Below are 57,671 nucleotides of genomic sequence, written 5' to 3' on the forward strand. Positions count from 1 at the left end.
ACGGAGCGGTGACTGTTTCTTCCGTTACAGCATTTACCTCTGCGCAAAACAGCGGTATTGAGGTAAATACAATAGCAATTACCAATGTCAATGATAGCTTTTTTATCATATAAAAACACCTCGTTCAATAATATGAACGAGGTGTGGCTTGTATGATTTAAGTTAAATCATTTAAGAAAACCGAGGCTGCGAATAATCGGAATTTCGATTGACTTGTTGGCAAGTGACTTGAAAAGACAGATATAATTGCAAACAAGAACGATAACCTCACAAACAGCTGCCGCAATCGCAAAAATACAAGTCCATGATAAAACGGCTCCGATTACGCCGAGGAAAAACATTACAACAAATGATTTAAGTCCCTGCTTGATATGGAAATCAAGGTACTTAGACTTTCTTGAGCTCTGAGCAATGAGTGCTACGATGATACCGAGAATGCTTGAAACATAAATTACAGCTGCAAGGAGTTTGTTCTCTGAAACATCTTCAGCTGAAAACTCTGCTGTGTGATCGTAAGGATTTACTGCAGGCATTGGAGCTGCTGCATACTGATTGTACTGCTGCTGTTGTGGCTGTGGCTCAGGCTGCTGAGCTGTTGAGAAACCGCAATTCTGGCAGAACACTGCGTTATCTTCCATCTGTGCGTTACATCTTGGACAATTTTTCATTTTTTGTGCCTCCATTATTCTTTGTGTATGATAAAAACATTCATAGATAAATATGTATGCTTAATATCCTAATTTAATTCATTGTAAATTATGCAGACCGCATGAGCGGAAATACCCTCAAGTCTGCCTGTAAAGCCGAGATTTTCCTCGGTAGTCGCCTTAACACTCACAAGTGAAACATCAATACCGCAGGCATTTGCAATATTATCCCTCATTTGTGTTATATAGTCTTTAAGTTTAGGCTTCTGCGCAATAACGGTTGAGTCGATATTGCCGATTTTATAGCCGTTTCCGGTGAGTATTCTGCAGACCTCTCTGAGCAGAGCAATGCTGTCTGCTCCGCTATACCTTTCATCGGTATCGGGAAAATGCTTGCCAATATCGCCGAGAGCCGCAGCACCGAGCAACGAGTCCATAATTGCATGAACAAGCACATCGGCGTCTGAGTGACCGAGCAAGCCAAGCTCATACGGAATTTCTACTCCGCCGAGTATCAGCTTTCTGTTCTCTGCAAATTTATGAACATCGTAACCATGACCAATTCTCATATATTATCCTTTCACTCAAAAATTACCGTTTTCAATACGGTTCTTGAGTATGCTTTCCGCAAGAATTACATCAACAGGAGTTGTAAGCTTTATATTTTCCTCGCTGCCCTTTACCACAAGAACTTCGCCGCCCATATTTTCTATAAGGGCGCAGTCATCTGTGTATGCAAGGCTGTTTTCTCCTGCGTTCTCAAGTGCAAACATATACAAATCTCTTTCAAAAACCTGCGGCGTCTGCACTGCTCTGAGCTGAGAACGGAGCGGTGTGCTTTCAATCTTATTAAAACCGTCAACAATTTTGATTGTATCGGTAACAGATGTTCCGAGAGTTGCCGCACCTGTTTCAAAAGCCGCCTCAACCACTCTTTCTATCTCATCAACGGTAATTAACGGACGAGCACCGTCATGAATGGCAAAATATTTTGCCTTTTCATTTGCCGCCTTAATTCCGTTGCGCACACTTGCGGAGCGAGAAGAACCGCCGAGAACAACATTGCTGACCTTAGAAAAGCCGTTTTCATTTATGAGCGCATTTATACGGTCAACATCCTGTTCACGACAAACAACAATAATTTCTTTTATTAAATAGCATTTTTGAAATGCCTTTAAAGTATATTGAATAGCCGGCTTGTCAAGCAACGGAATAAATTGCTTGCTGTCTGCAATTCCCATTCTTACAGAGCCGCCTGCCGCAACGATTACGGCAGAAACATAAGCTGACATAAAATCAACTCCCGAGTATAATTTTTAAATTTTTTCAAACGCCTGTGCAAGGTCGGCAATAATATCATCAGCGTTTTCTATGCCGACAGAAAGACGGATAAGGTCAGGAGCTACTCCTGCCTCAATAAGCTGTTCGTCTGTCATCTGACGGTGTGTGTGGCTTGCGGGGTGAAGAATACATGACCTTGCATCGGCAACATGAGTAACAATAGTTATGAACTTAAGAGAATCCATAAACTTAATAGACTCTTCTCTGCCGCCCTTTATTCCAAAAGCAAGTACGCCGCATGAACCGTTCGGAAGATACTTTTTAGCAAGCTCGTGGTACTTGTCGTCTTCAAGGTCGGGATAGCTAACCCATGCAACATTTTCGTTGTTTTTAAGATATTTTGCAACGGCAAGTGCGTTCTCGCAATGCTTTTTCATTCTAAGGTGAAGCGACTCAAGACCGATATTGAGGTAATAAGCGTGCTGCGGTGACTGAATAGCACCGAGGTCACGCATAAGCTGTGAAGTAGCCTTTGTGATGTAAGCCGCCTTACCGAAACGCTCTGCATAAACAATACCGTGGTATGAATCGTCCGGAGTTGTAAGTCCCGGATATTTGTCAGCATGAGCAAGCCAATCAAAATTACCGCTGTCAACAATGCAACCGCCGACTGCTGTTGCGTGTCCGTCCATATACTTAGTCGTTGAGTGAGTAACAATATCTGCACCAAACTCAAACGGACGGCAGTTTACGGGAGTAGCAAATGTGTTGTCAACGATAAGCGGCACACCATGAGAATGTGCAAGTCTTGCAAACTTTTCAATGTCAAAAACAGAAACTGTCGGATTTGTAATTGTTTCGCCGAATACAGCCTTAGTATTTGGCTTAAACAGTTTAGCAAGCTCTTCTTCGGGAAGATCCTGATCTACAAAAGTACATTCAATGCCCATCTTCTTTAAAGTAGTACCAAAGAGGTTATATGTACCGCCGTAAATTGAAGATGATGCAATAAGGTGGTCGCCTGCCTCGCAAATGTTGAATACAGCAAAGAAGTTAGCCGCCTGACCGCTTGAAGTAAGCATTGCAGCCACGCCGCCCTCCATAGCGCAAATTTTTGCCGCTACGCTGTCATTTGTTGGGTTCTGAAGTCTTGTGTAAAAATATCCCTCTGCCTCAAGGTCAAAGAGCTTACCCATTTCCTCACTTGTGTCATATTTAAATGTTGTGCTCTGATAAATAGGTAATTCTCTCGGTTCGCCTTTCTTTGGCTGCCAGCCTGCCTGAACACATTTTGTTTCAATATTCATTTTCTATCCTCCAAAATTTAATTCACAAAAATTTGTTTAACTGAACAGACCTTTTATAAAGCCTGTTATAGCGTCTGTACCATACACAGCAAGTGCTACAAGAGCAAGAAATGCTATGGCAGAAAGCACTCGTACTGTTGTGCGCTTAACTCCGCTCATTTTTTCAAATTTCTCGTCCAATGTAGGTTCGCTGTTATTTTCCTCTGCCTCACCATCGAGGATTTGAGTATTTCCCTCTTTGATAGCGCCGATTCCTATACATATATCGTAAGCCTTTTCGTAAGCGGCATACGGAACCAAAATATCACTTTCGGCAGAATTTTTATTTAAAAGCTCCTGCTTTTTAAGCTGTTTGTCCTTAATAACGCTGTCGCAAGGAATTGAGTTATCCTCCAATGCGGTTTTCACTCGCTCAATTTCAAAACCCTCAGCAGAGAGCAGATAAACGGGAGTGTTTTCGTCTGTAATACTTTCAAGCGGCGCATTGCAGTTACTGCAAACAGTATCTTCGTCATTATGTAAATGCTTGCATTTAGTACAAAGTTTCATAAAATATTTCCTTTTTATAAAAATAATCGCAATAATCTATGTTGATTACCATTTTATCACAAAAAAGCGATAGTATCAATACCCCAATGCAAACAATTTGTGTTTTTGTGCAATTTGTTTTTCTAAGTAATCATTTTTATATAAAATGTCTTAGAAATTATTTTTAAAATTTAAAAATATACATAACGAAAGCGGTAAGTGTTACCCTACCGCTTTCTAAAAAATTTTAATATGTGTTTTCGGTAATAAAAACTTGAAGTGCTGTTATATCCTGAACATCAAGTTTACCGTTATAGTTCAGATCAATACATTTAAATAATATTTTGTCGTTCTCATCAATGAGCGGTGTACCCTCCTCATTTTTAGCGCCTGAAATGTATCTTTGGAAATATGTAACATCATTTACATTCACATCAAAATCTTGGTTTACATCGCCGAATACATCAAATTCAAACAATGCATAAACACCAATGTGGTTAGTTTTGAAAACATAATATCCGTCTATATATTCTGTAAGCATATTTTCTAATCCGCCGTTTTCTTTTTGCCACATTACAGTGCAGTTTTTTACCTTACTCGGAATTTTTATTGTAATTAATCCGTCAGGCTGTACGGTCGCACCGTCCTTTTGCAAGGATATGTCATATGTAGCAATATGGTTTTCAAAGGTGTTTTCAAGTTTTTTTACACTCAAGGTAGTGTTTTCTTTAATTGCACCGCTCACAATTATATTACTTGCTGCATCAGTTAGCACTGAGTCTACAATTGGAACAAATGTTAACCCCCAGTTCAGGGCATATCTCTCAGCGCATGTTCCCTCGTAACCATATAATTTAAAGCCTTCTATTTGTTCACGACCAAACTTGTAACCAAACGCACTTAAAGGAATTTCAAAATCAGCGTTTGGCAAATAAACACTCAATAAATTATCGCAACAGTAAAAAGCATCTACATCAATAAATTTAATACTACCGGGAATTTTTATGCTTGTAAATTTTAAACAGCCAAAAAATGCACACTCGCCAATATTTTTTATGTTATTCGGAAATTTTATATTATTTAGATTTGTACATTCGAAAAAAGCAAAATCACCAATATCAGTTATGCTATCCGGTAAAGAAATATTTGTCAAATTTGAACAAGAAGATGAAGATAAAGCATGACCCGAAATTGAAACTATCCCGTCGGGGATAGTTAAATTTGTGTTCTTCGGCATATTTCCTTTATAACTATATAATACTTTGCCAATATATACTAATCCATCAGGTTGATTATCATACCAGGGTGTGCTATCAAAAGCATATTCTCCAATATAAGATATATTATCGGATGTAGTTATACTTTTCAAGTTTGAACAACCCCCAAAAGCATTAGATCCAATGCTTGTAACACTATCCGGTATTGTTATACTTTTCAGACTTGAACAATCCACAAAAGCATTATATCCAATGCTCGTGACACTACTTGGTATTGTTATGCTTGATAATTTAGAACAGCCCCAAAAAATATTATTACTAATACATGTAATACTATTAGGTAAGTTTATACTTGCCAAATTTGAACATCCATCAAATACAGCTTCACCGATATTCGTAACGCTGTCTGGTATTGATACACTTCTTAATCCATTACATTCATAAAAAGCATCTTTTGATATTGCAACTGTGCCTTCAGGAATAATTATATCAGTATTATTTGGCATAATTCCCTTATATTTATATAACACCTTACCTACAATGATTAATCCATCAGAGTGATTATTATACCAATTAGTATTGCTAAAAGCATCCCAGCCAATACTCGTAACACTATTAGGTATTTCAATATTTGTAAGGCTTGAACAATTTTCAAAAGCAAATTCACCGATGCTCACAACACCATTAGGTACCATTATACTCTTCAAACTTGAGCAACCACTAAAAGTGCCTTTGCCAATACTTGTAACACTGTTTGGTATTGTTATACTTGCCAATTTTGTGCAATCACTAAAAGCACCTTCGTCAATACTCGTAACACCGTTGGGTATCGTTACACTCTTCAAACTTGAGCAATCGCTAAAAGTATTGCTTGCGATACATGTAACACTTTTGGGTATCGTTATATTCGTTAATTTTGTGCATTCACTAAACGCATATCCGTTAATTTCAATAACACTATCGGGTATCGTTATACTCGTTAATTTTGCGCATTCACTAAAAGCACCTGTGCAAATACGCGTAACACTATTTGGTATTTTTATACTTGTAATACTTGAACCACGAAAAGCACCGTATCCAATGTTCGTAACACTATCGGGTATTGTTACACTGTCGATATTACTGTTATACGAAAAAACATATTTGCCAATACTTGTAACGGCAGTTCCGTTAATCTCATTAGGAATAATTACATCCGTATCACTACCTACATACTCAGAAATTTCGAGTGTACCGTCATCAAGAAAAAAACACCTATAATCATTATCATCTCCCGATACAACAGATGTGCTGTTGTCAACTGTAGCCGCACTTACGGGCAATGCCGAAAATGCACTTGCGACCATTAGTGCCGACAATATGACAGCGGTTAATCGTTTTACTTTTTTCACAATAATCTCTCCTTTATAATCTATCTTTTTTCATTTCAAGCATATAGTCGCTGAGTTTACTGCATTTTGCGGTAATTATTAATACAACAATGTGCGGTATGCTATACTAAAACAGAGGTGATACACTTATGTATAGACGCATACGGGAATTGCGTGAAGATGCTGATTTGACCCAAAAGCAAATGAGTGCTATACTGCACTGTTCTCAACAGGTATATAGCAATTATGAACTTGGTCAGCGTGATATACCTACATCTATACTAATCGCCCTTGCAAAACATTTTAAGACAAGCACCGACTATATACTCGGCTTGACCGATAAAAAAGATAATATTTCTAAATAACAGCAAAAATTTTGAAATATTTGCTGTTATTTTTATCTAAATTTTACTGCATTTTGCAGTATTTGTCAATATGTTTTATAATATTATCAAAAATTTTCTTTTTCATAAGTCATTCTCTTTTTTTCTGTCTTTAGAATATGTCGGCATCCGTGACAATTATTTATAAAAAACACTTTTTGCCATAAAAATCCCCTTTACGGTAATTTTGATTGCATTATACCGTAAAGGGTCGTTTTGTATATTTTCCGTTTTTGACTGACTTATTCAGAAATTGAAACGGTTGTTTTATATCATATAAATACCGGCTGATATTGTTTGCCTTGCAATGCAAGCTCGGCACAATCTTGTATTTTTGAAAAATCAGCCACGAGAGAGTTTGGTTTTTTTATGCAGTTATCCTGCCGCATTGGGACAAAATAGATGTTCTTTGTGTTCATAAGTCTGCCGATGTTCTGAGCCGATGCGCCGAGGGCGTCATTTGTAGCCACACACAAAAGCACAGGACGCAGAATACGCAGGTGCGATTTTGCCGCCATTGTTACCGAGGTGTCGGTAATGCCGAGCGACAGCTTTGCAAGGGTGTTTCCGGTGCAAGGCGCTATAATAAGTAAATCGCACATTTTTTTAGGCCCAATCGGCTCGGTTTGCACCGAGGTGTGAAGTACCTTTTCTCCTGTTATATTCTCGCAAGTTTTAACCATTTCCTCTGCCTTGCCAAACCGAGAATCTGTTGAGTAGGCATTGCCCGACATTATAGGAATTACCTTGCAGCCCGAATCAACAAGTTTCTGCATTTGTTCAAAGGCTTGTGAAAAGGTGCAAAAGGAACCGCACATTGCATAGCCAATGGTTGCTTTTGTCACCTGTAAACCTCCTTGATTATGTTAAAAATCGTTTTTCTGATAATTTCTCCCGCCGCCTTTGGTGCGGTTCTGCCGGGGAGCGACAGGGCACGAACAGCATCTGTTTTATACCTTTTAGCCGCCTCAAAATCCACTCCTCCGGGAAGTGAGGCAAGGTCAATAATAATCGTGTTTCTGTCGGTATTCATAAGCAGGTTGCCGTCAAAAATCATTACGGGAATTGTGTTAAAAACAAGGTCATAACCTTTTACGCTTTTAAGCGAATTTGTGTTTATATGCTTACAGCCGAGTGCGTCTATATACGCAAAGTCTACTTCATTTCTTGCGCTGACCGTTACATCTGCGTTGAGTGATTTAAGCATTTTTGCAAGCATTTTTCCTATTCTGCCAAAACCGCACACAAGGCATTTGCTACCAAAAATTGTGCCCTCGTACTCATTCATTGCAATATTTACAGCGCCCTCTGCCGTTAGCAAAGCATTGGCAACCGCAAACTCTTCCTTTGCCGAATAGTCGTATATTTGGCAGTTTGAAAGAACAGGATATTCCTTTAAAAATTTATTTTTCATAGCAACAAACATAGGCTTATCTTTTAAAAGTGCAATCAAATCATCGCTAAGCCTTGTTTTTTTATCCGAAAAAGGTGTATTTAATGTGCCATCAGCGCAAATTGATGGCAACGGAAAAATTATAGCGTCTGATTTTGAAACCGCTGTTTTTATATCTGCTATTTCAATAGCACCAAGGCTTGTGAGCTTGTCAAATCCTCCAAGCGTAACATCAAAACAGCTGTCTGATATTGACTTTGCAAGAAAAAGTTGTCGCTTATCTCCGCCGATTATACCAAAGGCTTTTAGCTCTGTTTTTTTCATTTTTAACACCCGCACAATAATTATTCTCTACAATGGTATATTATGCAAATGCTTAATTTATGTGTTATTTAAAAGAAAAACTGCCCATATTCGTGTGAATACAGACAGTGTGTTAGTTAGTTTTCTTCGCTTTTCTTTAATATCTTGTCCGCCGCAAGCATTACACCGAGTTTACCGGAGCAGAAATTAAGTCCGCCCTGCATCCATACGGCATACGGTTCTCTTAAAGGCGCATCGGCCGAAAGCTCTATTGACGAGCCGAGGGTAAATGCTCCCGCCGCCATAATTACCTTGCTTTCGTAGCCCGGCATATCCGACGGTTCGGGTTTTACAAAGCTGTCTACGGCAGAGCCACTCTGTATTCCCTCACAAAAGCTGCATAGCTTTTCTTCATTGCCAAGCATAATAAGCTGAATAATATCACCCCTTTTTTCAGAATATTTCGGGGTTGTATCGTAACCGAGAATTTCAAAAAGCGCAGATGCGAATACCGCCGTTTTTAATGCCTCGCATGATACAAACGGTGCATGATAAGCGCCCATAAAAAGCTCACGATTGTTGCCGAGCGTAGCGCCGATTTCTTTACCCGTACCCGGAGTTGTAAGACGATATGCGCACATTTCTACAAGCTCTCTTTTACCTGCAATGTAACCGCCTGTTGGAGCAATACCGCCGCCTGCATTTTTTATAAGCGAGCCTGCCATAATGTCAACGCCGACAGCCATAGGAGTTACCTTTTCTACAAATTCGCCGTAGCAGTTGTCGAGCATTATAATTGACTTTGGCGACGCTTTCTTTGAAATATCGCACAGCTTTTTAATTTCACGATATGTAAGCGACGGTCTGACGCTGTATCCTCTTGAGCGCTGAATATAAACCATTTTTGGCTTTATTTCTCTGATTTTTTGCTCAACTGCCTCGTAATCAACAGTGCCGTCTGCCTTTAAGTCAACCATTTCAAAGTTAATGCCAAAGTCCTTGAGCGAACCCGAATAATTACCCTCAAGTCCGATAGCCGAGCGGATTGTATCATACGGCATACCTGTTACGGAAAGCATAGTATCGTTTGGCCTTAAAATGCCGAAAAGTGCAACAGTCAGTGTATGAGTGCCGCTTGCAAAGTTATGTCTTACAAGTGCATCCTCTGCATCAAAAGCATACGCATATACACGGTCGAGAGCATCTCTGCCGTAATCGTCATAGCCGTAGCCTGTTGAACCTGAAAAGTGGCTTTCTCTTACGCCTGCCTCTTGAAAGGCTTTAATCATTTTCTGCTGATTGTATTCCTGAATATCGTTTATTTCGTCAAGTTTGCTTTTGCAAAGTTTCATAGCCTTTTGCGAGGCTTCAAGTATTCTGCTGTCTATATCAAAAAAACTCAAAATTTATCATCCTTTAAAATGGTATTCACTCCAGCTGTCAAAGCATTTGAATTTTAAATAATCGTAAAATGCCTTGTTTGCCTGCTCTGCCCTATGCACAAACACACGCTTGCCCTCTTTTACAAGAATGTTTGTAAGGTGATTTACTATGTATGTGCCGTATCCTTTGTTGCGGAATTTCGGTAAACACGCAACCGCACCGATTACAGCGCCCTGCTTGCTTTCGGCAACAGTCATTGCAACAGCCGCAAGGTTGTTTTCGTCATATAAGCCGAGCAAACGCATTGTGCCATGGCGCAGTTTATGGTTTATATCCACATAAAAGTCCTCAAACTTTGGCGGTGTAAAATATTTATCCGCCGCCTTTGCGATAAGTTCATACGCCTCTTTTATCTTAGGAGTATCAATTATAAGGCTGTCATTCTCGCTAATCTCTTCAGTGCGCACAAGAATAGGGCCGTGCGATTTTTCGTATCCGAATAAATCGAGATTGTATTTATTGCTGCAAATCACCGAGGCTGCGCCTGCAACACGCATAAACGATGAAACCTCGTTTATGTCCGACTTATCGGTTAAGAATAAAATAAAATCAGTTCCGTTTCGTGCTATTGCGCCTGTCGGATTTTTGGTTTTGTCATCAAATACAGTCCAATAATCAACAAACGGAAGATGCGGATTGTAACTTGTACAAAGCGAAATTATGCGGCAGGCAAAAGGATCAAGTCCGTCAAGGCTTTCTATTGTGCTGATAAATTTTTCGCAATTATCGGCAGTCAATATCATTTTTCATAATCCTTTCGTTTAATATTCTCCGCCTGCAATCTTATTTGCAAGTGCCGACACAATTTTTATAATATCATCGCAGTCGCTTACATTTGCAACTGTAACACTGCTATGCAAATATCTGCAAGGAAGTGAAATTGCAAGGGTTTTTACTCCGCCTCTGCTCTGGTGAATTACGCCCGAATCGTTACCGCCTGCAACCGCTCTTTTATATTGAGCCTTTGCACCCGTTTCCTCGGCACATACAAAAGCCATTTCAGACATTCTCTTATCGTAAATTGTGCGTCTGTCCATTACAGAAATAACCGCACCATCACCGAGATTGCACACCTGTCTTGTTTCTTCAACACCTGCAATATCCGCTGCGGTTGTGGTTTCCACAACAATGGCAAATTCAGGGTCTACGCTGTACGCCGCAACCTTTGCACCACGCAGTCCGACTTCTTCCTGTACGGCAAACACAAAGTACATATCATACTCAAGTTCGCTTTTTACAAGCTCAATAAGCGCAAGACAGCCAAAGCGGTCGTCAATAGCCTTTGATTTGATTGTATAGCCGTTATTTTCGTATATAGAATTAAAATTCACACTGTCGCCGTAGCTTACAACGCTGAGTGCATCCTCCTTGCTTTCAGCGCCAATGTCAATATACATTTCGGAAAGCTTCGGAACAGCTGTTCTTTCATCGCCGCTGCTTAAATGAACAGGCTTTACACCGATTACACCGTTTACCTTATTTTTGCCTACGGTTACAGTCTTGCCGAGCACAACCCGTCTGTCAAGACCGCCGACTTCATCAAACTTAAGGTAGCCGTCAGAAGTAATATCCGTTACCATAAAGCCCACTTCGTCCATATGAGCCGAAAACATAAGTTTTGCCTTTGCTCGGTTTTTGCCTTTTTTAAACACAATGATATTGCCGAGGTTATCCGTTTTGATTTCATCGGCAAACGGCTTTATTTCGTTTATAATAATTTCTCTTACACTGCCCTCGTCACCCGAAATACCTTCGACAGTGCAGAGTTTTTCAAGCAATTTAAAATCAGTCATTAAAAGCACCTCCGCCGATAATATATTCAGCAAGCAGAGCTGCCGTATTTTCTACATCGGAAATATCAATAACTTCAATCGGAGTATGCATATATCTTTGCGGAATCGAAACAACGGCAGAAGCAACACCGCTTTTTGTAACAGAAATATGGTCAGCATTTGTGCCCGTTGTACCCGAAATAGGCTCATATTGAAAAGGAATGTTCTTTTCCTTAGCAACAGAAATGAGTTTATCGCTCATAGCCTTGCTAAGAATCGGAGAAATGCAAATCATCGGGCCTTTTGCAATTTCAACGCCTGCATATTGACCACTTACATCGGGTTGAGATGCAAAGCTGACATCAACGGCAATCGCCTCGTTTGCATCAATTTGATAAGCGCCTGTCTTTGCTCCTGTTCCGTAAGTTTCCTCCTGAACGCTCAAAAGAATAACAACCTTGTACGAAAGTTCTTTTTTACCGATAAGCTCTGCACATTTAATAAGTGCCGCAATGCCGCACCTGTCATCAAGCGCAGGAGCGGTGATTTTGTTGTTCATAAGTTCCTTTGGCTCTCCGTAAAATGTGAGAACATCACCGATTTTAATTTTTTCGACTACCTTTTCATAAGGCAGACCAAAGTCAATCCACACCTTATCAATCGGTGCAGCCTTGTCCTCACCACCGTCTGAAAGGTGCGGAGGCATACAACATACTACGCCCTTAATCGGCTCGTCCGAGCAAGATACGAGAACAGCGTCAGATAAAACTCTTACATCTATTCCGCCGCATGATGCAACCTTTACAAAGCCTTTTTCATTGATAGAGGTTACAATAAAACCTATTCTGTCAAGATGTGCGTCAAGGAGAATGGTTTTGTCTGCATTTGTGTTGCCAAGTGTGGCAATTATATTTCCGTTTTTATCTATTACAGTATCTGCAAAGGCTGAAAGTTTCCCGGCGCAGAACTTTGCTATTGGTTCTTCACTGCCCGAAACTCCGCCCACACTGCATAAATCAAATAAAAGCTGTTTCATATTCACATTATCTCAAAGCGTTTACAATAGCCTTGAAATGATTTCCTCTTTCCTCAAAATTCTTGTATAAGCCAAAGCTTGCGCTTGCAGGAGAAAGCGAAACAATATCGCCTTTCTCCGCATGGCTTGCGGCAGCCTCAACTGCCTCTTCCATATTTGTAACATTTATAATTGTAATTTCATTTTCGTTGTAGTTTTCAGCCTCAACAACGGCTTTTTCAATCTTCGGAGCAGTATCGCCGAGAAGAATGAGAACCTTAACCTTGTTGTTAATTACAGGGCCGAGCGGTTCATAAGGAATGTGCTTATCGTAACCGCCTGCAATGATAATGATTTTTTCGTCATAAAGCGAAAGTGTGCCGAGTGCTGTTCTTGTAGGGCTTGACGCAATAGAATCGTTGTAGTATTTTACGCCGTTGTACTCTCTTACAAATTCAGCTCTGTGCTCTACACCGCCAAATGTTTTGGCAACAGCCTTGATAGTTTCAACATCAACCATACCCCATACGGCTGAAATTGCCGCAAGGTAGTTTTCAACATTATGCATACCCGGAATTTTTATGTCCTTAATATCCATAATCTTTGTAACCTTGCCGTAGTCGCTGTAACATACGGTTGTGCCGTCAAGAAATGCGCCGTTTTCAATGCTCTGCTTTACACTGAACTTTGCAAGCTGTCCCCTTACGCTGTCGGTGAATGAATTTGCAATGTCATTGTCAAGGTTAAGCACTGCCTTTGAAAAAGCATTTTGATGAAGTACAATATTTTTCTTTGAATCTACATACTCCTGCATATCCTTATGTATGTCAAGATGATTAGGAGCAAGGTTTGTAACCACTGCAACATCAGGACTCTTTCTCATTGAAATAAGCTGAAAGCTCGAAAGCTCCACAACTGCCACATCGTCCTCTTTGATGCTTTCAATCTCAGGGAGCAACGGCTTGCCAATGTTGCCGCCGAGGCGCACGTTAACACCGCTCGCTTTCAAAAGCTCAGAGATAATTGTTGTGGTTGTAGTTTTGCCGTCAGAACCTGTAACGGCAATAATCTTGCATGGGCAAAGGTCAAAGAAAACTTCCATTTCTGAGGTGAGTACAACGCCCCTTTCTCTCAATGCAACAAGCTCAGGTCTGTAAAACGGTGTGCCCGGACTGCGGAAAATAATGTCGCCGTCAAGTTTTGAAAGGTAATCCTCACCCAAAACAAGCTCAGCGCCGTATTCTTTTGCTTTTACAGCATTTTCGCCGAGTGACTCAAAATCCTTTTTATCATATGCAGTAACTACTGCGCCTTTATCCGAAAACAACTTTATCAACGGCAGGTTGCTTGTACCAATGCCGATAAAGCCGACTTTTTTACCCTTTATTCCTTCAAAAAATTTATCTGCTAAGCTGTTCATAGAACTATCCCCTTTTATAAAGTAAGAATTACATACATATTTAATTATACCTTGTTATAACAGAAAATTCAACCGTAAACAGCATATTGCAATATAAATTTTCACAAATGCTTTTCGACTTTAAATACTTGATTTAAACAAGTACATATGATACAATTATTTTTACAGATACAGTACGCAAAAGGAGGATTTATGTATAATTTAAAAGGAAAAACCGCTGTAATTACAGGCGGTAATTCAGGAGTAGGTGCCGCAACGGCTATGCTCTTTGCAAAAAGCGGAGCAAATGTTGTAATCAGTGCACGCCGTCAGGCGGCTCTTGATGAGGTTGCATCTAAAATCAAAGCAGAAGGCGGTAATGTGCTTACCGTTTTGACCGACATTTCAAAAGATGAAGATTGTAAAAATCTTATGAAAGCAACCGTAGATAAATTCGGCGGTGTTGATATTTTGGTAAACAATGCGGGTGTTCTCGACACCGGTCTTGCCCCTATCGATAAGTTTGACGATGTTGAAATTCAAAAATTGATTTCAATTAATCAGGTCGGTACAATGCAGTGTATTCGTGCGGCTCTTGAATATATGCAAGAGGGTTCGTCTATCGTAAATGTTGCTTCTGTTGCCGGAGTAAACGGCGGTGGCGGCGCTGCTTATGTTTCTACCAAATCCGCAGTCATCGGTATTACAAAGCATACCGCTTTACTTCTTGCCGACAAATACATTCGCTGTAATGCAATTTGTCCGGGTACAATAGTTACACCTATGACTATGAATATCAAGCCTGAAAATCTTGATATGAGAATGTTTGGTGCAATGAGCAAACACGCTGACTTAAAGATAAAGCCTTGTATGGCAGAAGATGTTGCAAATATTATAGAATTTTTCGCATCCGATAATTCAAAGGCACTTACAGGTCAGATTTTAGTAAGCGATTTCGGTGCGTCGCTCTAATGCTCTGTCACATACAATTAAATTTATACGGGAGTAGGATTTGTCTTACTCCCGTTTTTTACTTTGCGTATTGCTAAAAAATAAGTTAAATGCTAAAATATCTAAGGGTGATAAAATGCTCTATGATTTCATAATTATTGATAAAAATTCCGATACACCGCTTTATATGCAAATTTATGCGTCTATAAGGCGCTCTGTTGAAAACGGTAGTCTTGTAAAGAATACAAAATTGCCGTCAGTGCGCCAGCTTTCAAGCGGACTTGAGGTGTCAAAAACCACCGTATCTGCCGCCTATGAGCAGCTTTGTGTTGAGGGATACATAAAAAACAAGCCGCAGAGTGGATACTATGTTGAGGCGCAATTTGAGAACGCTCCGAAAAAAAGCGAAAACAGCCATAGTTCGTCTGTTGCGCAAATCAAACGATACGATTACGATTTCAGCGGTAAAAGCATTGACGATAAAATCATTAATATTGACGAATGGAAAAAGTATGTTAAAGAAGTAATAAACACAGGCTATATGCTTATGTCTTACGGTGAACCGCAGGGCGAAACCGTACTTAGAAATGCTTTGCAAAAATACAGCCTCGGTGTGCGAAGTGTAAACACAAGCGCCGAAAACATTGTTGTGGGTGCAGGTACACAGCTTTTGCTGTATTTGCTCTGTTCGCTTGTAGGCACAGATAAAACCGTTGCAATTGCAAAGTCAAGCTATATACAGGCTGAGTTTATTTTTAAAACTCTCGGGCTTGATATAAAATATTTTGATAGCGACAGCAAGGGAATTAAAATATCTTCTCTTGAAAAACTAAATCCCGATATGGTGCTGATAAATCCGAATTTTATTGCCGAAAACGGTATGAGTATGCCTGTAAGCCGCCGTCTTGAACTTATTAAGTGGGCGCAGGAAAATGACTGTATAATAATCGAGGACGACTACAACGGCGAACTGAGATACAGTACGCACCCCATGCCATGCGTGCAGAATTACGACATTGAAAATACGGTATATCTCGGCTCTTTCTCAAAAATTCTTTTGCCGTCAGTAAGAATAAGCTATATGGTACTGCCCGACAAATTACTTAAGAAGTACCGACAAATCAGTCCGTATATAAACCAAACCGCCTCGAAAACCGAGCAAAACGCACTTGCAAAATATCTTGAAAACCGCAGACTTGATGCACATTTAAGAAAGGCAAGACGAGTTTATCTTGAAAAAAGTAAGCTGATTACCGAGTGTGTATATAAATATTTTGGCAATGACACTCAGATAATATTCAACGAAACCTCGCTTTATATTTCTGTAAAGCTGAAAGGTGTTTCCGATTACGATAAGGTGTGCAAGGCACTTGACAAAAACAGCGTTGCCGTAATGCCGGAAAAAGCTGAAATAAATGCGCTGAGCCTTAGCTTTTCAGGTATTTCTATTGATAAAATAGACGAAGGAATTAGGAAAATAAGCGAAATTGTAAACAGTATACTTTAGCAATAAAACTCCAAATTAAAAATCATAAAAGCAAACAGGTGACCTTACTTTTGTAAAGTCACCTGTTTTAACGGTAGGAAATAATATAATAAAAACAATCAAGCAAAATTAATTTTTGATCTTTTCATCTCTGCCGAGAAGATAATCAACAGATACCTCAAGAATGTCTGCAAGTGCAACAAGCTCAACATCTGTTACAAATCTTATCTGTCCCTCGAGCTTAGAAAGACCCGATGCGTTCATATCTACTCCGCTTACCTGAAGCTGAGCAAGGAGTTCTTTTTGTTTCATTCCCTTTTGCTTACGAACGCTTTCAACCCTGTGTCCAATCAAGTTTCTGTCGCCCAAATCCTGTTTACGAAGTCTCATTTTTCTCTCTCCCCAAAATTTATATTTCTTTTTTAAAATTCTTTAAAAACATTGTAGACTTATTATATTACTTTATTAGAAAAAAAACAAGGCTTTTTTGTAAATATTTTTAAAAATTTGAAATTTTTTTGAAGTTTAAATTACAACACTATAATATTTAGCGAATACTAACAAACAATGGTAATTTATATTGTCGATATTACATAGATTTTTAAAATTTTAGTTCATATGTGGAAAATTGTGAGTTGTTTAATAATTATATTTCAAAATGTTAAAATATGTTAATTCTCCTGTAAAAATATATTCTGCTTATATCGACTATAATTATTACAAAATAGTTACATAAATGTAATTTTTAAAAATTAGCTGACCGCTTGACATCCAAGAACATCTGTTCTATAATTTAATAAAACATTTGTTCGAGATGGTAAGTATGAAAATTTGTGACGCAGTAAATTCTGACCAATATAAAAGTGATCGTGCTATTTTGCATAGCGACTGCAACTGCTTTTACGCAAGTGTGGAATGTCTTTTGAATCCGAATATAAGAGATTTGCCTGTTGCGGTGAGCGGTGACGCAGAAAACAGACATGGCATTATCCTTGCGAAAAATGAAATAGCAAAAAGATACAGTGTAAAAACAGGCGAGGCTATATGGCAGGCAAAGAAAAAATGTCCTCAGCTTTTGACTGTTCCGGCACGACTTGATGTTTACAAAAAGTTTTCCGACAAGGTACGCAGAATTTACGCAGAATACACCGATATGGTAGAGCCTTTTGGACTTGACGAGTCGTGGCTTGATATTTCTCAAAATTACAAAAGTGATGTGCTCACCGTTGCAAAGGAGATTTCAGAGCGAGTAAAGGACGAAATCGGCATTACTGTAAGCATAGGCGTAAGTTTTAATAAAATTTTCGCTAAGTTTGGCAGTGACTACAAAAAGCCCGACGCCATTACCTGCATTACAAGAGATAATTATAAAAATCTTGTTTGGAATTCTCCTGCAAGCGACCTGCTCTATGTGGGAGGTGCTACACGAAAAAGACTTGAGCAGATTGGGATTTACACAATAGGCGACATTGCAAATGCTCCGATTGGTCTGCTGAGGACTCAACTCGGCAAATGGGGCGACTTAATCTACGGCTTTGCAAACGGCTATGACTCATCCCCCGTTGCAAAAATTGGCGAGTATTCCGAGGTAAAATCAATAGGAAATTCAACTACGGCTGTTCGTGATTTAAAAAATCTTGAGGACATTAAGGTTATTGCCTATGTGTTGTGTGACAGTGTGTGCAGGCGAATGCGTGAACAGGGCTTTGTGGGCAAAACCGTATGCATATATATGCGTGATACCAAGCTCTCCACTATCAGCAGACAGCACACTATGGGCACATATACTGCACTTACAAGCGAAATCACAAAGGTAGCTATGGCGTTGTTTAAAGAAAATTTTGACATCAAAAAGCCACTGCGCAGTATAGGCGTTTCCGTTACAGATTTTGCACACGATAATCTTCCCAGACAAATGGACATTTTTTCGGACGAAAGCAAAATAATTGCTGAAGAAAAGCTTGATAAAACCTTGGACAGGCTCAAGCAACGCTTTGGCAATTATATTATTCGTCCCGCATCACTCTTGACCGACAGGGGTCTGTCTGCCTTTAATCCAAAAGACGAACACACAATTCACCCTGTCGGTTATCTGTGAACTAAGGTTTACAGGAGGCACCTATGCTTAAAAAATATATTAAAGTTACCGCAACATTTGACTGTGACGGCAGTCTTGTGCCCGACTATCTTTTTTGGGATGACAACAGGCGCTACAAAATCGACCGCATAACAGATGTGCGATATGCATCTTCGCTTAAAGCAGGCGGCTGCGGTATTCGTTACACTTGCAGGATTCTCGGAAAAGAACGGTATGTTTTTCTTGAAGAAAACAAGTGGTTTGTTGAAGTAAAAGAATGCTGAGGTGTTTTTATGCATAAAGTTAAAGCTAAGGGCATTTTGTCAGCCTCAAACGGTATCAACATATACAGAGGTTGTCAGCATGGATGTATTTACTGCGATTCACGCAGTGACTGCTATCAGATGAAACATAAATTTGAGGATATTGAAGTAAAAGAAAATGCACCCGAACTTCTCGAAAAGGCTTTGGCATCTAAAAGAAAGCTGTGTATGATTGGTACAGGCGCTATGAGCGACCCGTATATTCCGCTTGAAAAGGAATTAATGCTTACGAGAAAATGCCTTGAAATTATAGAAAAGCACTGCTTTGGTGCGACTGTTCATACTAAATCGGCAAGCGTTATGCGTGATATTGATATTCTTGAGAAAATAAACCGAAAAAGCAAAGCTGTACTGCAAATGACGCTTACAACAGCCGATGAAAATCTCTGTAAAATTATCGAGCCTAATGTTTCGTCAACAGCCGAAAGAGTAAGAACTCTCAACGAATTTCACAATGCAAATATTCCGACTGTGGTGTGGCTCTCGCCGTTTTTACCATTTATAAACGATAGCCAAGAAAACATTGACGCACTGCTTGATTATTGCATAAAAGCAGGTGTAAAAGGTATTATTTGCTTTAAAATAGGCGTTACATTACGCAACGGCGACAGGGAATATTTTTACAGTCAGCTTGACAAATATTTTCCTGCAATGAAAGAACGGTATATAAAGACTTATGGCAACGCATATGATGTTGCAAGCAAAAACAATGATTTCCTTATGAAAAGGATAGAAAATGTATGCCGAAAAGAGGGCATTATGTTTGGAATAGAAAGGGTATTTTCGTATCTGCACGAATATGAAAACAAATATGAAAGTCAAAATAAACAGCTTAGCCTGTTTGATAATATATAAACAAAAAGATATACAGCGTAAAATCACTGTATATCTTTTTTAATGAATTATTTTCTTACATACATCAAGCCTCTTCGTGAGGTGGCTGCATAGCATTTTCTTTATTTTTACCTCTGCGGAAAATCAATCTGAAAATAAGGCGAACAAACGGGCCACAATAGAACATTTGATAGCAGATAGCCATTGGGAAATTAAGCGCCCAGGTCTGTACCCATGTACCGAATGACGGTGTTTTGAAAAGGCAAGTAGCAATAAGGCTCATTGTAGGGCACATAATGCAGCAAATGCAGATTGAAATAGCATATGTAATAAACTGTGGCTTGTCAGTAGGTTTCATTACAGTAAAAGCGAGCTTTGCGGCAATTTTACCGACAATAAAAAATTCAAGAATAAAAGCGGTCGGAGCCATAAAAATCAGTTCGTGCGTTGCCGCAAGAAAAGTTGTTCCGTCAACCTTGCCCGTATTAAGTGCAACATTGTAAACAATCATTCCGTACACCATAACGGTTGCCATAATGGCAGTAAATACTACATCTTCAAGTTTGTTTTTTGGCATAATAAAGTCCTCCCATGATAACATTAGCTATGTGTTGTTCGTTATCATCCGGAGGATGTGCGTTTCCAATAAGACCATATATTATGTTGTATTTTGCTGAAATCAGCTTGAATATAATAGCATACTAACAAATAAATGTCAAGAATTTTTTTATTAAACGCAGGCAATACTTAGATTTCTAAGTATCAGCCTGCGTTTTATTTAGAAATTTTTATTAAGTTTTTCAATAGTTGGGGTAAATTATGGTTTATAGAAATATTCATAAAACAATTATAAAAGTTTGTTTAACCATAATTATCCCACAACGCTGTTTAATTCATATTTAAAAACGGTTTTAAATACTGACCTGTAAATGATTTTTCATTTTTAGCAACCTCTTCGGGAGTGCCCTCTGCGATTATTGTACCACCCATATCTCCACCCTCAGGGCCGAGGTCGATTATATGGTCAGCTGTCTTGATAAGGTCGAGATTATGCTCAATAACCACAACGGTATTGCCAGTATCAACAAGTTTTTGCAGCACATCAATAAGGCGATGCACATCGGCGATATGAAGTCCCGTTGTAGGCTCATCAAGAATATATACAGTCTTGCCTGTGGGGCGCTTTGCAAGCTCGGTAGCAAGTTTTACTCGCTGAGCCTCGCCACCCGAAAGTGTGGTTGCAGGCTGACCGATTTTTATATATCCAAGTCCTACATCACAAAGCGTTTTGAGCTTTCGGTAAATTTTCGGAATGTTCGCAAAAAACTCCATTCCCTCTTCGGCGGTCATCCCAAGCACATCATTAATCGACTTGCCCTTATACTTTACCTCAAGGGTTTCTCGGTTGTAGCGCTTACCCTTGCACACCTCGCAAGGCACATAAACATCGGAAAGAAAATGCATTTCAATTTTAATAATGCCGTCGCCCTGACAAGCCTCACATCTGCCGCCCTTTACATTAAACGAAAATCTGCTTTGCGAAAAGCCTTTCATTTTTGCGTCTTGAGTGGTGGCAAAAAGCGCCCTTATATCGGTAAACACGCCCGTATATGTTGCGGGGTTTGAGCGTGGAGTTCTGCCAATCGGACTTTGGTTAATGTCGATAACCTTGTCGAGATTTTCAATGCCTTTTATGCCTTTATTCTTACCCGGAATTATTTTTGCTTTATTAAGGTCACGAGCGAGGGTTTTGTATAAAATTTCATTAATAAGCGAGCTTTTGCCCGAACCCGAAACACCCGTTACGCAAACAAGTTTGCCGAGCGGAATTTTTACATTGATATTTTTTAGGTTGTTTTCAGCAGCTCCGAGAATTTCAATAAACTTACCGTTGCCTTCTCTGCGCTTTTCGGGTACGGGAATAACTCTTTTATGGCTGAGATACTGACCTGTAATCGACTTTTCGCAAGCCTTTATTTCATCAACATTGCCTACGCAAACAATCTCGCCGCCATGCACACCTGCGCCCGGGCCGACATCAACAATACAGTCGGCAGCGTACATAGTATCTTCATCATGCTCAACAACTATAACCGTATTGCCAAGGTCACGAAGTCTTTTAAGCGTACTCAAAAGTTTTTCATTATCTCGCTGATGAAGTCCTATGCTCGGCTCGTCAAGAATATAAAGCACGCCCATAAGACTGCTGCCAATCTGAGTGGCAAGTCTTATACGCTGACTTTCACCGCCGCTGAGTGTACCTGCCGAGCGAGCGAGTGTGAGATAGCCTAAGCCTACACGCTGTAAAAAGCTAAGTCGCTCTCGGATTTCTTTTATAATTTCAGCTGAAATTATCTTTTCTTTTTCGGTGAATTCGATTGTATCAAGAAACTCAAGTGCGGACACAACGGATTTTTTACAGAAATCGGCAATGTTTATTCCGCCGACAGTCACCGCAAGGCTCTCTTTTGAAAGCCTGTCGCCGTGACATTCATCGCAATGAATTTCCGACATATATGTTTGGATTTCTTCCTTTATCCAATTACTCGAAGTATCCTTATATCTGCGCTCAAGATTATTTATAATTCCCTCAAATTTATGCTCATAACTTCCGCTGCCGTAAACCGACTTGCGATGTATTGTTATGGTTTCATCACCTGTACCGTAAAGCAATATATTAATAACCTCAGGCGAAAGCTCGCTGAGCGGTGCATCAAGCGAGAAATTGTATTTTTCAGCGAGAGCCTCAAAGTACATAGCCGCAATAGAGCTGCCCTCCATTGCCCAGCCACTTCCCTTTATGCCGCCTTGACGAACACTTTTGCTCATATCGGGAATTATTTTGTTTTCGTCAATTTTGAGGAAAACACCAAGTCCCGTACATTTTGGACAAGCACCGAAAGGATTATTAAATGAGAACATTCTCGGCGTTAAATCTTCAATGCTCACGCCATGGTCGGGGCAAGAATACTTTTGAGAAAACATTACATCTTCTCCGCCGACAATATTCACAAGAATAATGCCGTTTGAGAGCTTTGAGGCGGTTTCTATGCTGTCGGAAAGTCTTGAAGTAATTTCAGGCTTTACTACAAGTCGGTCAACAATTACTTCTATATTATGTTTTTTATTTTTCTCAAGCGGAATTTTTTCTGACAAATCGTAAACTATTCCGTCTGCCCTTACTCTCGCAAAACCCGATTTTCTTGCGCTTTCGAGTACCTTTACATGTTCGCCTTTTCTGCCACGAACAACAGGAGCCAAAACCTGAATTTTTGTGCCCTCGTCATAGGACATAATTTTATCGACAATTTGATCAACTGTCTGCTGGCGTATTTCTCGACCGCAAACAGGGCAATGCGGAACACCTACTCTTGCGTAAAGCAAACGCAGGTAATCGTAAATTTCGGTAACAGTGCCCACAGTAGAGCGTGGATTTTTTGATGTGGTTTTCTGGTCAATAGAAATAGCAGGTGACAAACCCTCAATGCTTTCTACATTTGGCTTATCCATCTGTCCTAAAAACATTCTTGCATAAGAAGAAAGGCTTTCAACATATCGTCTTTGTCCCTCGGCGTAAATGGTGTCAAAAGCAAGTGAGCTTTTGCCCGAACCCGAAAGACCTGTTATTACAACAAGTTTGTTTCTCGGAATTTCAACATTGACATTTTTCAGATTATGCTCCTTAGCTCCTCTTACTATAATTTTGTCGTGTTCCATCTCTTTCCCCTTTTCCCTATATTAGCAAATATAGCCTCTCAAAAGAGAGGCTATAAGATTAATTATTAGTTATCTTCGCTATTTTCAGCGGTTGAACTTTTATCATCATCCGACTCGGTTTCTTCCGCCTCAACAGGCTCAACATATGTGCCGTTCATAACAGCCTCAAAGTCATCGCCGCCCATTTTTTCGTGCTTGATAAGGTAAGCCGCAACCTCGTGGAGCTTATCAATATTATCTTTCAAAATGGTTTCTGCTCTGTCGTAAGCGTTGTTGACAATCTCAAGAATAAGCTCGTCAATCTTAGCGGCTGTTTTCTCTGAGTAATCCTGAGTATGACCCATATCTCTGCCAAGGAATACGGCGCTGTTGTCTTTGCCGTAGCAAATACAACCGAGCTCCTTGGTCATACCGTACTTTGTAACCATATCACGAGCTGTTTTTGTAGCTTTTTCGATATCGTTAGATGCACCGGTTGAAATATCGTCAAGAATAATTGCCTCTGCAACTCGACCGCCAAGGCATACTACGATGTCTTCAAGCATTTCTGTACGTGAGTTGTAAGACTTATCTTCAGACGGCAACGGCATTGTGTAACCGCCTGCCATACCTCTCGGAATAATTGAAATTTCGTGAACAGGGTCTTGTGTAGCAAGCTCGTGGAAACAGATTGCGTGACCCGCCTCGTGATAAGCGGTAAGTTTCTTCTCTTTGTCGCTCATAACTCTTGTCTTTTTCTCTGCACCAACTACAACCTTGATTGTAGCCTCTTCGATTTCATCCATAGTGATAGCCTTTTTATTCTTCCTTGCGGCGAGCAAAGCTGCCTCGTTAAGGAGGTTTTCAAGGTCTGCACCTGTAAATCCTGCTGTTGTTTTAGCGATGGTCTTGAGTTTAACATCAGGAGCAAGCGGCTTTTTGCGAGCGTGTACTTTAAGAATAGCCTCTCTGCCGTTGATATCAGGATAGCTTACAATTACCTGTCTGTCAAATCTGCCCGGACGCATAAGAGCCGGATCGAGAACATCGGGTCGGTTAGTAGCGGCAATAAGGATAACGCCCTCGTTTGCACCAAAACCGTCCATTTCTACAAGCAACTGGTTAAGAGTTTGCTCACGCTCATCGTGACCGCCACCGAGGCCTGCACCTCTCTGACGACCTACGGCGTCAATCTCATCAATAAAGATAATACAAGGTGAGTTCTTTTTAGCCTGCTCAAAGAGGTCACGAACTCTTGACGCACCAACACCGACAAACATTTCTACGAAGTCAGAACCGGAAATTGAGAAGAACGGAACTCCTGCCTCACCGGCAACAGCTCTTGCAAGCAAGGTTTTACCTGTACCTGGAGGGCCTACAAGAAGTACACCCTTAGGTATTCTTGCACCGAGTTTATTGTACTTTTCAGGAGCTTTCAAAAACTCTACGATTTCTTGAAGCTCTTCCTTTTCTTCGTCAGCGCCCGCAACATCATCAAATGTAGTCTTGCGCTTTTCATCGTTTGTATTTTTGATTTTAGCCTTACCGAAATTCATTTCCTTTCCGCCAAGACCGCCGCCCATTTTCTTCATAATGAATATCCATACGGCAATAAGGAGAACTCCCATTACAAGTATAGGCAAAAATTCATAGAGAAGAGTGTTGTCACTGCTCCTTATATAATCGTAAGAAACAGCTTCATCTGCTGAGGCAGTATAAACAGAAACATCGTCAATAAATCTTTCTACATCGGCAAGAGTACCTCTTATAACAACATTTTTAGTATTGTTAGAGTTGTTTCTATCGTTAGGATTTGTAGTGTCAATCTTACCGTCTGCATTAGAATTATCTTGAACAATGCTGTCTGATGTAGCGATATCCTTTACAGGCTTGAGTTTTACACCGTCTTTAAGTGTAATTTCTACCGCACCTGTACCGTAGTTGATTTTGTAGCTTGATACCTTGTCCTCTTTAAAGAGATTGACAAGCTGCGAGGTTGTGTAATTGTCAGATGAGTTCTGACCCCACAAAAACGCAATACCGAGCACAATCATTACCGCAACAGCAATATAAATAATTATGTTACGCAGTTTTTTGTCCAATAGGAATCACTCCTTTTTATAGTATGAATTTAAAAGCGTAATTTTATGTATCGTGTGAATAAACAGATTCCTTAAGTACGCCGACATAAGGGAGGTTTCTGTATTTTTCGGCATAGTCAAGACCGTAGCCAACAATGAAAGCGTCAGGAATAACCGAGCCAACATAGGCAACATCAATATCGGCAACTCGTCTTTCAGGCTTGTTAAAGAGAGTACAAATCTTTACTGATGCAGCATTTTTAGCATAAAGATACTGAGAAATAAAAGCAAGTGTTCTGCCCGAATCCACAATATCCTCTACAATAAGAATGTGCTTGCCGTCAACAGAGGTTGAAATATCTTTCTGAATATTTACTCTGCCTGAGCTTACCGTTGAATCGCCATAGCTTGAAACTGCAAAAAAATCAATACCGAAATCAAGGTTAATTTCTCTCATTAAATCAACCATAAACGATACGCAGCCCTTAAGCAAACCAACCATTATAAAGTCTTTGCCATTATAATCCTTTTCAATTTCTTTTGCAAGCGATTTCACAATATTTTCAATATCTTTTTCGCTGTAAAGTACTTTTTCTATGTCCTTATGCACAAAAAATCCTCCCTTGCTCACATATTAAAAATTTTCTTTTTTCTGCACTATAAGAAGTCTGAACGGATTTTATCCCCTTGCACCACTTAACATTACTGTTCACTGCCACGAGAGGAATTTCATCCCTCAGCTCAGACGGGATTTTAAATTCATTCATAGCCTTGCGTAAAGGCTTAGTAAGGTTTCTTTCTTCAAAATATATCTTGTCGCCCTGCCTGCGAGTACGCAAAACGGCGGCATTGATTTCTTCATCAGAAAGATAAATTTGATTTTCAACGGTTATATCTGTATTTTTTATTTCTTTAACAAAATATTTTATGTTATTAAAGATAAATTCCTTATCAATTATATTTGAAAACAATAATTCTTCATCAGTATTATTATTATCGGTCTTTTCAATTCTGAGTATTCCCTGCTTGGCAACCGCTCTGAAATCTCCAAACAAATCCACACTTCCGCCTTTTGCGAGTATATTCTCTATAAGTTCAATGTGAATATGCTCAGGAATACAGCTTGTACTCTCAAGACAAATTTTTTTAATTACATTCTGCCTGATTATTTTATCAAGCACGCAAATCTTTTGAGTACTGTATCCGTATTCACGCTTGCAATCACTCATTGCGGCAGCCGTTTGCTTGTCCATATATTCGGCTAGATTTTTGGCATCATCGCAAAGGCGCTTTAACGAGGTTTCAAAACTCGGATTGATTTTTTTAAGTTCAGTAATAACATTGTGACGGATTTTATTTCGTGTGTAATCATCGGTAAGATTTGTGCTGTCGGTTACAAAATCAAGCGAATTTGCTTTGCAATAACTTTCAATGTACGCTCTGTCACATAAAATCAGCGGTCTGATTATGTCATCTCGTTTTTCGGGAATAGCACAAAGTCCGTTGAGCGAAGTACCTCTTATAAGATTAATCATAAAGGTTTCCGCATTATCCGACAATGTATGAGCCGTTGCGATTTTACAGCCAAGCTCTTTGGAAAGCTCGTCAAAAGCCTTATATCTGACATTCCTTCCACAAAGCTCCGTACTGATTTTTTCATCCTTAGCAATGTTTGGCACATCTATTCTTTTTACAAACAGCTTAACCGAGAGTTTTTCGCAGTATTTTCTGCAAAATTCTTCGTCCCTGTCTGCCTCTGCACCTCGTATCATATGGTTTATATGGATTGCATACAAGGTAAGATTATATTTCTGCTTTACAGAATAAAGCATATGCAGCAGAGAAACCGAATCTGCGCCACCCGAAAGTGCAACCGCAACAGTATCATTATTTTCAAGCAAATTGTATTTATTTACAGCGGTTAAAAAAGGATTACTCACTTCTGTCCTCCGTACCTGTAAATCTCATAAATTCGCCCTGCCAATGCATTTTTACTGTACGAGCCTCACCATGACGGTTTTTAGCAACTATACACTCACCCGAATTCTGATCTGCGCCCTGCGGAGAATCGTCCTCATTTTTATCGTAATAACCCTCACGATAAAGAAAGAGTACAATATCGGCATCCTGCTCGATAGAACCTGAATCTCGAAGGTCGGAAAGCTGCGGTCTGTGGTCTGTTCTCTGCTCACTCGCACGAGAAAGCTGTGAAAGTGTGACAACAGGAACATTCATTTCCTTAGCAAGAATTTTTAAATTTCTTGTAATCTCAGAGATTTCCTGTACTCTGTTATCAATTCGTCTGCCACTGCCCATAAGCTGTAAGTAGTCTATGATAACAAGGTCAAGATTTCTCATTCTTCTGAGCTTTGACTTCATTTCGGTTATTGTAATACCCGGAGAATCATCAAGATAAAGTTCAGATTTTCCGAGAATATCGCTTGCAGGAATAAGTCTGCCCCATTCTTCATCGTTGAGCTTGCCTGTTCTCAGCTTTGTGCCCTCAATAAGTGCCTCGGATGAAAGCAAACGGCTTGCGAGCTGTTCCTTTGACATTTCCAAAGAGAAAAAGGCAACAGTCTTTTTTGCCGTACAGGCTACATAACGGGCGATATTCAGTGCAAAACTTGTTTTACCCATACCAGGACGGGCGGCAAGAAGTATAAGGTCACTTCGGTTAAGACCTGTAATAACTCTGTCAAGGTCACCGATACCTGTCGATACAGGTTTCATACTGTCATCGGTAGCGCTGTTGAGAGCGTCAAGTCGGTCGAAAGTCTGCATAATAACAGAATTTATCCTTTCAAGACCTTTTTTCTCGTTGCCCTGTCTTATATCAAAAATTTTCTGCTCGGCAGAGTCAATTATAACCGAGGTATCCTCTGTACCTGCCGTTGCGTCATCAATAATCTCTCTGGCTGCGGTAATGAGTCTGCGTGTGTTATACTTATCTCTTATAACCTCGGCATAAGCCTCTGCATTTGAAATGGACGGGCAGTTGTTGGCAAGGTCATAAAGGTATGTCTTACCTGTGGTTTCATCAAAAGAGCCTGTCTGCTTTAGCTTTTCAAGCAAGGTAACAAAGTCGATTTTGCCGCCAAAGTTGACCATTTCGGTCATTGTCTTGAAAATCAGCTTATGGAGAGATACATAAAAATAATCGGGCGACTTAATGTATTCAATTACTTTGTCAAATACATCGCTTTCAAGAATAATTGCACCCAGCAATGCTTGTTCAGCCTCTGGACTGTACGGCATATGAAGTCCGTCATAGCTGCTTGAAATCTGATTATCCGCCATCTGTCACCTCTCCTTTAATTTACTGTAATAAAAATTAAGCCTCAGAAACCTTAACTGTAATATTGGCAACAATGCCTGTATAAAGTTTTACATCAGCTTTGTAAGAGCCAAACTCTTTAATATCGCTTTCAAGCACAACCTTGCGCTTGTCGATATTTATATTATACTGCTTTTTAATCTCCTCGGCAACCTGTTTTGCAGTAATACTGCCGAAAAGTCTGCCGCCCTGACCTGCTTTTGCTTTCATCTCAAAGGTTTTGCCCTCAAGCTGAGCCTTGTAACCCTCAGCCTGCTTTTTCTCGGTAGCAATTTTAAAATTCTTTGAGTTTTCTGCGTTTTTATATTCATTCATAGCTTGTGCATTTGCCTCTCGAGCAAGGTTCTTTGGAAAAAGAAAATTTCTTGCATAACCGTCTGAGGCGTTTACAAGGTCACCTTTTTTACCGAGTGCCTTAACATCCTGCAAAAGTATAACTTTCATAATATCGTTCCTTTCTGTTATTTGCAACTTGCGTCCTCAAGATTTGTGTCTATAACATCAATAAGCATCTTGAGCGCCTGTTCTTTATTTATATCACTAAGCTGAGTAGCAGACATTGTTTGGTGTCCGCCTCCGCCGAGTTTTTCCATAATTATCTGCACATTTACTGCGCCGAAGCTGCGAGCAGAAATACATATCTTGCCGCTGCTTTCGTAAATTACAAAAGATGCCTTTACATTTTCAAGTGTCAGCAATTCGTCTGCCGCCTGAGCCGATGCAAGTCTTACATCGCCGTCAGCGCCTTTTGCCACTGAAATGGCGCATCCCTTGTATATCTTAGCATCACACACAATGTTTACTTTTTCTCGGTAGGTTTCAATGGAATCTGAGAACATCTGCTTAACATTAATAGTAGTTGCTCCTCGTCTTCTCAAATATGCCGCCGCCTCAAAGGTTCTTACGCCTGTTTTTAATACAAAATTCTTGGTATCAAGCATAATTCCTGCAAGGAGTGCGTCAGCCTGAGCATAGCCTACCGCCTTGTCATCAATACAGCTTATAATTTCACTGCACATTTCACAAGCCGAAGATGCAAACGGCTCATGACAAAATACAATGGCATTATCTATGTAATTCACCGCTCTGCGGTGGTGGTCTATGACAATTACCTTTTTGCACTGATCGTAAATTTGCGGACTTTCAAGTGAATTTCTAAGGTGAGTATCCACAATAATAAGCAAAGTTTTCGGTGTTATTTGCGTCATTGCCTCTTCGGGAGTAATAAAAATATCTCCGCCGATATTTTTCTCGGCATAGTCAATGAGCTTTTCAGCCATGGTCTTTGTTTTATCAATTACGATTTTAGAATACAAATTAAAAGAATTTTCCATAACCGACTGCATACCGATAGCTGCGCCCACGCAGTCGAGGTCAGAAAATCTGTGACCCATTATAAGCACCTTGTCGCAGTCGTTGATTGTACGGGTAATGGCATTTGCGATAACACGCATACGAACCTTACTGACTTTTTCTGAGGTAGCCGAGGTGCCGCCGAAAAATTCATAGACATTATTGCTTATAATTGCAACCTGATCTCCACCTCTGCCAAGTGCCATTTCAAGCGCTTTTCTTGCATTGGTTTCGCTGTCTTTAAGTGAATTTATACCTCGGCACAAACCGATTGATACGGTAGCTGAATGCTGACCTGCTTTTATGGAGTGAATTTCCTGAAGGATCGGGAATTTTTGCTCAACGAGCTTGTCAACATCGGTTTCCTTAAAAATAATCATATAACGATTACTGCCTATAATTTTGAACAGTGCGTTATATTCGTTTGCCCATCTTTGCAAAAACGACTGAACATTAAGCGAAACTTCGGAATAAATTTCATCGGATTCATTTGAAAAGTCATCACTGTTGTCAAATGTAATTATAGCAACACAAGGGCGTGTAGCGTGGTATTCACGCATAATCTGCTTATAATATGTATTCTCCACAAAATAACAGACATAGCCCTCTTGTGTGGAGATAGCAAAGCCGACAAACTCGTTGCCGTTGCAAGCGGTTTCAAAAGTATCGTGGTCAGCGATTGCCGTAATTTTTTTATCCCCTATGTATGGCGAAATCATATCGCCCTCGGGGTTTTTGCCGTTGCAAAACTGTTTTCTAAATCTCGTATTGCTCCAAATAATTTCTCCGTCAGCGCCAAGCACAGCAACGGGAATTTTATATTTATCAAGAAATTCGGGATTAAACCCGTTAATTTTTTCAACGGTACTGTGTACGGTGTTTGATATATAATTTTGAAAGCGAAGGGTTGAAATTACGACTATGCCTGCGGTAACAGCTGAAACGGCAATTTCAATATAGCAAAGCATAGGGTCATAGCCATATGAAGCAAAAGACATAGCAAGCATTGCAACCGAAAATATTATAAATGACGGCAATGTTGAATATTTTTTCTTTCTCAATTCAAGCCCTTCCTTTCTTAGTTTTAGTTTAAACTTCCTGTAAAATCGGAAGAATCATTGGGTTTCTGCGTGTTTTCTGAGAAATGAGCTTAGAAACATCATCTTTAATTCTGTTTTTGATAATGCCCCACTCGTGAATGTTGTTTTCTGCACATTCTTCAAGAATGTTGCCTGCAACCTGTTTTACCTCGTCAAGCAAGCCCTCGCTCTCACGAACATATACAAAGCCTCTTGATACAATATCAGGGCCGCTGATTACATGACCGTCGTAAACATCGAGAGAGGCAACAATGATAATAAGTCCGTCCTGTCCGAGGTGCTTTCTGTCACGAAGTACAATACTTCCTACATCGCCTACACCAAGACCATCAACAAATACCTTGCCTGCCGGTACTGACGGCAACTCTTTCATATAGTTTTCGTTGATTTCTATGCAGCTGCCCACATCACCAATATAAATATTCTTTCGCTCCATTCCGAGGAACATAGCGAGATCAGCGTGTTTTCTCAAATGCTTTTGCTCACCATGAACAGGAATAAAATACTTAGGCTTAACGAGCTTGTGAATAATCTTAAGCTCTTCCTGACAAGCATGGCCCGATACATGAACCTCATACATTGATTCGTAAACAACCTTACATCCCTTTTTAAGCAATTCGTCAACAACATTACCGACTGTTTTTTCATTGCCAGGAATAGGATTAGCTGAAATTATAATAAAATCGCCCTCGCCAACCATAACCTTGCGGTGGTCGGAATATGCCATTCTCGACAATGCACTCATCGGTTCACCCTGACTGCCTGTTGTAACAAGCACAATCTGCTCTCTTGGGTATCTGTCGAGCATATCAAGGTCAATTAAAATATTTTCAGGCACGCTAAGATAGCCGAGTTCACTCGCAACAGCCATATAGTTGACCATACTTCTGCCCGAAAAAGCTACCTTTCTGCCGTACTTTTCAGCACAATTAATAATCTGCTGTACTCTGTTTACATTAGACGCAAAGGTTGCAATAATAATTCTGTCGTGCTCTGCTCTTCTGAAAAGGTTGTCAAAGCTGTCAGATACTGTTCGCTCGGTCTGAGTATATCCGGGGCGCTCTGCGTTTGTACTTTCGGCAAGGAGAGCCAAAACACCCTCGTCACCTACACGAGCAAAAGCAGACAAATCTATCATATCTCCTGTAATAGGTGTGCAGTCGATTTTAAAGTCGCCTGTATGCACAATAGTACCTGCCGGAGTACGAATAGCAAAAGCTACCGCATCGGGAATAGAGTGGTTTACATGAATAAACTCAACGCTCATACAGCCGAGTTTAATTGTTTCACCTGCGTTCACTCTGTTAAGGCTCGACTCATTATATAGGCTATGCTCCTTGAGCTTGTTGCCTACCAGACCGAGTGTAAGAGAAGTTCCGTATATCGGAATATTAACCCTGCCGAGCAAAAACGGAAGTCCGCCAATATGGTCTTCGTGACCATGAGTAAGCACTATACCTCTGATTTTATCCTGATTCTGCTCAATATAAGTGAAATCCGGAATAACGAGGTCAACGCCGAGCATATCACCGTCCGGGAATGCCATACCGCAGTCAACAAGAATAATATCGTTCTCACATTCAATCATAGTGATATTCTTGCCGATTTCATTAAGACCGCCGAGAAAAGCAATTTTTACCGACGGCTTGTTTTTAACAGGCCTTGACTGTTTTTGATATGGCTTTTTGCGGTAATTTTTAAAATTCTTAGCACTTTTGCCGCTCTTAAACGAATCAGACTCCCCCCTGCCTTGTGACGGCTTGTAGTAAGATCCGCCATAATTCTTTTTACCCTTTGAGTACTTACTGTAACTGTTATTTTTCCTTCGATTATCGTACTTGTATTCTGTACTCACAAATCTACCTCCATATTAAAAAATTTATTAAAATTAACATTTCACACAATACAGGCAAAAAGCTTCCTTTTGTATGTAAATATAAAAGCCTGAAAATTCATAAAGCGAATGTCTGATACAAAACGGTCATATCAGAAAATGAAATATTAATAATATACTGTATATAAATATTTTATATCTGTATTCCATACAGATTAAATCCTAATTGTAATTCTCTTTATTTTACCGCAAATCCAAGAGGAATGTCAAGCATGTATAAGAATTAAATGACAATTTTAATATTACATTTCAGTAAACATTCCATATCCTACTATTTTAGTATGCGCAAAAATATAAGAATAAAAGCATAAATATACAACAATTCAAAATTCAGGATAATTATTTAATAAATTAAGCTAATAATATACTTAAATTAAAAAAATAAACATAAAATATGGTTGCATTTGGTGATTTTGCGTATTATAATATAGGTTGAACATCAGCTAAGGAGAATTGCAAATGAAACAAGTTGAAATTTTTACAGATGGTGCTTGCAGCGGCAATCCGGGGCCCGGTGGCTGGGGTGCGATTTTGAGATATAATGAGCACGAAAAAGAAATTTCGGGCGGAGAAGCTGTCACTACAAACAACCGTATGGAAATTAGTGCCGTAATTGGTGCGCTTTCTCTACTTAAAGAGCCTTGCAATGTAACTCTGTATAGTGATTCTCAATATGTTTGCAACGCATTAAAGCTCGGTTGGGCAAAAAAGTGGAAAGCAAACGGCTGGATGCGCAACAAAAAGGAAAAAGCTCTTAACCCTGAGCTTTGGGACAAGCTCCTTTCCCTTTGTGATATCCACAATGTTGATGTTGTATGGGTTAAAGGTCATGCAGGTCACCCTGAAAATGAGCGCTGCGATCGCCTTGCGGTTGCCGAGGCTCACAAGTTTTCTAAATCCTAATGACCGATTTTATATAGATATAGATTGGAGATTATCAAGTATGAGATATATTTATGCAGACAACTCCGCTACAACAGCTATATCGCCTACTGTACTTGAAAAAATGATGCCTGTACTCACCGAGTACTACGGAAATCCGTCAAGTCTTTACAGAATCGGCGGTAAAGCCAAGGAAATTCTTGAAAATTCAAGAGAAAATATTGCAAAAAACCTTGGTGCGGCTAACGCAAATGAGATATACTTTACCTCAGGCGGCAGTGAATCTGACAACTGGGCTTTAAAGGGCGTATGCAGAGCTCTTAAGGCAAAAGGCAAAAAACACATTATAACTTCAAAGTTTGAACACCACGCTATTCTTCATACCTGCCAAACACTTGAGAAAGAGGGCTTTGAGGTAACTTACCTCGATGTGTACGAAAACGGTATTGTTCACCCCGAAGATGTAGAAAACGCTATCAGAGAAGATACAGCTATTGTATCTATTATGTATGCAAACAACGAAATCGGTACTATCCAGCCAATTACCGAAATCGGCGCAATTTGCAGAAAACACAAAGTAATATTCCATACTGACGCTGTTCAGGCTGCAGGTTATGTAAAAATAAATGTTCAGGAGCAGAATATTGATATGCTTTCAATGACTGCTCATAAATTGCATGGCCCTAAGGGCATCGGACTTCTCTATATCAGACGAGGTATCAGAATAGAGAATTTAATTGACGGCGGTGCTCAGGAAAGAAATAAAAGAGCCGGCACTGAAAATGTTGCAGGAGTAGTAGGTCTTGACGCAGCTCTCCAAGAGGCTGTTGACACAATGGACGAAAGACGAGAGCATCTCGAAAAATTGCGTGACAGACTTATTGACGGACTCCTCAAGATTGAGCGTTCAAGAGTAAACGGCGACAGAGTTCACCGCTTACCGGGTAATGTAAATATGTGCTTTGAGGGCATTGAGGGCGAAAGCTTGCTTTTAAGACTTGATATGAACGGAATTTCAGCGTCTTCGGGCTCTGCTTGTACTTCAGGCAGTCTTGACCCGAGCCATGTTCTTCTCGCTATCGGTCTTCCCCACGAAATTGCACATGGAAGTATGCGTCTTTCTTTCTCAGCGGAGCTTACTGACGAAGATGTTGACTATATGCTCGAGGTTATTCCGCAGATTGTAACCTACCTTAGAAATATGTCACCTCTTTGGGAAAAAATCAAAAAACAAGAGGCTTTGGAGAAGTAATTTCAATTATAAAACAGGAGGTTTAAGATATGGCTTATTCTGAAAAGGTAATGGACCACTTTGCCAATCCAAGAAATGTTGGCGAAATTCCCGATGCAGACGGTATCGGTGAGGTTGGCAACTCAAAATGTGGCGACATTATGAAAATGTATATAAAAGTTGAGGACAACAGAATTGTAGATGTTAAGTTCAAAACTTTTGGCTGCGGTGCAGCTATTGCTACAAGCAGTATGGCTACTGAGCTTATCAAGGGCAAAACTATTGATGAGGCTTTAAAGCTCACTAACAAAGCAGTTATGGAGGCTCTTGACGGACTTCCGCCGGTAAAGGTTCACTGCTCTGTTCTTGCCGAGCAGGCTATTAAGGCTGCTCTCGCAGATTACTATAAGAAGAACGGTATTGACCCTACTCCAATCATCGGTGAAATCGGAGATTGTGACGATTGTCATTGCCACTGATAATATTACGGACAGGCTTTATCGCCTGTCCTTTTTTTAATACCGGTGAAAATACTTAATCGAACCATAACCTGTTTTACTGTATTTGCTGTATAATTTTTGATATTAATGCAAAAGATAAAGCAGGTGATGAAAATGTATAAAGATATGCCGTTAGGCTTTGTGAATGCACTTGCTAAAAATGAAAGTGCAATGCAAAGATTTGCCCAGATGGATAAATCTGAAAAGCAGGAGTTACTTGACAAAGCACACAATGTAACTTCAAAAGCTGAAATGCAAAACCTTATAAACAGTATAAACTCATAAGAAAAAGACGGTCTGTTGACCGCCTTTTTTATACTAAAGATTAGAACTGTTATCAAATCTGTTGCGCAAAAGTTTTAGTGCCTTGGTTTCAATTCTGCTCACATACGAGCGAGATATATTCAGCTTTTGCGCAATTTTCTTTTGAGTTTGTGGTTTGTTTCCATCCAGGCCGTACCGCATTACAATTATCATCTTTTCCCTTGGGCTAAGCTCCTCGTTAATGAATTGTCCGAGCTTTTTTCTGTTCAGTTGAAAATCAAGCTGTTCAAGAATATTATCGTCAACAGACATAATATCAAGCAAAGTTAGCGGATTTCCGTCTTTGTCGCTGTCAATGGTTTCGTTAAGTGAAATGTCCTGTGCAGTCTTTTTTGCGTTGCGAAAATGCATAAGAATTTCATTTTCAATACAGCGAGAGGCATAGCTTGACAGCTTAATTTTTTTACTTAGATCATAAGTATTTATAGCCTTAATAAGTCCGATAGTGCCGATTGACACCAAATCGTCCTGCTCGCTTTGATTTCCGTAATATTTTTTTATTATGTGAGCTACAAGTCTTAAATTGTGTTCAACAAGAGTATTTCTCGCCTCAATATCACCGTTAGCACTGCGAACAAGATATTCGTGTTCTTCTTTTTCTGAAAGCGGTTTAGGAAAAGAACCGTTACCGCAAATATGCAGAATAAAAAAGCAAATATACTGACCGAAAAAGTTTATTAATTCAAACAAAAAATCACCTCTGACAAAATCTATAATCAAAAATACTCCTGATTATAAGTATTCGGTCAGAGGATTTATTTTGCTTGTACTAAGGTTAAATATCGTAAGAAATTATTTTTTTATTATCAATCACAATTTCTTTGTTGCAAATTTCCTTAGCTGCCATTTTATGTGAAATGAGAATACAGGTTTTATTCTTAAGCGTTTTTAAGTTTTTGAGAAGTTGCACTTCGGTATCAGCATCAAGTGCCGAGGTTGCCTCATCAAAAATTATAATCGGCGAGTCGCAGTAAACTGCCCTTGCGATTGCAATTCTCTGAATTTGTCCCTCAGAAAGTCCCTTGCCGTTCTCTCCCACAACAGTATCGAGTTTTTGGGGTAATTTTTCTATAAAATCATAAGCACACGCTATCTTGGCGGCTTTAATGATTTTTTCATCATCGGGAGAATTAGCAGTAAAAGCTATGTTATCTCTGATAGTGCCCGAAAGCAGAAAGTTTCCCTGCGGCACATATGAAAACATACTGCGCACATTTTTATCTATATACACCTTACCACCATTTGCAAGCGAAAGGTAAATTTCTCCGTTATCGGGCGTAATAACATTAAGCAACAGCTTTGTAAGCGTACTTTTGCCAATTCCCGAAATGCCTGCAAGCAAAACGAAGTCACCTTTATTTAACGCAAGACTTGTATTTTTTAGCACATCTTCCCTGCCGTAGCTAAAAGTGATATTATCAAACACGATTTTCTCGGTTTGACTATACAGCTTGAGCACATCAATATCAGACTTGTTGATTATCTCTTCGTTCTCAAGGTTTTCAATATCCATAAGTCGTTCGGCAGACGCAAGCGCAGAATAATAAGACGGCAAAATACTGCTGATTCCACGAACAGGGCCTTGAATTTGGGATACAAGGGCAAGCATAGAAGTAAGCACACCGTATGTAATTGTGTGGTCGCTGATAGCGAACGCACCCCATATGAGAGCATACATATAGCCAAGGGCAAAAACAAACGAAAATCCTGTGGTAGCAAATATTGAAATATAGTTTCTTATTCTCTTAATTCTAAAATTATTTTGCTGAAGATTCATTGCATTTTCGGCTACCTTGTTTTCAGCTCCGAAAGTTTTTACAACGAGCAGACTTGAAAATATCTCCTGAAAAAAAGAGCGAGTTTTGCCGTCAGACTCCTGAACTGCCTTATGCAAAGATTTCATTTTAGACTTAAAGAGCAATACAACGGCAAACATAAGCGCTCCACCGAAAACGAACACAAGGCAAAATGTTTTGTCAATCGAAAAAAGCACTATAAAAACGCCGACCAACTTTACCAAAAAATAAACAATGTTTGGAATAATAGAAATTATAGAACTAACTACAACGGAAACATCACTTGTAATTCTGTTGAGCAATTCACCTGTATGTATCTCGGAGATTCTATCGTATTTTTTTCTTATAATGTGATTGAATAAATCCTGTTTCATACGGATTTCAAGCTTAGCAGACACATTAAAAGTCAGCACCCTGCTTAATATCCTGATGACAAGTTGTGCAACTGTAAGTGAAACTAGGATAACTGCGTAAAAAACAATTCCACCAACATTGGTATTAACAGCTGAATCTACGATACCTCTCGACAGGGTTGCAACGGCAACACCAAGATATGCCATTGCTCCGTATATTACCGACAATAAAATTATGCTGAATATTTGCGGTCTTGCTTTTTTGAATATCCACTTGTTGGTTTCAGAATCAAGAATTTTTTTCAGCTTATTCATAGCTATCTCCCATCGGTCAAAAATTTCTCACAAATTTCAGTTGACTCAATATCCGTATTACATTTAAGCAAATAAAAATTATTTTCGATTATTAGCTTATCGGCAGTAGTCAACATATAATCGGCGTACTCATCATCAAGGGATAACTTAATTGTATTCTTATAAAGCATAGGAAAAACATCTTTTTTATTCAGCTTTACAATGCTGTTTGTCTGTGCCCTTTCAAGAAATACTATTCCGCCGAGCTTTGCACGAGTATTAGTGTTTACCCCACTTCCACCGTCAAAAGGCGAACCGTACACATACCAATCGTTGTCAATAAATCTGATAATCGGTTTATCATCATTGATTATCTGTACATTTTCAGCGCCGAATTTTTTTATCCATAGTTTTGTGTGCGTTGACTTGCCCACTCCCGGATCGGCAGAAAAAAGATACGCTTTTTCTTTATAGATAATTGCAGAAGAATGGAGAAATATTGCATTGAATTTAAGTATTTTTTTATTGAAAATATCGGACATAAAGATATTTTCCAATCCGCCAATGCTCATAAGCATTTTATCATCATATTTTTGTCGCACATAATCTTCACGAATTGTAAATTTTATTAAAGGCGGATCATCGCCAAAGTATTGATAATCTTTTGCTTTTGACTCAAATTCCTTAAAATTGGATTTCAATTTGCACACGATATCTGCTATTTTATAAATCGGCATAACATCACCAAATATATTATATTACAATATCTGAAAATAAGCAACAAAAAGCACAGATGTTGCCACCTGTGCTTTTAATTGAATTATTAGTTTTCGCTGCTTGCAATGAATGTCTGAATATCTGTAACATCGAGAACATCAATGTTGTCGTCTTTATTGAAGTTAGCGACAGTCAAAGCGTCTTTTGATGTTATGACTTCGGTTTCACCTGCGATGTAGCGCTGAAGTAAGGTTACATCGTTTACATCTACTTTGCCGTCAAGGTTGACATCGCCGAGAAGAATTTTCTTGTCAAGAGATACAAAGTTAATTCCGTTTTCCTCTGCATAAGTTTCAGCATAAGAATTTGTATAACCGAAAATTGTAAGTTTATCACAATTCAAAAATGCTTTGGCAGAAATATTTTTAACTGTTTTCGGAATAACGACTTTTTCAAGAGAGGTGCAACCTGCAAATGAAAAATCCGAAATTGTACCGACAGAATTAGGAACCGTAAACTCGGTTAAAGAAGTGCAGTTCTGGAAAGTCTGTCCTTTAATTTCTGAAATATTAGAACTGATATTTACAGATGTCAAAGAAGTACAGCCCATAAATGCGGCATAACCGATTTTATCAAGCGTCATAGGAATATTGACCGACTTCAAAGAAGTACAGCCGCTAAAAGCAAACTCACCGATTACATCTATTGATTTTGCATTTGAAAATGAAATATTTTCAATCGCTGTGTTATTCAAAAATGCGTAATCAGCAATTTCCAAAACAGTGTAGGTTGAGAGCTTATTAGGAACAACAACATCTGTTTTAGAGTCGGTGTATCCGTAAATTCTGCAATTAAACTGGCTTATAGGTGAATATTTAAAACCGTTTTCTTCAAAATATGTAGCTGCGTTAGCAGATACAAAAGCTGACATTGTGAATATTAATACAAGCATAACACTTGCAATTCTTACGAATTTTTTAGTTTTCATAACAAATTACCATTCTACATCAGCACCATCAGTAGCAATAACATCAGGGTTGCTCTGTTTAATTCTTTGCAATTCAACATCATCGTTCTCACTGCCAGCGAGAATATTCTCAAATGAGAATTTAGTTACTTCAACTTCAGGCGAAGAATAAACCTTTTTGTTTTTCATTCAAATACCTCCATAAGTATTTTAACGGCAAGGCAGATTTTACTCTGCCCTGCCAAAAAATTCAAATCATCAAACTGTTGCGTCAGGACCCAAGTTGATGTTTGCTAAGTCAGAAGTAATATATGTAAGGTTACCGATATCATACATATTCATATAAACAGGATCACTTAAGTAAATCTTTCCTGAAACTGTATCATAAATATATGAGTAAACCTTCATAACATTCTGCTGTGATGTTTCACTGTTCTTGAATCTTAAGTAGTACTCAATTCTATTCTTTACAGAAATATTTGAGTTCTTAATCTCATATCTGTAAACATTTCTGTCAGCACTTTCGCTATCAACTTTATAAGTGCCTACCTTACCGTTTGCAGTTGCATCCTTAACCAAATTGCCAATAGCATCTTTATTAGAAGTTGTTTCATAAGACTTGAGATCATTAATATCGTTATATTTTGCAACGACTTCAAAGGCAACTCCAACCTTGATATTAGCATTATTCTTGATGAGTTCCTGATCCTTATCAAAGCTGAGAGCAAAGTCTGTGTAGAGGTAATCGGTCTTAGTAGCACCTGTATTAAGTGTTTCGCCGTCACCCTTTACACCGTCGCCTGTTGTCCACTGGTTTCTTGTGTACTCAAGGAGTCTGATGCTTGCCTGAGCCTCTTTAATATCTTCCTTAGCAAATCTGTCTGCATATACAGGAACGATATAGTAGTTCTGATAGCTTACATAGTTATATTCCTTAGAATATGACTTAGCAATGAGGTTTTTATAACCGTCAAGCTTAGAAAGTTCTGTTAATCTTACTGACATATCTGTATTAGGATTAGCCATATAATTCTTAACTGCATCGCTAAACTGCTGTGCGCTATCTCTGTTATCAAAGATTGCCCAGTAGCTGAGTTCATACTCAGGAGCGTCATCTGCGGTTGAATACTTAATAGTATCAGGGAACTCGGTTGTGCCTGTCTTGTAGAGGTACTCACCGTTTGAAACAGCCAATTCGCCATACTTAACAGTTTCAGGTTTTGTCCATCCATCGTCAACAGCAAGTGCTGTAATTGTAAGATCTGAAGATTTAGTAGTAGCATCAACAGTAGCGATATAGCCCTTGATTACTGCATGATCAATATCCCACTTAATCTCATTTCTGAAGTTAGATACAAACGGAGCTTTCTTTGTGATGAATTCTTTGCTAAGCTGATCTTTCTTAAGATTGGCAGCTTCATTTGCAGCCCACATTTCCTCTAACTCAATACCTGATACTTTATCCTTAATAACATAACTCTGTTTACCGTCAAGTCTTGTTTCATAAGTGTAAGTAATCGTGTATTCGAGTGGATTTGATTTGATATTTGAATAGAACGGAATGTTTGACTTGATAAGTCTGTATGAAGTATTATGATCAACATCTTCATATGATTCAAACAATTCCTTAATTGTTTTACTAACCTCGTAAGTCTTTTCGCCTGTACCTGTTACACCTGAATTGTAATGTTCCTTGTTGCTGTTATAGAAATCTTCAACAGTATCATTACCGTAAGGAACAGTTCTAAGTGTAGCCTTAATGCTGTATTCGCTTGTATAGACAACATATCTTGCAGGAACTACAAGGTTACCTGAAGTTTCAGCAATTGTAGCTTTAACAGCACCGGTCTTGTCAACGATGTCTGCCTTAATAAAAGTTTTGCCATCTGCAGAGCCTGCAAGCAATGTGTGTGAAAGTGTTAATGTGCCGCTTGGAGTTGGAATAAAGCGAGCAACATAAGTTGCGTTGTTTGTCATTGGGAAGTCAGCATCGGACTCATTTGTAATGAATGAATAACCGTCAGAGGTCTTAAGGTACCAGCCAATGAAATAGTAATTAGCATTGGCGTCTGTTTGAGCATGAACACTGAAGTTACCGCCGTCGACTATACCCTGACAAGTTGTCTTGCCGTTGGAATCAGCATTTGTAAAGTAAGCCTGAGCTTTAGTATTTACACCAACATTGCTGCCTTCAACAAATGCATCTTCAACAAACGGAGAAGTACCGTCTGCTTTGTACTCAATCTTAACATTAGCGGAAATCTTCTGAGCTTTCTTAGAGAAATACCAACGGCCGTCAGCACGAGTACCCTTATCATCACCGCCGAAATTTGACTTTTCATAAGCAATCATTACAGGATATTTAGCATATAACTCGAGTTTTTCATAAGCTTCCTTGTAAGTAGGGTCAACCTTGCTCTTATCAATAAGGCTAGAACAGTTGATTGTAGTAATGTATTTACCTTCATGGTCATATACTGACCACTCGGTAGCATATTTACCAATATTTTTAATTTCCTTATAACCGTTAGATATTACTGTAAGATAATTGCTGTCATAAGCAGCAGTCCAATCTTTTGAAAGAATATTTCCAAAGATGTCAACGATATTACCATAGTAATCCTTAAGCGGTTCAAGCTCTTTTTTATTATAAGTAGAGCTGCTTAAACCTGCCTGTGAAGGCTTGTTATCTGTTGTAGTTCTGTAACGGAAGTCGAAGATAATATTATCTACATCATTAGTTTCAGAAAGCTTGTAGAAGTCGTCATAGTCATAAGTCTGGCAGTTATCATTAATCTGGTCTTTAAAATTACCACTATGGATACTATCCCAGATATAGTTGTTCAATGTGATACCTGATACCTTATTTGTAACATTACCGTTAAGGTACTTAGGAATCTGCATTGAATATTTACCACCCTCGTATACCAAAGGCTGACCGGGATAACCGCCAAGCGCATTCTTATTAGGAGAATTATATTCGCCTTCTAATACGCCATCTACGTATTTTTGTTCATCTACACCGTTTGTGTACCAAGCCTGAACAGCAACTGTGTTGCCCCACTTTTTCTGTACTGTTTCGTCAAAGCCCTCTACATAGAATGTAACGGTATCTTTGTCATCAATGTAGTAGTAAACAGGTGTGATTTCGATAAACTTATCTGTGCAATCCTCAGGAACCGTATATTCAAATGAATAAACACCGTTTGCTTTATCAGCAGCCGAGCTGTTGATTATGCCGTAAGAATAGCCGTTCACAGAGAATGCTTTTACATAGTATTCGCTTCTGTAAGGCTTTGCAATTGTAGTTGTAACTGTAATTGTTGAGCCTAACTTTGCGTAGCCTTCTTCATAATAATCAGCAGATTTCTTCTTAGTTACATCATCGCCTGTGTAAGAAATTACAGTATCTGCCATATCAGCGTACTTCTGATATTTAGCTCTGACAGTACCGTCTTTAGCATATACTTTAACTCTCGAAGAAACTGTGCCTGTAGCATCAGGAATAATCTCATAAGTTGTAGCCTTTGTAGAGTCAGTTGAACTCTCAACAATGTCAGTACCGTTGTAGTAACCGAGGTTAACCTTTACGCTTGAAATAGTATCTGCATAATCATCAAGTACTCTAAACCTTGCGAAAAATACTTGTACACTGGAAGATGTGCCTTCCTTAGGCAACCAATGGTCGCTTTTGCCGCAGTCAAGATACTTTTTATTAGATTCATTAGCAAAAGCTTCGGAATTATTGTAATTATCATACGCATATTCCCATGATGTTGACTTACCTGCTGAATTAGAAATCATAAAACAATATGTTTTAGAGGTGTCAAAGTCTGCGCTGTCAAAGTAAGCATACACCTGTCCATCTGCATCACAGTAAAGGTTGAGATACTTTGTGAAAGTACTCGGGTTTGAACTGCTGTCGCTGTAAATGAGGTAAAGATTCGGAATCACAGCACCTGTAGCTTCAGCAAACTTTGCAAATACATCAGTGTCTTTTGTAAGTTTAAATGTGTATGTTGTATTTGTTGAAAGGCAATCGCTTGTACCGTTGATATCTGAGTACCAACCTTTAAATACATAACCTTCCTTAGCAACAGCATTAAATGTTACCTCTGTACCATACGGATGTGCGCCTTCAACTATAGAAGTGCCATTGCTCGAACAGCTGAAAGTACCCATTGTATCACTACTGCCTGTTGCATAACCAAAGCCTAAACGGCAATCCGGTTTTGGTGCAAATGTAGCAGAAACAGTTACATTGCTTTCAGGCATTTTGTAAGAACCGTCACTGTTAGGATTGATAGGATTATCGCTTGCATCTTTTACAGTAATAGCATCAAGCTCATAACCGTCATTCGGTGTGGCTGTTACTGTAAATGTCTTTCCTGCCGCAAGTGAGGTAGCAGAAGTTTCAACTTTACCGTTTGTGATATTTGAATCAACAGTTACATTGTATTTAGTGGTAGGTACTGTACTGCCATATGTTGACCAAGTACCGTTTTTTGCACTGTAAACTTTACCTGCTAATGGTACTCTATTTTGTTCAGCCTTTTTTGTACCACTGCTGTCTGCTCTAAAAATAATACAATCGTAATCGCTTAAACTTCCAGTAGTCGGTGTAAATCCATATATATCATAACCATCTTCATCAGTTGTTATATATGTCATTTTTGGATAGTCATTCCATTTTGTTAAAACATCTCCCCCGTTTTTCCAAATATGAACGCCATAAGGAGAAGTCCAATCACTATCCATTCTCAAATATACAGTATTTGAAGGATCAAACGTACTGTTTTCAGTAGTAATATCAATGGTAACATCATCAGTACCGGAAGCCAAAGTATAAGTACCGCTTGTACCAAGATCAGTGCTACCCTGCATTACTTTTGAAAGTGAATAGCCTCTGTTAGGTTCAACTGTAAGTGTATAAGATTTATCATTATCAACAGTTACAGCAGTACCGCTTGTGAGAGTAGTGTCACCAAGGTTTACAGTTGCATTTCTGAAGTTTGCAGTTACTTTATGAGTGGTAGTAGAAGTTGAGTAATCTTTCCACTCTCCTCCATTACCGGCATCATTTACAACATATATCTTGGAAGTGTAATTATTAATTGATTCATTTTTAATTATGTCTCTTATATTTTCTTTTACATTATCGCCTTGCTTAAAATGTAAATTGACACCATTACTATCATTATAAAGATTACAAGAATACACTTGTTTTCCTTCAAATGTTTTTCCAGAAACAGCAGTAGCTGGGTACCAATAACCTGATTCAGTACCACCCAAGTTTTCTGGCCAAACTTCATACGATCCGGAATAAGCAAAATAAAGTGTGGTACTTTTATCCGCCGCATTCGAAGTAACCATACCGACAAGCATAGTCGAAAGCATCATCATAACAGCAAGCACAATAGAAATCGACTGTTTGCCAATACGCTTGAAATTAGTTTTCATTTTTTATTACCTCCATTAAAAAAATTGAAATATATGAGCCGAATAAGTCTGAACCGTCCGAGAGGGAAGTTTTGCTTTGACGGCGACCGCTTTTACCGACTGACCTTCGGTGAGTTTGCTGTATTCGGCAGTCAGACCGTATACTAACCCATATTTTTATTCCTTAACATTATAACATTTTTAGGTTTTTATTTCAATATTTTTTTGATGTTTTGTCGATTTTGACTTTTCTTTATTAATTATATACAAATCATATATATAATTATTGTGCAATAATAATATTTTAAATTACTTCAAAGAATTATAATTTTATAAATTTTTTATAATAAAAAATTTTTGCTGTCAATATGCATAATTTGCGTTAGTTTTGTACTTATTTATTACAACCGCACTTTTTCAGCAATATTTTTTACAATAAAGCATTATACCAAAAGAAAAAGCCTTGCCGAAATCGACAAGACTTTTTTAAAATTATGGCGGAGAGAAGGGGATTCGAACCCCTGGTACGGTGATTACCGTACACATGATTTCCAATCATGCTCCTTCGGCCAGCTCGGACATCTCTCCAAAGACAATGATTATTATATCAAATAGAAAAGTGAAAATCAAGACTTTTTTCAAATTTATTGATACTTTTACTCACTTTCTCTGATTGCCTTATTAATGTAGTTAAGCACACGCTTTTTGTCTGCGCTCCACATGGGTGCGACAAGAATATTTTTGTCGCCGTCACCTGTAAGACGATGTATTACTGTTGTTTTTGGAATAGCTTGCAGGCATTTTACAAGAATTTCGGTATATTTTTCAAGCGAAAGTACAGAAACATTACCCTTATAATATTCATCGCACAAGTCGGTACCCTTTAATATGTGCAACAGCTGTAACTTAATGCCGTCAGAACATTCGCCTGCATACCTTGCGCTTTCAACTATCATATCATCGGTTTCATTTGGCAAGCCTATAATAATGTGGGTTATTACGCTTATCCCCTCTTTGTGCAATCGCTTTACGGCATCATCATACACGCTTAAGTCATATCCACGGCGAATATAGTCTGCCGTGCTTTTATGAACAGTCTGCAATCCAAGCTCTACCCATACGGGTTTAATTTTATTGAGCCTTGACAGCAAACCGATAACTTCGTCGGGCAGGCAGTCGGGACGAGTGGCAACAGAAAGCGCCACAATTTCATCGGGCGCAATAGCCTCGGTAAAAATTTTTTCGAGATACTCAACAGGCGCATAGGTATTTGTAAACGGCTGAAAATACGCAATAAACTTTTTGCAATCGGTTTTCCTGCATATTCTCTCCTTTGCCTGCGCTATCTGCTCGGTTATACTGAGATTTCTGCTTGCGGAAAATTCGCCCGAACCTCCCCTACTGCAAAAAATACAGCCTCGGGTGTCAATTTTGCCGTCACGGTTAGGGCAAGTCATACCGCCGTCAAGTGAGATTTTATACACCTTTTCGCCAAAGGTGTTTTTTAAATATTCGTTCAGAGAATAATAATACATAACTGCTCCGTTTTCGGTAAAATGCAAAGTGACCGACTATGTCGGCCACTGCATTGGTTAAAAAAATTTAGAAGAGGAAAATCTATGAAAATGTCTTATTAGCTTTATTGTGCTTATATAATAACCCTGCTTTGTGATGATTATATGAATAGAAGTACAATAATATGTGAAACATTGTGAGTTTTATCAAAAATCAAAAGGTTGAATACAATTTGATATACTCAAGAAATTTTGCATTGATTTCATCTTCAAGTTTTTCAAATTCCTCGTCAATTCCGCCGTTAAAAATTACTTAATATGAATTTGCATTTCGTATTGTGAATGTAAACATAGCTTATCTAAATAATTCCATATCAGAATTATATAAATCCTCTCTTGTAATATCTGCGTAAAACTCCTCACCCGTTGCATTTTCCAATGATTTTATAACAAGGTTAGGGTTGGCGTTATCGGTACTGCCTGCCGAAAGTGTAATTTCAAGCTCGGTAAAGTCGGATTTCTCGGATAAAGAATATTCCTTAATGCTTTTTTTTAAATCAACGGTCTTGTATCCCGATTTCGACTTCTTTTCAAGCATAATTTCTTCGCTTTCCAAAAGCTCTTTCAGCGCAGTATAAACCTTATGCGAGTTTAATGCGTCGCTTGTGATTTTGATATTAAAGCTCGCAAATGCGATTTTGCCTGCTTTCATAATCGGCTCTGTAACGGCAAAAACTCTTATTCCCTGCGGCAGGCAGGCATTTAAGTTGTTTATTAATTCCTCATCAGAAATATCTTCTATTAATTTTATATCCATACACTCGTTTATTCCCCTAAAACCGAGTGAAAGCGGCAGTGGAAATGTAGCGAACGGGTGCGGATTAAATCCCTCTGTATGCCATATCGGCGCTTTGCTCTTATGCAATGCTCTTAACATACAGCGGTTTAAGTCAAGGTGCGATATATAACGGCACTCGTTATCCTTTTTAAACCAAACTCTTGCGTTTTTCAAAGCACACACCCTCCCCGTATTTTGCTGCACCGCAGTTATTGCACTTTAGTCGGCAATGCGGTGTTGTTGTATTTTCATATGCTTTTTTACATTCTTTAATAAGGTATTCCTTTGTTACGCCGTAATCAAGATGATCCCATGGGAATACTTCGTCAAAGGAGCGCTGACGGTTTGCATAGAAAGTCGGGTCTATGCCACATTCGTCAAAAATATCAAGCCATTTCTGCAAATCAAAGCAATCGCCCCAGCCGTCAAAATGAAAGCCTTTTTCGCAGGCAAGCTCCATAGCTTTGCATAGCTTTCTGTCGCCACGAGCAAACACCGCCTCAAGATAGCTTGTGTCGGCATCGTGGTAATTGAACTGAATTTTACGGGTGGTAATGCTCTCTTTAATATGCTGTTGTTTTGCATGAAGGGTAGGAATTGTATCCTGTCCGTGCCACTGGAACGGCGTAAACGGCTTTGGCACAAAAGATGAGGCAGAAACCGTAACTCGCACGCTCTTGCCCTTTGGCTTTGTGGGGCAATGATAATAGGTATCCACAACCGCCTGCCCGAGGTCGGCAATAGCCTTTACATCGTCCATAGTTTCTGTTGGCAAACCAATCATAAAGTACAGCTTTACGGTAGTCCAACCGCCTGCAAACGCTGTTGCGCAGGTCTGCATCAATTCATCGTGCTGAACATTTTTATTGATAACATCACGCATACGCTGACTGCCTGCCTCAGGAGCAAAGGTAAGTCCGCTCTTGCGCACTGTTTTTATCTTATTCATAATGTCATCGGTAAAGCCGTCTACACGCAATGACGGCAGAGATATGCTGACTTTTTCGTCTTTGCTCCACTCGTTCAGCTTAGTAAGCAACGGCACTATTTGTGTATAGTCGCTTGAGCTGAGCGAAGAAAGCGACACCTCGTCATAGCCTGTATTATCGCACAAGGCTCGGCACTGCTTATTGATGACTTCGGGCGATTTCTCTCGTACAGGGCGGTAGATAAAGCCTGCCTGACAGAATCGACAGCCACGAATACAGCCACGAAAAATCTCCTGCACCGCTCTGTCGTGCACAATTTCCACAAGAGGAACTACGAAATTGTTGGGATAGTAGCTTTCGTCCATTTTTTTCATAAGGCGCTTATGCACCACAGCAGGCGCACCACACTTTGGAATGTACTGCTTGATTGTGCCGTCCTCGTTGTACTGCACATCATAGAGTGACGGAACATACACACCCTCAATCTGAGCGCACTCAATCAAAAACTCTTCTCTTGATTTGCCCTCATCTCTGCACTTTCTGTAAAGCTCCATAACCTCAAGGTCTACCTCTTCACCCTCGCCGATAAAGAAAAGGTCGATAAAATCAGCGATAGGCTCAGGGTTACAGGCACATGGACCGCCTGCAACAACAATCTGCTTTAGACCTTTTCGGTCGGATGAATTAATCGGCACACCCGAAAGTTTGAGCATATTGAGCACATTTGTAAAGCTAAGCTCGTACTGCAAGGTAAAGCCAATAAAATCAAATTCAGATACGGGATCTCCGCTTTCGAGTGCATAAAGCGAAATATTGTTTTTAATCATTTCCTCTTCCATATCAATCCAGGGCGCAAAAACTCGCTCGCACCAAATGTACGGAATTGAATTAAAAAGGCTGTAAAGGATTTTCATACCGAGATGTGACATTCCCACTTCGTAGGTATCAGGAAAGCAGAAAGCAAACCTCACATCAACATCTTTTTTATTTTTTACGACTGCGTTAAGCTCTCCGCCAACATATCTGCCCGGCTTTTGAACCTTTAGCAAAAGTTTTTCTACTTCCTTGCTGACCATTGTATTACCTCCGTCAGAAATACCTGTTATTTTTTAAAATTAATGAAAGTATAATATAACCGCATACAAACAACAGCGAAAAATTATAATCGGAATTAAACAGAATTATAAAACCCAGCACTGCTATTGGAAATAGTGCGATAAAAGTTACAATATTTACTGTCTTTTCAGCCGTAGTGCTTGAAAACCTGCGGCTCAGCAAAATATACAACAGCTGCCCTCCGTCAAATGACATAACGGGGAGCAGATTTAAAAGGCATAATGATAAATTTACATAAGCAAATTTCATTAAATCTATTCCGCTATATAAGTATAGCAGAAAAATTATAATAAAACAAACAAAATTCGCAAAAGGGCCGAAAAATACTATTAAAAAATTCTGTAAATCACTTCTTTGCTGTCGGCACTCGTCATTTATTGCAATTTCAAATAAAGAAATGCTGATTTTGGTTGGTTTGCTCCCGAAAATCAGCATCATAGCCAAATGCCCCGATTCGTGAATTACAACGGCAAAACAGCACATTACAAAATCGCTGAATATATCAAGAATAATGCAAGCCGCAATAAGACAAAGCAAGGTGTAGGAAATACAGAATTTGATATTAAGTATTTTAAATTTCATCGTCAGTCGCAGTGCCGAAAATTTCGGATAACTTGTAATCATCCGGAATATCTTTTGCTATAATCGACTTGTTAAGCTCACCGTAGTACCACTGACGAGTATCGGCATAAAAATCTCCGCCGATTGTTTTTATTATAACTGCTGCCAAAGCGATTAACAGGCAAATTATCAGCTGAGCTGTAATGAGCACCTGTGAATTGTGCGATTTTTTTCGTTTTTTAGGCACAGCCTCCATTGTGCCATCACTTTCTGTTTCTGTATTGGCAGGAACGGAATATTCGGGGCAAGACGCACTCTGCCAACCGTCATCGTATGTAATTTCGTTTGTAAAATTTTCTTCTGTCAAAACAACCACCTCAATGCAAATATATGCACTGAGGTGGACAAAATTAACCTAACTTTTTAAAATCGCCTTTTACAAGGTTTATAAAGAAACCAATCGCAATTGCAAGCGAGAAAATCTCGGCAATCGGAAAAGCATACCATACAGTGTCAAGTCCCCAAATTTTTGAGAATATAAAAGCAATCGGCAAAATGAGAACGAGCTGACGGGCAAAAGACATAATAAGACTTCTGATACCCTTTCCGACAGCCTGAAACAATGTGGTAAAGATAATGCCGGCTGCAGCAGGAATAAAGCAAAGGCTTATAATTCTGAATGCCGGAACACCAATCTTCATAAGCTCATCTGTACCGCCGAACATTGAAATAAGCTGCTCCGGAATTGCCCACATTGCAATAGTTCCCAAGGTCATAATAATTACGCCGATAATAATACCACGCTTGAGTGCGGAATATACTCGCTTGCGGTTTCTTGCACCGTAGTTGTAACCGATAATCGGCATAACACCCTGATTAAGACCAAAGCAAGGCATAAATACAAAGCTCTGTAATTTATAGTATACACCAAGCACTGTTACTGATGCCTCGGATGATGCGAGAATACCGTTTAATCCGACAATCATAATCGAACCGATTGACTGCATAATAATAGACGGGAAACCAACGGCATAAATATTCTTAATGGTCTGCATACTGAATTTAAAATTTTTAAATGTAATTTTTATCATATGAGATTTTAAGAAAATTATAAGCAAGGCAAAAATCATACTGCAAAACTGTCCGAATACGGTAGCTATTGCTGCACCCATTACACCAAGTTCAGGGAACGGGCCTACACCGAAAATCAAAAGCGGGTCAAAAATAATATTGATTACGGCACCTGTAAGCTGAAACAACATTGGAAAAATCATATCGCCCGTAGCCTGCAATGTTTTTTCGATTGTAACTTCTATAATTGCAAAGAGCGAAAAGCAAAGAACTACTGTAAGGTATTGTGTGCCGTACTCAATAATATTTTCATTTGTTGTGTAAAGCATCATAAACGGTCTTGAAATCACGAGTCCGAGAATGAGAAATATTACATAGCTGAGTAAGCTGAGGAGCATACCATGAGTTGCAACCTCATTTGCCTCTTCAAAATTCTTTTCGCCAAGTCGTCTTGATACAAGCGAGTTAATGCCAACGCCTGTACCGACAGCTACGGCAATCAGCAACATTTGCAAGGGGTAAGCAAGAGAAGTTGCGTTAAGTCCCTCCTGGCTGTACTGACCGATAAAGATACTGTCTACTACATTATACATTGCCATAATTGTCATTGAAAAAATCGCCGGCAACGACATTGTAAGAATAAGTTTTGTCATAGGCATAGTGCCCATTTTGTTTTCTTTTACATTTTCCATTCGTTATTCATATCCTTTCTCTTTTTAATTCGTTATTTTTATTTTAGAAACAAAATGCTTTTTATAAATCATAAACACTGCAAGCATAATGAGCGAACCGAAGAGTACACCCGAAAAATCAAGCAGCACATCGGTAATCATTCCTGCCCTGCCCTCAACATTGAGCTGTATTGTTTCGTCACATACAGCTGTGGCAAGTCCACAAAACATTACATTAATATAGTATTTGTATGGTTTTAGTTTATCAAATGCAAATGCGCACGACATAAGCATTGCGCCTATTGCGGTGTATTCGCTGAAATGCGCAGCTTTTCTTACTATATGGTCTGTAAGGTCGGGAGTGAATCCGATAAAGGATAAAAATTTTTCCAAAAACTCAAGAACATTTCCGCTCTCCTCCTCCGAAATATCGGCAGGCATTGAAGAGTGAATAAAGGCAAATGCCACAAGTGCAAGTGTGATTATTATTAAAATTGCTTTTACTTTTTTACTGCAACTGTAAGTATCCATTTTTAGTCACCTCGTATTATTTTACACAAATCTACATAATATGTCAATCGGCTTATTAAGGAAATGAGATATTTTAAATGTGTGTTAAAAAATCAAGGAAAAGACGGTGTTTTTTAGATAAAAAACAAATTGCAATATATATGTATTTCTGTTATACTGTTAAATAGCTTTTTAAATTGAAAGGGGTATTGTTTTGTTAAACTATATCTTAGTGTTTTTGATTTCTATGGTTCCTCTCATTGAACTCAGAGGAGCTGTTCCGTTTGGTGTGGGAATGCAGCTTGATTTGTTTTGGGTGTATGTCCTCGCAATTTTAGGTAATATGCTCCCTGTACCTTTTATATACTTTTTCGCAAGAAAGGTACTTGTTTGGGGCAGTGATAAAAAATTCATAGGCAAATTCTTTAAATTCTGCCTTGAAAAGGGCGAAAAGGGCGGCAAAAAATTGCAGGCAAAGGCAGGCAAAGGCTTATTCTTCGCTTTGCTCTTGTTTGTAGGCATTCCACTTCCCGGTACAGGTGCATGGACGGGTACACTTGCCGCAAGTATGCTTGATATGGACTTTAAGTCAAGCGTTATAGCTGTTATGCTCGGCGTAATACTTGCAGGTATAATTATGGGACTCGCAAGTATGGGACTTTTTGGCGGACTGAGCGCTATATTTGCTCCAAAATAAAAATCTTACGGGCAGCAAAAGCTGCCCTATTTTTTAGGATGATAACTTTGACAAATACAATTTACGATGTAATTATTGTCGGCGCAGGCGCAAGCGGACTTGCAGCGGCAATTTCGGCAAAAAGGAAAAACAAAGATTTAAAAATCGCAATACTTGAGGCTCAGAAAAAAGCGGGTAAAAAAATTCTCGTTACAGGCAACGGCAGATGTAATCTTACAAATACAAATGTAAATAAAGATTTTTACCATGGCAGTTTTGATGTTGCCCCTGTTCTTAAACGATATTCAGCTAATAAGCTAATGGCATATTTCTCTGCACTCGGTCTTGTTTGCGATACAGAATCAAACGGGCTTGTGTATCCTCACTCAAGACAAGCAAGCGCTGTACTTGATGTGTTGTTAATGGAAATTAAAAGGCTCAATATTGAAATAATTTGCGAATGTAAAGTTGAACTTATCCGCAAAAAGAGCGGCACTTTTACTATAAAAACCAACAACGGCAACTATGTTTCTAAAAAGATTGTTATATCTTGCGGTGGCAAGGCGTTTCCAAGTGCAGGCGGTACAGGGCTCGGACTTGATGTAATTAAAAATCTCGGTCATAAAATCGCACCCGTTTCTCCTGCCCTCTGCCCCATTCAGGTTAATAGCTGTTGTATAAAAAGCCTTAAAGGAATACGAGCAAAAGCAGAGGTCACTCTTTTTGACGGCAGCAAAGCCGTAAAATCAGAGGTCGGCGAGGTTCAGTTTACCGACAGCGCACTTTCGGGAATTTGCGTGTTTAATCTTACCACCCTATTGCCAAAAGTGAAAAGCCCTCTTATTTCAGTTAATCTTGCAAAAGATTATTCCTATATAGAATTATTAAATCTACTTAACGATAGAAAAAAGCTGTTTGCAAATGAGCCGATAGAAAATTACTTTACAGGTCTGTTCCATAAAAATATTGGAATTGCCCTTTTGAAAAGCGTTACCGATAAGCCAATGACTGAAATATGCAAAAGGCTCAGCGATAAAGAAATAAGAGCGCTTGCAAATATTATACAAAATTGGAAATTTGAATGTAAACAATGCAAAGATTTTTCAAAAGCTCAGGTAATGCTCGGAGGAGTAAACGGCAGTGAAGTAAACAACTATACATTTGAAAGCAAAATTGTAAAAAATCTATTCATCTGCGGCGAGGCACTTGATATATGCGGTGACTGCGGTGGATTTAATCTGCATTTTGCTTTTGCGAGCGGAATTATAACAGGAGAAAATTTATGATAAGAATAAATAACATACACTTGCCACTTGACTACACAAGTGAAACCGTTTTAAATAAGGCGGCTAAATCAATTAATGTTGATAAAAAGTTTTTTAAGAGCTGCACAATTTTCAAACGCTCGGTTGACGCCAGAAAAAAGGACAATATATTTTTTCTTGCCACTGTTGAGGCAGAACTGATTATAAATGAAGAGAAAATCTGCAAAAAATTCAAGAATGCTGAAATTACAGAAAAATACGAATATAATGTAAATGACTTTAAAGGTACAGTAAGTCCTGTTGTTGTGGGCGCTGGCCCTGCGGGCCTTTTTGCGGCGCTCATTCTTGCGCAGAGCGGTGCTAATCCTATTCTTGTGGAGAGAGGCAGAGATGTTGACTCACGAACCGAAGATGTGCATAACTTTTGGAAAAGCGGTGTTCTTGACACAACAAGCAATGTGCAGTTTGGCGAGGGCGGCGCAGGTACTTTTTCAGACGGCAAGCTCACAACGGGCACAAAGGATACCCGTCAGCGCAAGGTGCTTATTGAATTTGTAAAGCATGGCTCTCCCGAAGAAATACTTTATAATGCAAAGCCCCACATCGGCACTGATAAATTAAGACCTACTGTAAAAAGCATACGAAATGAAATTATCCGACTTGGCGGAAAGGTAATGTTTGAAACAAAACTTGTAGGTTTTACAGAAAAAAATAATGTAATTACAGGTGCGCAGGTTGAGCATAACGGCACTGCCGAGGTAATAGAAACAAACGCAATTATTCTTGCTATCGGTCACAGCGCAAGAGATACTTTTGAAATGCTAAGCGAGAAAGCTATTCCTATTGAGGCGAAGGCTTTTTCGGTAGGTGCAAGAATTGAGCACCATAGAGAAATGATTGATAAATCACAATACGGAAAATTTGCAGGCAACAAGTCGCTCGGCGCAGCAAACTATAAAACGAATGTTCACCTTGACAACGGCAGAGGTGTTTATACATTTTGTATGTGTCCGGGCGGAAAGGTAGTAAATGCCTCGAGTGAGGAAAACCGCCTTTGCACAAACGGTATGAGCGAGTTTGCAAGAAATGAAGAAAATTCAAATGCCGCTTTACTTGTAGGAGTTACTCCTGCCGATTTTTCTTCCGACAGTCCGCTGGCAGGAATGTACTTTCAGCGAGAGCTTGAAAGCAAGGCTTTTGTGGCAGGCGGAGAAAATTACAACGCACCTGTTCAGAGAGTGTGTGACTTTCTTGACAATAATGCAAGCACCAAAATCGGTGATGTTAAGCCGACTATCGGCCCTAATTTTACCCCAACAAGCCTTGACAACTGCTTGCCGAATTTTATTACTAATTCTATGCGACAGGCGATTATTCAAATGGATAAAAAACTGCATGGCTTTGCTTACGGTGACGCAATACTTACAGGTGTAGAAACACGCAGTTCTTCCCCAATCAGAATTATGAGAAATAAAGATTTGCAAAGCGTAGCGATTGCAGGACTTTACCCTTGCGGTGAGGGCGCAGGATACGCAGGCGGTATTATTTCAGCCGCAGTAGACGGAATTAAGTGTGCCGAAAAAATTATAGAAAATTCTGTATCAGAATAAAAACAAAATTACAGCAAGCAAAAAGTGCAGTTCATACGAGCTGCACTTTTTGCTTGTAAGATATTTGAAATTTTAATTTTGAGCTGCAATATACATTTGAAGTTCAGTTGCATCAGATACTGTAAGCTGACCGTCACCGTTGAGATCGAGTGCCTCAAGTACCGCCTTGTCGCTTTCATCTATCATAGGTGTACCGTCATCATTTTTAGAACCCGAAATATGGAACTGCATATGTGTAACATCAGAAACATTTACAATGCCGTCACCGTTTGCATCGCCCTTGAGTACCTTTTTGCCATCAATAGCCACAAATTTCAGCTTGTTGCTATCGGTGTAAGAGTTTACATAGCTCTGTGCATACGAACCTTCGTAGCCATAAATTGTAATGTCTGAGTTAAGAAGGAAGAATAATCTATCGCCAATTGAGGTTACGCTCTTAGGAATAGTTACACTTTTAAGATTGTAGCACTCTGTAAAGGCATACTCTTCAATAGTTGAAACACCGTCCGGAATTACTACGCTTTCAAGGCTTGTGCAACCCCAAAAAGCACAACCCTTAATGTATGTAAGAGTTTTGGGAAGAGTGATGCTTTTCAAATTTGTTTTATTATAAAACGCACCACGAGCAAGCATAGTTACAGTTTTGCCGTCAATCTGTTCCGGAATAACTACATCGGTATCACTGCCAAGGTATTCCCAAAAAATAATTGACTTGCCATCAATGTTCTCATAGCGGTAGTCGCCGCTTGTTATAACATAATGCTCAGCATCTCTGCTCTGCGAAACCTTTGGAACATTTACTTCGGCTGCGTTTGCAGTAAAAGGTATTGCCGAAAACGCAGAAGTAAGCATTACGGCAGCAATTATGGTTGCAATAGCTTTTTTAGATTTTTTCATCTTATAACCCCTAACTAAAAATAATAATATATTCATATTATAACTGCAAAAATTCTTTGTCAATAAAAGCGATAATAATCGACTCTATTTTCATATATTACAAAAAGCAAACACAATAATTTTGTATAAAAGCGAGAATATTCGTCAAAATATTGATTTTCCGAAATCATAAGTTTATAATTAGTTAGGATTTTAACTATTAGAATTATAACTATTGAGGTGATTTATATTGGAGTCTATACACTACCTGCTTATGTCAGATCATTTTTTAGTACAAAAATCTCTGGTTACGAGTATAAAGGATTCAGAGCTTACCCCAG

52 protein-coding genes and 1 tRNA gene (2 of these 53 cut by a window edge) are annotated in these 57,671 nt (G+C 39.1%); 14 read left to right on the forward strand and 39 right to left on the reverse strand.

What is annotated here, in order from left to right:
• The 7 genes from DXC23_RS02605 to DXC23_RS02635 form a co-directional block, all read right to left on the reverse strand.
• Positions 1-109 carry the start of a D-alanyl-D-alanine carboxypeptidase family protein gene (locus tag DXC23_RS02605; RefSeq protein ID WP_117704635.1) on the reverse strand. Its footprint begins 1,040 nt before the window's first position, so the window shows 109 of its 1,149 coding nt (coding positions 1-109); its start codon is at positions 107-109; its stop codon lies beyond the left edge, outside the window.
• A gap of 58 nt (positions 110-167) precedes the next feature.
• The gene (locus tag DXC23_RS02610; RefSeq protein ID WP_158552407.1) at positions 168-668 is read right to left on the reverse strand and encodes a zinc ribbon domain-containing protein; all 501 of its coding nucleotides are present in this window, start codon (positions 666-668) and stop codon (positions 168-170) included.
• Between the two features lie 68 nt (positions 669-736).
• Positions 737-1,216 (reverse strand): 2-C-methyl-D-erythritol 2,4-cyclodiphosphate synthase, encoded by a 480-nt coding sequence (gene ispF, locus DXC23_RS02615; RefSeq protein WP_117704637.1) that lies wholly within the window; start codon positions 1,214-1,216, stop codon positions 737-739.
• Between the two features lie 15 nt (positions 1,217-1,231).
• Positions 1,232-1,939: a 2-C-methyl-D-erythritol 4-phosphate cytidylyltransferase gene (gene ispD / locus DXC23_RS02620; protein ID WP_117704638.1), complete on the reverse strand. Its 708-nt coding sequence runs from the start codon at positions 1,937-1,939 to the stop codon at positions 1,232-1,234.
• A gap of 24 nt (positions 1,940-1,963) precedes the next feature.
• Positions 1,964-3,235 (reverse strand): O-acetylhomoserine aminocarboxypropyltransferase/cysteine synthase family protein, encoded by a 1,272-nt coding sequence (locus tag DXC23_RS02625; protein ID WP_117704639.1) that lies wholly within the window; start codon positions 3,233-3,235, stop codon positions 1,964-1,966.
• Between the two features lie 36 nt (positions 3,236-3,271).
• Entirely contained in the window at positions 3,272-3,784 is a 513-nt protein-coding gene (locus DXC23_RS02630) for a hypothetical protein (RefSeq protein WP_117704640.1), read from the reverse strand.
• 226 nt (positions 3,785-4,010) lie between these two features.
• Positions 4,011-6,371 carry a leucine-rich repeat protein gene (locus tag DXC23_RS02635; RefSeq protein ID WP_117704641.1) on the reverse strand — a complete coding sequence of 787 codons (2,361 nt, stop codon included), beginning with the start codon at positions 6,369-6,371 and terminating at the stop codon, positions 4,011-4,013.
• A 128-nt stretch (positions 6,372-6,499) separates the two neighbouring features.
• Between DXC23_RS02635 and DXC23_RS02640 the strand changes: the two genes are divergently transcribed.
• Complete coding sequence (locus tag DXC23_RS02640; protein WP_117704642.1) at positions 6,500-6,715, forward strand: helix-turn-helix transcriptional regulator; 216 nt, start codon at positions 6,500-6,502, stop codon at positions 6,713-6,715.
• Positions 6,716-7,005: 290 nt separating this feature from the next.
• Here DXC23_RS02640 and DXC23_RS02645 read toward each other — a convergent pair whose 3' ends face one another.
• The 7 genes from DXC23_RS02645 to murD all read right to left on the reverse strand — a co-directional run bounded on the left by DXC23_RS02645 (position 7,006) and on the right by murD (position 14,079).
• Positions 7,006-7,578, reverse strand: coding sequence for a dipicolinate synthase subunit B (locus DXC23_RS02645; RefSeq protein WP_117704643.1), 573 nt, complete (start codon positions 7,576-7,578; stop codon positions 7,006-7,008).
• Positions 7,575-8,450 carry a dipicolinate synthase subunit DpsA gene (dpsA, locus tag DXC23_RS02650; protein WP_117704644.1) on the reverse strand — a complete coding sequence of 292 codons (876 nt, stop codon included), beginning with the start codon at positions 8,448-8,450 and terminating at the stop codon, positions 7,575-7,577. Before dpsA ends, DXC23_RS02645 begins: the two co-directional genes overlap by 4 nt.
• A 116-nt stretch (positions 8,451-8,566) precedes the next feature.
• The gene (locus DXC23_RS02655; RefSeq protein ID WP_117704645.1) at positions 8,567-9,832 is read right to left on the reverse strand and encodes a methionine gamma-lyase family protein; all 1,266 of its coding nucleotides are present in this window, start codon (positions 9,830-9,832) and stop codon (positions 8,567-8,569) included.
• A 6-nt stretch (positions 9,833-9,838) separates the two neighbouring features.
• The gene (locus DXC23_RS02660) at positions 9,839-10,615 is read right to left on the reverse strand and encodes a GNAT family N-acetyltransferase (protein WP_117704646.1); all 777 of its coding nucleotides are present in this window, start codon (positions 10,613-10,615) and stop codon (positions 9,839-9,841) included.
• 18 nt (positions 10,616-10,633) lie between these two features.
• The gene (locus DXC23_RS02665; protein ID WP_117704647.1) at positions 10,634-11,665 is read right to left on the reverse strand and encodes a M42 family metallopeptidase; all 1,032 of its coding nucleotides are present in this window, start codon (positions 11,663-11,665) and stop codon (positions 10,634-10,636) included.
• Entirely contained in the window at positions 11,658-12,680 is a 1,023-nt protein-coding gene (locus DXC23_RS02670; protein WP_117704648.1) for a M20/M25/M40 family metallo-hydrolase, read from the reverse strand. Before DXC23_RS02670 ends, DXC23_RS02665 begins: the two co-directional genes overlap by 8 nt.
• Positions 12,681-12,687: 7 nt before the next feature.
• On the reverse strand, positions 12,688-14,079 hold the full coding sequence (gene murD, locus DXC23_RS02675) for a UDP-N-acetylmuramoyl-L-alanine--D-glutamate ligase (protein ID WP_117704649.1): 1,392 nt from the start codon (positions 14,077-14,079) through the stop codon (positions 12,688-12,690).
• A gap of 192 nt (positions 14,080-14,271) precedes the next feature.
• On the opposite strand from murD, the gene DXC23_RS02680 reads away from it, so the two are divergent.
• Together DXC23_RS02680 and DXC23_RS02685 are read left to right on the forward strand one after the other, a co-directional pair.
• Positions 14,272-15,030, forward strand: a complete 759-nt coding sequence (locus tag DXC23_RS02680; RefSeq protein WP_117704650.1) for an SDR family oxidoreductase — start codon at positions 14,272-14,274, stop codon at positions 15,028-15,030.
• 115 nt (positions 15,031-15,145) lie between these two features.
• Positions 15,146-16,516, forward strand: a complete 1,371-nt coding sequence (locus DXC23_RS02685) for a PLP-dependent aminotransferase family protein (protein WP_117704651.1) — start codon at positions 15,146-15,148, stop codon at positions 16,514-16,516.
• 108 nt (positions 16,517-16,624) lie between these two features.
• Here the strand turns inward: DXC23_RS02685 and DXC23_RS02690 are convergent, their stop codons facing one another.
• Complete coding sequence (locus DXC23_RS02690) at positions 16,625-16,885, reverse strand: helix-turn-helix domain-containing protein (RefSeq protein ID WP_022235179.1); 261 nt, start codon at positions 16,883-16,885, stop codon at positions 16,625-16,627.
• A gap of 433 nt (positions 16,886-17,318) precedes the next feature.
• Here DXC23_RS02690 and DXC23_RS02695 point away from each other — a divergent pair, with 433 nt between their 5' ends.
• From DXC23_RS02695 to DXC23_RS02705, 3 genes are read left to right on the forward strand one after another with little or no spacing between them, the layout of a single operon-like run.
• Positions 17,319-18,593: a DNA polymerase IV gene (locus tag DXC23_RS02695; protein ID WP_117704652.1), complete on the forward strand. Its 1,275-nt coding sequence runs from the start codon at positions 17,319-17,321 to the stop codon at positions 18,591-18,593.
• Positions 18,594-18,616: 23 nt separating this feature from the next.
• Positions 18,617-18,856 (forward strand): hypothetical protein, encoded by a 240-nt coding sequence (locus DXC23_RS02700; RefSeq protein ID WP_117704653.1) that lies wholly within the window; start codon positions 18,617-18,619, stop codon positions 18,854-18,856.
• Between the two features lie 9 nt (positions 18,857-18,865).
• Positions 18,866-19,750, forward strand: a complete 885-nt coding sequence (locus tag DXC23_RS02705) for a radical SAM protein (RefSeq protein WP_117704654.1) — start codon at positions 18,866-18,868, stop codon at positions 19,748-19,750.
• Between the two features lie 64 nt (positions 19,751-19,814).
• Here the strand turns inward: DXC23_RS02705 and DXC23_RS02710 are convergent, their stop codons facing one another.
• From DXC23_RS02710 to DXC23_RS02750, 9 genes are all read right to left on the reverse strand, one after another.
• Positions 19,815-20,306 (reverse strand): DUF2798 domain-containing protein, encoded by a 492-nt coding sequence (locus tag DXC23_RS02710; protein ID WP_117704655.1) that lies wholly within the window; start codon positions 20,304-20,306, stop codon positions 19,815-19,817.
• Positions 20,307-20,617: 311 nt separating this feature from the next.
• The gene (gene uvrA, locus DXC23_RS02715; protein WP_117704656.1) at positions 20,618-23,446 is read right to left on the reverse strand and encodes an excinuclease ABC subunit UvrA; all 2,829 of its coding nucleotides are present in this window, start codon (positions 23,444-23,446) and stop codon (positions 20,618-20,620) included.
• Between the two features lie 65 nt (positions 23,447-23,511).
• Positions 23,512-25,527: an ATP-dependent zinc metalloprotease FtsH gene (ftsH, locus tag DXC23_RS02720; RefSeq protein WP_278286534.1), complete on the reverse strand. Its 2,016-nt coding sequence runs from the start codon at positions 25,525-25,527 to the stop codon at positions 23,512-23,514.
• A 43-nt stretch (positions 25,528-25,570) separates the two neighbouring features.
• Entirely contained in the window at positions 25,571-26,116 is a 546-nt protein-coding gene (gene hpt / locus DXC23_RS02725; protein ID WP_117704657.1) for a hypoxanthine phosphoribosyltransferase, read from the reverse strand.
• The gene (gene tilS, locus DXC23_RS02730) at positions 26,109-27,446 is read right to left on the reverse strand and encodes a tRNA lysidine(34) synthetase TilS (RefSeq protein WP_117704658.1); all 1,338 of its coding nucleotides are present in this window, start codon (positions 27,444-27,446) and stop codon (positions 26,109-26,111) included. Before tilS ends, hpt begins: the two co-directional genes overlap by 8 nt.
• Positions 27,439-28,806 (reverse strand): replicative DNA helicase, encoded by a 1,368-nt coding sequence (dnaB, locus tag DXC23_RS02735; RefSeq protein ID WP_117704659.1) that lies wholly within the window; start codon positions 28,804-28,806, stop codon positions 27,439-27,441. The genes tilS and dnaB overlap by 8 nt, the downstream gene beginning before the upstream one ends.
• A gap of 34 nt (positions 28,807-28,840) precedes the next feature.
• On the reverse strand, positions 28,841-29,287 hold the full coding sequence (gene rplI / locus DXC23_RS02740) for a 50S ribosomal protein L9 (RefSeq protein WP_117705056.1): 447 nt from the start codon (positions 29,285-29,287) through the stop codon (positions 28,841-28,843).
• 17 nt (positions 29,288-29,304) lie between these two features.
• Positions 29,305-31,257 carry a DHH family phosphoesterase gene (locus DXC23_RS02745; protein WP_117704660.1) on the reverse strand — a complete coding sequence of 651 codons (1,953 nt, stop codon included), beginning with the start codon at positions 31,255-31,257 and terminating at the stop codon, positions 29,305-29,307.
• A gap of 28 nt (positions 31,258-31,285) precedes the next feature.
• On the reverse strand, positions 31,286-33,151 hold the full coding sequence (locus DXC23_RS02750) for a ribonuclease J (RefSeq protein WP_117704661.1): 1,866 nt from the start codon (positions 33,149-33,151) through the stop codon (positions 31,286-31,288).
• 498 nt (positions 33,152-33,649) lie between these two features.
• On the opposite strand from DXC23_RS02750, the gene rnhA reads away from it, so the two are divergent.
• The 4 genes from rnhA to DXC23_RS12355 all read left to right on the forward strand — a co-directional run bounded on the left by rnhA (position 33,650) and on the right by DXC23_RS12355 (position 36,088).
• Positions 33,650-34,093: a ribonuclease HI gene (rnhA, locus tag DXC23_RS02755; RefSeq protein WP_117704662.1), complete on the forward strand. Its 444-nt coding sequence runs from the start codon at positions 33,650-33,652 to the stop codon at positions 34,091-34,093.
• A gap of 40 nt (positions 34,094-34,133) precedes the next feature.
• Positions 34,134-35,324, forward strand: coding sequence for a cysteine desulfurase NifS (gene nifS, locus DXC23_RS02760; protein ID WP_117704663.1), 1,191 nt, complete (start codon positions 34,134-34,136; stop codon positions 35,322-35,324).
• 29 nt (positions 35,325-35,353) lie between these two features.
• Positions 35,354-35,782: a Fe-S cluster assembly scaffold protein NifU gene (nifU, locus tag DXC23_RS02765; protein WP_117704664.1), complete on the forward strand. Its 429-nt coding sequence runs from the start codon at positions 35,354-35,356 to the stop codon at positions 35,780-35,782.
• A 135-nt stretch (positions 35,783-35,917) separates the two neighbouring features.
• Positions 35,918-36,088, forward strand: a complete 171-nt coding sequence (locus DXC23_RS12355) for a hypothetical protein (RefSeq protein WP_158552408.1) — start codon at positions 35,918-35,920, stop codon at positions 36,086-36,088.
• Positions 36,089-36,121: 33 nt separating this feature from the next.
• Here DXC23_RS12355 and sigK read toward each other — a convergent pair whose 3' ends face one another.
• The 14 genes from sigK to DXC23_RS02830 form a co-directional block, all read right to left on the reverse strand.
• Entirely contained in the window at positions 36,122-36,817 is a 696-nt protein-coding gene (sigK, locus tag DXC23_RS02770) for an RNA polymerase sporulation sigma factor SigK (protein WP_117705057.1), read from the reverse strand.
• An 85-nt stretch (positions 36,818-36,902) separates the two neighbouring features.
• Complete coding sequence (locus DXC23_RS02775; RefSeq protein ID WP_117704665.1) at positions 36,903-38,591, reverse strand: ABC transporter ATP-binding protein; 1,689 nt, start codon at positions 38,589-38,591, stop codon at positions 36,903-36,905.
• Between the two features lie 2 nt (positions 38,592-38,593).
• The gene (locus tag DXC23_RS02780) at positions 38,594-39,307 is read right to left on the reverse strand and encodes a hypothetical protein (protein ID WP_117704666.1); all 714 of its coding nucleotides are present in this window, start codon (positions 39,305-39,307) and stop codon (positions 38,594-38,596) included.
• An 86-nt stretch (positions 39,308-39,393) separates the two neighbouring features.
• Positions 39,394-40,275, reverse strand: coding sequence for a leucine-rich repeat protein (locus DXC23_RS02785; protein WP_117704667.1), 882 nt, complete (start codon positions 40,273-40,275; stop codon positions 39,394-39,396).
• Positions 40,276-40,281: 6 nt separating this feature from the next.
• Positions 40,282-40,443: a hypothetical protein gene (locus DXC23_RS12360; protein WP_158552409.1), complete on the reverse strand. Its 162-nt coding sequence runs from the start codon at positions 40,441-40,443 to the stop codon at positions 40,282-40,284.
• Between the two features lie 69 nt (positions 40,444-40,512).
• Entirely contained in the window at positions 40,513-45,714 is a 5,202-nt protein-coding gene (locus DXC23_RS02790; RefSeq protein ID WP_117704668.1) for an InlB B-repeat-containing protein, read from the reverse strand.
• 474 nt (positions 45,715-46,188) lie between these two features.
• Positions 46,189-46,281: transfer RNA gene (locus DXC23_RS02795), tRNA-Ser, on the reverse strand.
• A gap of 68 nt (positions 46,282-46,349) precedes the next feature.
• Positions 46,350-47,228 (reverse strand): TIGR01212 family radical SAM protein, encoded by an 879-nt coding sequence (locus DXC23_RS02800; protein ID WP_117704669.1) that lies wholly within the window; start codon positions 47,226-47,228, stop codon positions 46,350-46,352.
• Between the two features lie 334 nt (positions 47,229-47,562).
• The gene (locus DXC23_RS02805; RefSeq protein WP_158552410.1) at positions 47,563-48,219 is read right to left on the reverse strand and encodes a TIGR03936 family radical SAM-associated protein; all 657 of its coding nucleotides are present in this window, start codon (positions 48,217-48,219) and stop codon (positions 47,563-47,565) included.
• Complete coding sequence (locus tag DXC23_RS02810) at positions 48,194-50,050, reverse strand: TIGR03960 family B12-binding radical SAM protein (RefSeq protein WP_117704671.1); 1,857 nt, start codon at positions 50,048-50,050, stop codon at positions 48,194-48,196. The genes DXC23_RS02805 and DXC23_RS02810 overlap by 26 nt, the downstream gene beginning before the upstream one ends.
• Positions 50,051-50,063: 13 nt before the next feature.
• Positions 50,064-50,672, reverse strand: a complete 609-nt coding sequence (locus DXC23_RS02815) for a site-2 protease family protein (RefSeq protein WP_158552411.1) — start codon at positions 50,670-50,672, stop codon at positions 50,064-50,066.
• Positions 50,662-51,018, reverse strand: a complete 357-nt coding sequence (locus DXC23_RS02820; RefSeq protein WP_117704673.1) for a hypothetical protein — start codon at positions 51,016-51,018, stop codon at positions 50,662-50,664. Before DXC23_RS02820 ends, DXC23_RS02815 begins: the two co-directional genes overlap by 11 nt.
• A 43-nt stretch (positions 51,019-51,061) precedes the next feature.
• Complete coding sequence (locus tag DXC23_RS02825; protein ID WP_117704674.1) at positions 51,062-52,414, reverse strand: MATE family efflux transporter; 1,353 nt, start codon at positions 52,412-52,414, stop codon at positions 51,062-51,064.
• A 24-nt stretch (positions 52,415-52,438) separates the two neighbouring features.
• The gene (locus tag DXC23_RS02830) at positions 52,439-52,924 is read right to left on the reverse strand and encodes a VanZ family protein (protein ID WP_117704675.1); all 486 of its coding nucleotides are present in this window, start codon (positions 52,922-52,924) and stop codon (positions 52,439-52,441) included.
• Positions 52,925-53,150: 226 nt separating this feature from the next.
• On the opposite strand from DXC23_RS02830, the gene DXC23_RS02835 reads away from it, so the two are divergent.
• From DXC23_RS02835 to DXC23_RS02845, 3 genes are read left to right on the forward strand one after another with little or no spacing between them, the layout of a single operon-like run.
• Complete coding sequence (locus tag DXC23_RS02835; RefSeq protein WP_117705058.1) at positions 53,151-53,600, forward strand: small multi-drug export protein; 450 nt, start codon at positions 53,151-53,153, stop codon at positions 53,598-53,600.
• Between the two features lie 47 nt (positions 53,601-53,647).
• Positions 53,648-54,865 (forward strand): aminoacetone oxidase family FAD-binding enzyme, encoded by a 1,218-nt coding sequence (locus DXC23_RS02840; RefSeq protein ID WP_158552412.1) that lies wholly within the window; start codon positions 53,648-53,650, stop codon positions 54,863-54,865.
• Entirely contained in the window at positions 54,862-56,454 is a 1,593-nt protein-coding gene (locus tag DXC23_RS02845) for an FAD-dependent protein (protein WP_117704677.1), read from the forward strand. Before DXC23_RS02840 ends, DXC23_RS02845 begins: the two co-directional genes overlap by 4 nt.
• A gap of 72 nt (positions 56,455-56,526) precedes the next feature.
• Here the strand turns inward: DXC23_RS02845 and DXC23_RS02850 are convergent, their stop codons facing one another.
• Positions 56,527-57,351 (reverse strand): leucine-rich repeat protein, encoded by an 825-nt coding sequence (locus DXC23_RS02850; protein WP_158552413.1) that lies wholly within the window; start codon positions 57,349-57,351, stop codon positions 56,527-56,529.
• 229 nt (positions 57,352-57,580) lie between these two features.
• Here DXC23_RS02850 and DXC23_RS02855 point away from each other — a divergent pair, with 229 nt between their 5' ends.
• Positions 57,581-57,671, forward strand: partial view of a MarR family transcriptional regulator gene (locus DXC23_RS02855; RefSeq protein WP_242997384.1) — the start only. Its footprint extends 341 nt past the window's final position; the window shows 91 of its 432 coding nt (coding positions 1-91); its start codon is at positions 57,581-57,583; its stop codon lies off the right edge, out of view.

The organism is Eubacterium sp. OM08-24, assembly GCF_003438075.1.
Taxonomy (GTDB): domain Bacteria; phylum Bacillota; class Clostridia; order Oscillospirales; family Acutalibacteraceae; genus Ruminococcoides.

What these genes read in the sequence shown, in the direction of transcription:
- DXC23_RS02610 (WP_158552407.1), bottom strand. Translation starts at nt 668, where the DNA reads ATGAAAAATTGTCCAAGATGTAACGCACAGATGGAAGATAACGCAGTG.
- ispF (WP_117704637.1), bottom strand. Translation starts at nt 1,216, where the DNA reads ATGAGAATTGGTCATGGTTACGATGTTCATAAATTTGCAGAGAACAGA.
- ispD (WP_117704638.1), bottom strand. Translation starts at nt 1,939, where the DNA reads ATGTCAGCTTATGTTTCTGCCGTAATCGTTGCGGCAGGCGGCTCTGTA.
- DXC23_RS02625 (WP_117704639.1), bottom strand. Translation starts at nt 3,235, where the DNA reads ATGAATATTGAAACAAAATGTGTTCAGGCAGGCTGGCAGCCAAAGAAA.
- DXC23_RS02630 (WP_117704640.1), bottom strand. Translation starts at nt 3,784, where the DNA reads ATGAAACTTTGTACTAAATGCAAGCATTTACATAATGACGAAGATACT.
- DXC23_RS02640 (WP_117704642.1), top strand. Translation starts at nt 6,500, where the DNA reads ATGTATAGACGCATACGGGAATTGCGTGAAGATGCTGATTTGACCCAA.
- dpsA (WP_117704644.1), bottom strand. Translation starts at nt 8,450, where the DNA reads ATGAAAAAAACAGAGCTAAAAGCCTTTGGTATAATCGGCGGAGATAAG.
- DXC23_RS02660 (WP_117704646.1), bottom strand. Translation starts at nt 10,615, where the DNA reads ATGATATTGACTGCCGATAATTGCGAAAAATTTATCAGCACAATAGAA.
- DXC23_RS02665 (WP_117704647.1), bottom strand. Translation starts at nt 11,665, where the DNA reads ATGACTGATTTTAAATTGCTTGAAAAACTCTGCACTGTCGAAGGTATT.
- DXC23_RS02670 (WP_117704648.1), bottom strand. Translation starts at nt 12,680, where the DNA reads ATGAAACAGCTTTTATTTGATTTATGCAGTGTGGGCGGAGTTTCGGGC.
- murD (WP_117704649.1), bottom strand. Translation starts at nt 14,079, where the DNA reads ATGAACAGCTTAGCAGATAAATTTTTTGAAGGAATAAAGGGTAAAAAA.
- DXC23_RS02680 (WP_117704650.1), top strand. Translation starts at nt 14,272, where the DNA reads ATGTATAATTTAAAAGGAAAAACCGCTGTAATTACAGGCGGTAATTCA.
- DXC23_RS02685 (WP_117704651.1), top strand. Translation starts at nt 15,146, where the DNA reads ATGCTCTATGATTTCATAATTATTGATAAAAATTCCGATACACCGCTT.
- DXC23_RS02690 (WP_022235179.1), bottom strand. Translation starts at nt 16,885, where the DNA reads ATGAGACTTCGTAAACAGGATTTGGGCGACAGAAACTTGATTGGACAC.
- DXC23_RS02695 (WP_117704652.1), top strand. Translation starts at nt 17,319, where the DNA reads ATGAAAATTTGTGACGCAGTAAATTCTGACCAATATAAAAGTGATCGT.
- DXC23_RS02700 (WP_117704653.1), top strand. Translation starts at nt 18,617, where the DNA reads ATGCTTAAAAAATATATTAAAGTTACCGCAACATTTGACTGTGACGGC.
- DXC23_RS02705 (WP_117704654.1), top strand. Translation starts at nt 18,866, where the DNA reads ATGCATAAAGTTAAAGCTAAGGGCATTTTGTCAGCCTCAAACGGTATC.
- DXC23_RS02710 (WP_117704655.1), bottom strand. Translation starts at nt 20,306, where the DNA reads ATGCCAAAAAACAAACTTGAAGATGTAGTATTTACTGCCATTATGGCA.
- uvrA (WP_117704656.1), bottom strand. Translation starts at nt 23,446, where the DNA reads ATGGAACACGACAAAATTATAGTAAGAGGAGCTAAGGAGCATAATCTG.
- dnaB (WP_117704659.1), bottom strand. Translation starts at nt 28,806, where the DNA reads ATGGCGGATAATCAGATTTCAAGCAGCTATGACGGACTTCATATGCCG.
- rplI (WP_117705056.1), bottom strand. Translation starts at nt 29,287, where the DNA reads ATGAAAGTTATACTTTTGCAGGATGTTAAGGCACTCGGTAAAAAAGGT.
- rnhA (WP_117704662.1), top strand. Translation starts at nt 33,650, where the DNA reads ATGAAACAAGTTGAAATTTTTACAGATGGTGCTTGCAGCGGCAATCCG.
- nifS (WP_117704663.1), top strand. Translation starts at nt 34,134, where the DNA reads ATGAGATATATTTATGCAGACAACTCCGCTACAACAGCTATATCGCCT.
- nifU (WP_117704664.1), top strand. Translation starts at nt 35,354, where the DNA reads ATGGCTTATTCTGAAAAGGTAATGGACCACTTTGCCAATCCAAGAAAT.
- DXC23_RS12355 (WP_158552408.1), top strand. Translation starts at nt 35,918, where the DNA reads ATGTATAAAGATATGCCGTTAGGCTTTGTGAATGCACTTGCTAAAAAT.
- DXC23_RS02775 (WP_117704665.1), bottom strand. Translation starts at nt 38,591, where the DNA reads ATGAATAAGCTGAAAAAAATTCTTGATTCTGAAACCAACAAGTGGATA.
- DXC23_RS02780 (WP_117704666.1), bottom strand. Translation starts at nt 39,307, where the DNA reads ATGCCGATTTATAAAATAGCAGATATCGTGTGCAAATTGAAATCCAAT.
- DXC23_RS02785 (WP_117704667.1), bottom strand. Translation starts at nt 40,275, where the DNA reads ATGAAAACTAAAAAATTCGTAAGAATTGCAAGTGTTATGCTTGTATTA.
- DXC23_RS12360 (WP_158552409.1), bottom strand. Translation starts at nt 40,443, where the DNA reads ATGAAAAACAAAAAGGTTTATTCTTCGCCTGAAGTTGAAGTAACTAAA.
- DXC23_RS02790 (WP_117704668.1), bottom strand. Translation starts at nt 45,714, where the DNA reads ATGAAAACTAATTTCAAGCGTATTGGCAAACAGTCGATTTCTATTGTG.
- DXC23_RS02800 (WP_117704669.1), bottom strand. Translation starts at nt 47,228, where the DNA reads ATGTATTATTATTCTCTGAACGAATATTTAAAAAACACCTTTGGCGAA.
- DXC23_RS02810 (WP_117704671.1), bottom strand. Translation starts at nt 50,050, where the DNA reads ATGGTCAGCAAGGAAGTAGAAAAACTTTTGCTAAAGGTTCAAAAGCCG.
- DXC23_RS02815 (WP_158552411.1), bottom strand. Translation starts at nt 50,672, where the DNA reads ATGAAATTTAAAATACTTAATATCAAATTCTGTATTTCCTACACCTTG.
- DXC23_RS02825 (WP_117704674.1), bottom strand. Translation starts at nt 52,414, where the DNA reads ATGGAAAATGTAAAAGAAAACAAAATGGGCACTATGCCTATGACAAAA.
- DXC23_RS02830 (WP_117704675.1), bottom strand. Translation starts at nt 52,924, where the DNA reads ATGGATACTTACAGTTGCAGTAAAAAAGTAAAAGCAATTTTAATAATA.
- DXC23_RS02835 (WP_117705058.1), top strand. Translation starts at nt 53,151, where the DNA reads ATGGTTCCTCTCATTGAACTCAGAGGAGCTGTTCCGTTTGGTGTGGGA.
- DXC23_RS02845 (WP_117704677.1), top strand. Translation starts at nt 54,862, where the DNA reads ATGATAAGAATAAATAACATACACTTGCCACTTGACTACACAAGTGAA.
- DXC23_RS02850 (WP_158552413.1), bottom strand. Translation starts at nt 57,351, where the DNA reads ATGAAAAAATCTAAAAAAGCTATTGCAACCATAATTGCTGCCGTAATG.